This is a genomic window from Clostridium sp. DJ247 (assembly GCF_014231265.1).
In genome coordinates this window covers 1-57,671 of the sequence record NZ_JABAIW010000010.1, presented here as the reverse complement: position 1 = coordinate 57,671, position 57,671 = coordinate 1, and the positions used below count along the sequence as shown (strand labels likewise).

General features: G+C 29.8%; 52 protein-coding genes, 1 tRNA gene and 2 pseudogenes (1 of these 55 running past the window's edge). 48 read left to right on the top strand and 7 right to left on the bottom strand.

All coding sequences use genetic code 11. The features are described 5' to 3' along the window. Positions 1-207, bottom strand: the 5' portion of a protein-coding gene (locus tag HGI79_RS06100; RefSeq protein WP_185649779.1) for an MGDG synthase family glycosyltransferase. The gene continues 1,038 nt to the left of window position 1, outside the view; the window shows 207 of its 1,245 coding nt (coding positions 1-207); it begins with the start codon at positions 205-207; its stop codon lies beyond the left edge, outside the window. Between the two features lie 444 nt (positions 208-651). Between HGI79_RS06100 and ypeB the strand changes: the two genes are divergently transcribed. The 7 genes from ypeB to rho all read left to right on the top strand — a co-directional run bounded on the left by ypeB (position 652) and on the right by rho (position 8,850). After that, the gene (gene ypeB, locus HGI79_RS06095) at positions 652-2,022 is read left to right on the top strand and encodes a germination protein YpeB (protein WP_185649778.1); all 1,371 of its coding nucleotides are present in this window, start codon (positions 652-654) and stop codon (positions 2,020-2,022) included. A 532-nt stretch (positions 2,023-2,554) separates the two neighbouring features. Beyond that, positions 2,555-3,535 (top strand): tRNA 4-thiouridine(8) synthase ThiI, encoded by a 981-nt coding sequence (locus tag HGI79_RS06090; protein ID WP_185649777.1) that lies wholly within the window; start codon positions 2,555-2,557, stop codon positions 3,533-3,535. 26 nt (positions 3,536-3,561) lie between these two features. Continuing rightward, the gene (locus HGI79_RS06085; RefSeq protein WP_185649776.1) at positions 3,562-3,987 is read left to right on the top strand and encodes a DUF1934 domain-containing protein; all 426 of its coding nucleotides are present in this window, start codon (positions 3,562-3,564) and stop codon (positions 3,985-3,987) included. A gap of 214 nt (positions 3,988-4,201) precedes the next feature. Then, entirely contained in the window at positions 4,202-4,510 is a 309-nt protein-coding gene (locus HGI79_RS06080) for a ribose-5-phosphate isomerase (protein WP_185649775.1), read from the top strand. 220 nt (positions 4,511-4,730) lie between these two features. Then, complete coding sequence (locus HGI79_RS06075) at positions 4,731-6,341, top strand: CTP synthase (protein ID WP_185649774.1); 1,611 nt, start codon at positions 4,731-4,733, stop codon at positions 6,339-6,341. A gap of 165 nt (positions 6,342-6,506) precedes the next feature. Further along, positions 6,507-6,857: a hypothetical protein gene (locus HGI79_RS06070; protein ID WP_185649773.1), complete on the top strand. Its 351-nt coding sequence runs from the start codon at positions 6,507-6,509 to the stop codon at positions 6,855-6,857. 538 nt (positions 6,858-7,395) lie between these two features. Beyond that, on the top strand, positions 7,396-8,850 hold the full coding sequence (rho, locus tag HGI79_RS06065) for a transcription termination factor Rho (RefSeq protein ID WP_395939515.1): 1,455 nt from the start codon (positions 7,396-7,398) through the stop codon (positions 8,848-8,850). Between the two features lie 73 nt (positions 8,851-8,923). On the opposite strand, the gene rpmE is transcribed toward rho, so the two are convergent. Then, complete coding sequence (gene rpmE / locus HGI79_RS06060) at positions 8,924-9,133, bottom strand: 50S ribosomal protein L31 (RefSeq protein WP_185649771.1); 210 nt, start codon at positions 9,131-9,133, stop codon at positions 8,924-8,926. A gap of 158 nt (positions 9,134-9,291) precedes the next feature. On the opposite strand from rpmE, the gene HGI79_RS06055 reads away from it, so the two are divergent. The 11 genes and pseudogenes from HGI79_RS06055 to HGI79_RS06005 all read left to right on the top strand — a co-directional run. Then, complete coding sequence (locus HGI79_RS06055; RefSeq protein WP_185649770.1) at positions 9,292-9,909, top strand: thymidine kinase; 618 nt, start codon at positions 9,292-9,294, stop codon at positions 9,907-9,909. Further along, complete coding sequence (locus tag HGI79_RS06050; RefSeq protein ID WP_185649769.1) at positions 9,909-10,835, top strand: DUF1385 domain-containing protein; 927 nt, start codon at positions 9,909-9,911, stop codon at positions 10,833-10,835. The genes HGI79_RS06055 and HGI79_RS06050 overlap by 1 nt, the downstream gene beginning before the upstream one ends. Then, a complete protein-coding gene (gene prmC / locus HGI79_RS06045) occupies positions 10,835-11,710 on the top strand; it encodes a peptide chain release factor N(5)-glutamine methyltransferase (protein ID WP_185649768.1) in 876 nt (291 codons plus the stop codon). The genes HGI79_RS06050 and prmC overlap by 1 nt, the downstream gene beginning before the upstream one ends. A gap of 62 nt (positions 11,711-11,772) precedes the next feature. Beyond that, the gene (prfA, locus tag HGI79_RS06040; protein ID WP_185649767.1) at positions 11,773-12,849 is read left to right on the top strand and encodes a peptide chain release factor 1; all 1,077 of its coding nucleotides are present in this window, start codon (positions 11,773-11,775) and stop codon (positions 12,847-12,849) included. A gap of 28 nt (positions 12,850-12,877) precedes the next feature. Next, the gene (locus tag HGI79_RS06035; RefSeq protein WP_185649766.1) at positions 12,878-13,495 is read left to right on the top strand and encodes a hypothetical protein; all 618 of its coding nucleotides are present in this window, start codon (positions 12,878-12,880) and stop codon (positions 13,493-13,495) included. A 116-nt stretch (positions 13,496-13,611) separates the two neighbouring features. Continuing rightward, positions 13,612-14,322 (top strand): ZIP family metal transporter, encoded by a 711-nt coding sequence (locus HGI79_RS06030; protein ID WP_185649810.1) that lies wholly within the window; start codon positions 13,612-13,614, stop codon positions 14,320-14,322. A gap of 444 nt (positions 14,323-14,766) precedes the next feature. Further along, positions 14,767-15,819: an L-threonylcarbamoyladenylate synthase gene (locus HGI79_RS06025; RefSeq protein WP_185649765.1), complete on the top strand. Its 1,053-nt coding sequence runs from the start codon at positions 14,767-14,769 to the stop codon at positions 15,817-15,819. Between the two features lie 25 nt (positions 15,820-15,844). After that, a complete protein-coding gene (locus tag HGI79_RS06020) occupies positions 15,845-16,291 on the top strand; it encodes a low molecular weight protein arginine phosphatase (protein WP_185649764.1) in 447 nt (148 codons plus the stop codon). A gap of 249 nt (positions 16,292-16,540) precedes the next feature. Beyond that, positions 16,541-16,990, top strand: a complete 450-nt coding sequence (gene rpiB / locus HGI79_RS06015) for a ribose 5-phosphate isomerase B (protein ID WP_185649763.1) — start codon at positions 16,541-16,543, stop codon at positions 16,988-16,990. Positions 16,991-17,016: 26 nt separating this feature from the next. Next, positions 17,017-17,646, top strand: coding sequence for a uracil phosphoribosyltransferase (upp, locus tag HGI79_RS06010; RefSeq protein WP_185649762.1), 630 nt, complete (start codon positions 17,017-17,019; stop codon positions 17,644-17,646). 244 nt (positions 17,647-17,890) lie between these two features. Then, positions 17,891-18,136 (top strand): annotated as a pseudogene (locus HGI79_RS06005) (deoxycytidylate deaminase); the annotation flags it as partial. Between the two features lie 387 nt (positions 18,137-18,523). Here HGI79_RS06005 and HGI79_RS06000 read toward each other — a convergent pair. Continuing rightward, positions 18,524-18,742, bottom strand: a complete 219-nt coding sequence (locus HGI79_RS06000) for a helix-turn-helix domain-containing protein (protein WP_241428151.1) — start codon at positions 18,740-18,742, stop codon at positions 18,524-18,526. 121 nt (positions 18,743-18,863) lie between these two features. On the opposite strand from HGI79_RS06000, the gene HGI79_RS05995 reads away from it, so the two are divergent. From HGI79_RS05995 to HGI79_RS05960, 8 genes are all read left to right on the top strand, one after another. After that, a complete protein-coding gene (locus HGI79_RS05995; RefSeq protein WP_185649760.1) occupies positions 18,864-20,495 on the top strand; it encodes an ATP-binding protein in 1,632 nt (543 codons plus the stop codon). Between the two features lie 1,276 nt (positions 20,496-21,771). After that, a complete protein-coding gene (locus tag HGI79_RS05990; protein WP_185649759.1) occupies positions 21,772-23,022 on the top strand; it encodes a tyrosine-type recombinase/integrase in 1,251 nt (416 codons plus the stop codon). 15 nt (positions 23,023-23,037) lie between these two features. Further along, positions 23,038-25,119: a site-specific integrase gene (locus HGI79_RS05985; protein ID WP_185649758.1), complete on the top strand. Its 2,082-nt coding sequence runs from the start codon at positions 23,038-23,040 to the stop codon at positions 25,117-25,119. Then, the gene (locus HGI79_RS05980; RefSeq protein WP_185649757.1) at positions 25,116-27,344 is read left to right on the top strand and encodes a tyrosine-type recombinase/integrase; all 2,229 of its coding nucleotides are present in this window, start codon (positions 25,116-25,118) and stop codon (positions 27,342-27,344) included. The genes HGI79_RS05985 and HGI79_RS05980 overlap by 4 nt, the downstream gene beginning before the upstream one ends. Continuing rightward, positions 27,341-27,841, top strand: a complete 501-nt coding sequence (locus tag HGI79_RS05975; RefSeq protein ID WP_185649756.1) for a hypothetical protein — start codon at positions 27,341-27,343, stop codon at positions 27,839-27,841. Before HGI79_RS05980 ends, HGI79_RS05975 begins: the two co-directional genes overlap by 4 nt. Positions 27,842-28,491: 650 nt before the next feature. Beyond that, positions 28,492-30,318, top strand: a complete 1,827-nt coding sequence (locus HGI79_RS05970; protein WP_185649755.1) for a hypothetical protein — start codon at positions 28,492-28,494, stop codon at positions 30,316-30,318. A 96-nt stretch (positions 30,319-30,414) separates the two neighbouring features. Then, positions 30,415-31,206, top strand: a complete 792-nt coding sequence (locus tag HGI79_RS05965; protein WP_185649754.1) for a hypothetical protein — start codon at positions 30,415-30,417, stop codon at positions 31,204-31,206. Between the two features lie 508 nt (positions 31,207-31,714). Continuing rightward, positions 31,715-32,977, top strand: a complete 1,263-nt coding sequence (locus HGI79_RS05960; protein ID WP_185649753.1) for a DUF4427 domain-containing protein — start codon at positions 31,715-31,717, stop codon at positions 32,975-32,977. A 486-nt stretch (positions 32,978-33,463) separates the two neighbouring features. On the opposite strand, the gene HGI79_RS05955 is transcribed toward HGI79_RS05960, so the two are convergent. The 3 genes from HGI79_RS05955 to HGI79_RS05945 form a co-directional block, all read right to left on the bottom strand. Then, the gene (locus tag HGI79_RS05955; protein WP_185649752.1) at positions 33,464-33,973 is read right to left on the bottom strand and encodes a hypothetical protein; all 510 of its coding nucleotides are present in this window, start codon (positions 33,971-33,973) and stop codon (positions 33,464-33,466) included. 2 nt (positions 33,974-33,975) lie between these two features. Further along, positions 33,976-36,069 (bottom strand): protein kinase domain-containing protein, encoded by a 2,094-nt coding sequence (locus HGI79_RS05950; protein ID WP_185649751.1) that lies wholly within the window; start codon positions 36,067-36,069, stop codon positions 33,976-33,978. Between the two features lie 257 nt (positions 36,070-36,326). Further along, positions 36,327-37,280: a hypothetical protein gene (locus HGI79_RS05945; protein WP_185649750.1), complete on the bottom strand. Its 954-nt coding sequence runs from the start codon at positions 37,278-37,280 to the stop codon at positions 36,327-36,329. A 532-nt stretch (positions 37,281-37,812) separates the two neighbouring features. On the opposite strand from HGI79_RS05945, the gene HGI79_RS05940 reads away from it, so the two are divergent. The 20 genes and pseudogenes from HGI79_RS05940 to HGI79_RS05845 all read left to right on the top strand — a co-directional run bounded on the left by HGI79_RS05940 (position 37,813) and on the right by HGI79_RS05845 (position 55,856). After that, positions 37,813-38,301, top strand: a complete 489-nt coding sequence (locus tag HGI79_RS05940) for a dCMP deaminase family protein (RefSeq protein ID WP_185649749.1) — start codon at positions 37,813-37,815, stop codon at positions 38,299-38,301. Between the two features lie 113 nt (positions 38,302-38,414). Next, positions 38,415-38,678: pseudogene (locus tag HGI79_RS05935) on the top strand (cytidine deaminase); the annotation flags it as partial. Between the two features lie 77 nt (positions 38,679-38,755). Continuing rightward, positions 38,756-39,784 carry an MraY family glycosyltransferase gene (locus HGI79_RS05930; RefSeq protein WP_185649748.1) on the top strand — a complete coding sequence of 343 codons (1,029 nt, stop codon included), beginning with the start codon at positions 38,756-38,758 and terminating at the stop codon, positions 39,782-39,784. A 135-nt stretch (positions 39,785-39,919) separates the two neighbouring features. Continuing rightward, the gene (wecB, locus tag HGI79_RS05925) at positions 39,920-41,068 is read left to right on the top strand and encodes a non-hydrolyzing UDP-N-acetylglucosamine 2-epimerase (protein WP_185649747.1); all 1,149 of its coding nucleotides are present in this window, start codon (positions 39,920-39,922) and stop codon (positions 41,066-41,068) included. A 193-nt stretch (positions 41,069-41,261) separates the two neighbouring features. Further along, complete coding sequence (locus HGI79_RS05920) at positions 41,262-42,437, top strand: acetyl-CoA C-acetyltransferase (protein WP_185649746.1); 1,176 nt, start codon at positions 41,262-41,264, stop codon at positions 42,435-42,437. Positions 42,438-42,830: 393 nt separating this feature from the next. Beyond that, positions 42,831-43,193, top strand: coding sequence for an ATP synthase subunit I (locus HGI79_RS05915; protein WP_185649745.1), 363 nt, complete (start codon positions 42,831-42,833; stop codon positions 43,191-43,193). Positions 43,194-43,219: 26 nt separating this feature from the next. After that, entirely contained in the window at positions 43,220-43,900 is a 681-nt protein-coding gene (locus HGI79_RS05910; protein WP_185649744.1) for a F0F1 ATP synthase subunit A, read from the top strand. 31 nt (positions 43,901-43,931) lie between these two features. Continuing rightward, positions 43,932-44,177 (top strand): ATP synthase F0 subunit C, encoded by a 246-nt coding sequence (gene atpE / locus HGI79_RS05905; protein ID WP_185649743.1) that lies wholly within the window; start codon positions 43,932-43,934, stop codon positions 44,175-44,177. Positions 44,178-44,235: 58 nt separating this feature from the next. Next, positions 44,236-44,715, top strand: a complete 480-nt coding sequence (locus HGI79_RS05900; RefSeq protein ID WP_185649742.1) for a F0F1 ATP synthase subunit B — start codon at positions 44,236-44,238, stop codon at positions 44,713-44,715. Position 44,716: 1 nt separating this feature from the next. Beyond that, on the top strand, positions 44,717-45,256 hold the full coding sequence (locus tag HGI79_RS05895) for a F0F1 ATP synthase subunit delta (RefSeq protein WP_185649741.1): 540 nt from the start codon (positions 44,717-44,719) through the stop codon (positions 45,254-45,256). A gap of 10 nt (positions 45,257-45,266) precedes the next feature. Next, on the top strand, positions 45,267-46,781 hold the full coding sequence (atpA, locus tag HGI79_RS05890) for a F0F1 ATP synthase subunit alpha (protein ID WP_185649740.1): 1,515 nt from the start codon (positions 45,267-45,269) through the stop codon (positions 46,779-46,781). A 22-nt stretch (positions 46,782-46,803) separates the two neighbouring features. Next, the gene (atpG, locus tag HGI79_RS05885; RefSeq protein WP_185649739.1) at positions 46,804-47,646 is read left to right on the top strand and encodes an ATP synthase F1 subunit gamma; all 843 of its coding nucleotides are present in this window, start codon (positions 46,804-46,806) and stop codon (positions 47,644-47,646) included. A 12-nt stretch (positions 47,647-47,658) separates the two neighbouring features. Then, the gene (atpD, locus tag HGI79_RS05880) at positions 47,659-49,056 is read left to right on the top strand and encodes a F0F1 ATP synthase subunit beta (RefSeq protein WP_185649738.1); all 1,398 of its coding nucleotides are present in this window, start codon (positions 47,659-47,661) and stop codon (positions 49,054-49,056) included. Positions 49,057-49,071: 15 nt separating this feature from the next. Next, complete coding sequence (locus tag HGI79_RS05875) at positions 49,072-49,467, top strand: F0F1 ATP synthase subunit epsilon (protein WP_185649737.1); 396 nt, start codon at positions 49,072-49,074, stop codon at positions 49,465-49,467. A 329-nt stretch (positions 49,468-49,796) separates the two neighbouring features. After that, positions 49,797-50,489, top strand: a complete 693-nt coding sequence (locus HGI79_RS05870; protein WP_185649736.1) for a YwmB family TATA-box binding protein — start codon at positions 49,797-49,799, stop codon at positions 50,487-50,489. A 23-nt stretch (positions 50,490-50,512) separates the two neighbouring features. Then, positions 50,513-51,778, top strand: coding sequence for a UDP-N-acetylglucosamine 1-carboxyvinyltransferase (gene murA, locus HGI79_RS05865; protein WP_185649735.1), 1,266 nt, complete (start codon positions 50,513-50,515; stop codon positions 51,776-51,778). 122 nt (positions 51,779-51,900) lie between these two features. Beyond that, complete coding sequence (gene spoIID, locus HGI79_RS05860; RefSeq protein WP_185649734.1) at positions 51,901-52,959, top strand: stage II sporulation protein D; 1,059 nt, start codon at positions 51,901-51,903, stop codon at positions 52,957-52,959. Positions 52,960-53,643: 684 nt separating this feature from the next. After that, the gene (locus HGI79_RS05855; protein WP_185649733.1) at positions 53,644-54,363 is read left to right on the top strand and encodes a M23 family metallopeptidase; all 720 of its coding nucleotides are present in this window, start codon (positions 53,644-53,646) and stop codon (positions 54,361-54,363) included. Positions 54,364-54,469: 106 nt separating this feature from the next. After that, entirely contained in the window at positions 54,470-54,724 is a 255-nt protein-coding gene (gene spoIIID / locus HGI79_RS05850) for a sporulation transcriptional regulator SpoIIID (protein ID WP_066627492.1), read from the top strand. Positions 54,725-54,824: 100 nt separating this feature from the next. Beyond that, positions 54,825-55,856, top strand: a complete 1,032-nt coding sequence (locus tag HGI79_RS05845; RefSeq protein ID WP_185649732.1) for a rod shape-determining protein — start codon at positions 54,825-54,827, stop codon at positions 55,854-55,856. 64 nt (positions 55,857-55,920) lie between these two features. On the opposite strand, the gene yyaC is transcribed toward HGI79_RS05845, so the two are convergent. Beyond that, positions 55,921-56,451 (bottom strand): spore protease YyaC, encoded by a 531-nt coding sequence (gene yyaC, locus HGI79_RS05840; RefSeq protein ID WP_185649731.1) that lies wholly within the window; start codon positions 56,449-56,451, stop codon positions 55,921-55,923. Positions 56,452-56,560: 109 nt separating this feature from the next. Between yyaC and HGI79_RS05835 the strand changes: the two genes are divergently transcribed. Both HGI79_RS05835 and HGI79_RS05830 read left to right on the top strand, forming a co-directional pair. Next, positions 56,561-57,280 carry a hypothetical protein gene (locus HGI79_RS05835; protein WP_185649730.1) on the top strand — a complete coding sequence of 240 codons (720 nt, stop codon included), beginning with the start codon at positions 56,561-56,563 and terminating at the stop codon, positions 57,278-57,280. Between the two features lie 314 nt (positions 57,281-57,594). Beyond that, positions 57,595-57,670 (top strand) — tRNA-Thr (locus HGI79_RS05830). Position 57,671 lies beyond the last annotated feature (1 nt).

The following is a 57,671-nucleotide window of genomic DNA, read 5'->3' as shown; positions in this document are numbered from 1 at the left end:
CAACTTTCCGTAAAGGGATGGAGTAACCTTTAATGTCTTTAAATAGCCTCCAATTACTACTTTGTCTATTATAGGATTTATATATTTCAAAGTATCTACAATTTTTATATCTGATGACGAGCTATTAAAATTTATGTAATCTTTTATAGCCTCTGCAGCGTGACTATGTCCTCCGCCAGCAGAAACCGAAAGAATTAATACTTTCATTTAATCACCTTCTAGCTAAGTATGTAATAACATTATATAAAATGTAAGAGATATAATAAATATATTTAAAGAACAATTAAGAAAAAATTAATATTGGTAAGGAAAAATTAATATTGTGGAAACAGGAATTTTTAACCATTTAACTGCCGGATCAGAGGTTCTCTATTTTGCAATCCATAGTGTTAGGACTACTTATGCATTGGGTTGGTTCAACTACACACCAGACAAAATCAATGCAATGTAAGTTGTACTTTATTATTAGATAAAACTCTAAATAGTTACTTTATATAGTATACGCATATATTTATAAAGTTTGCAAATTATTGTTAAGAATTTAAACAAGTTTTTATATAGTGAATAACAATTATCCAAATACAGATAATATAGCATATATAGCTTATTCAAATACACATATTATATTACATAAATTTAGGAGGGATCTTTATGAAAATCACGAGAAAAAGAATAGTATATACTGCACTAGTTACTCTAATAGTAGTATTTTCAAGTACTTATGCTGTTCTTATGACTTTAGAAAGAACTGATTTACGAAACTATCTTCAAGCCCAGTATAGCAAAAGTATGTATGATCTCATTGACTCTGTACAAAACATAAGAGTTAACCTAGGAAAAGCAGAAATAGTTGGATCCAGAGAACAAGGAATCACTGTTTTTGAGGAAATTTTTAGACACTCATCAGTAGCAAATGATAAAATTCACTCTCTTCCCGTATCACAAACGACTATAAGTGATACAAGTAAGTTTTTGTCTCAGGTTGGAGATTTTTCTTATTCTTTGGCTAAAGCGTCTTCAGAAGGTAGAGAATTAAATGATAACGACTATGCTACAATAGATAGGTTGAAAGATGAATCTTTTAAGTTAGAACAGCAGCTTAAGCAAGTTTCCGATGACATAAACGAAGGAAACGTAAAATGGGGAGAAATTAGAAGAAAAGCTAGTGGTGTTTTAGCTAGTAACAAAGGAAACGAGTTATCTGATATGTTTACAGGGATTCAAAAGCAGGTAGCAGAATATCCAGCATTAATTTATGATGGACCTTTTTCAGATAACACCTTAGAAATAAAACCAAAGGTAAATTCTCAGAAAGACGTTTCTCAAAAACAAGCAGAAGAAACCGCAAGAAACATTATAGGAAAAGATAGAATAGATAGTATACAACAATTACCTAACGAAGGTAAAGGTAGAATAGATTCTTATAGGTTTTCTGCACTTTTAAAAGGACGAAAAGATAACAATGAGACAGTGGTATGTGAAATAAGTAAAAAAGGCGGAAAAATATTATATTTACTTAATAACAGAAGTGTTGGCTCTGCAAAAATAGACTCTAAAAAAGCAGGAGACATAGGGAGTAATTATCTTGCTAATATAGGATATAAGAATATGATTTCAACTTATTCATTAAATTATGATAACATTACTGTAATAAATTATGTATACAAACAGCAGGATACTGTGATTTATCCAGATCAGATAAAACTTAAGGTAGCTTTAGATGACGGAAGTATAGTTGGCATAGAAGCTGAAAAATATCTTACAGCTCATGAAGATAACAGAAATATAGGAACACCTAAAATAAGTGCAGAACAGGCAAGGCAAAAAGTAGGTAAAAGACTTAATATAACTAGCTCCAGAGTTGCAATTATTCCTACAGAGTCAAACAAAGAAGTTCTATGTTATGAATTTGCAGGAAACTATAAAGACGATAACTATTTAGTTTATATCAATGCGGATACAGGATATGAACAGAGAATAATGCAGATTATAAACACTCCAAATGGCGAGCTTACTATGTAAAAAATATTTTCTATTTATATAAAACTCCTACTTTTTAAGTAGGAGTTTTATATAAATAGATATATTATTGCAATTATACAGTAAAAGTTATTGATAAAGAAACAAAAATTAACTAAACTAATACTTAGAAGTTTTATACTCTTTTACGGTGTAACATTAATATAGATACCTACAAATTAAATTTAACTTATGCGTAGGAATATGTTTCCAAAACTGAAAGCACATTTAAAAACTTTTTTATCAGTCTTAGTGAAGTGTTTTAGAAAATCTTAGAACCTTAGATTGGTTAAAAGCCTAAATGGCTTTTAACGAGCGACTTATCAATGGTAATTGATAAGTTGGTCCGACAGAGCGTAGCGAGTTTATCGAAGGTTCTTAGGTTTTCTAAAACACGAACTTTAGACTGATTAAAAGTTTTTAACGTGCTGAAGTTTGGCAACATATTCCGGAGCATAAGTTAAATTTCGGGCGTGGGTATCTATACAAAAAAGTGTTTCATTGTAAATTTTTATTGTTGGAAAGGTGATTAAATATGACTAGAGCACTTGCTATGATTTCAGGAGGGCTAGATAGTACACTAGCAGCAAAACTCATAAAAGATCAAGGAATCGATGTAATAGGTATATGTTTTAAATCTTATTTTTTTGGACCGAAAAATGCCATAAAGATGACGGCTCAAATAGATATTCCGCTAGAAGTTGTAGATTTTTCTGAAGAACATTTTGAACTTGTAAAAAGTCCAAAACACGGATATGGTAAGAATATTAATCCATGCATAGATTGTCATACTATGATGTTAAATTATACTGGTAAGCTTCTAGAACGATATTCAGCAGATTTTATAATAACTGGTGAGGTACTGAATCAAAGACCTATGTCGCAAAATAAGGTTTCCCTAGATATTGTAAAAAAAGAGTCTGGTTTTAGTGATAAAATTTTAAGACCCTTATGCGCTAAAAATCTTAAACCAACTCAAATGGAACTAGATGGGTTAGTAGATAGGGAAAAGCTTTTAGATATATCAGGCAGAAGTAGAAAAATTCAAATAGAATTAGCTGAAAGGTGGGGAATCAAGGATTATCCTTCACCAGCAGGAGGATGTAAGCTAACAGAACCTAATTACGCAAAAAGATTAAAGGAACTTTTAAATTACAAGGATATCTTAGAAGTCAATGAACTAGAATTGCTAAAGTATGGTAGACACTTTAGAAATTCTGAAAAAGCCAAGATTATATCTGCAAGAACTGGTGATGAAACACAAGAGATAAAGAAGTATCTTACTGATAAAGATATGGTGTTTTTAGCAAAAGACTTTAAGGGTTCTATGGTTATAATAACGGGTGAGCCTACTGATGAAGATATAGAACTTGCAGCTAAGATAACAGCCAGATATTGTAAGGGAAAAGATGAGAATGTAATAGGAATTAAATATGGATACTTTAAACATTCTTTAAATAAATATATGGAAGTAAGCTCAGCAACAGAAGAAGAAATAAATAAAATTATAATATAAATACATAGGTTTAAAAGGAGAATTGTATGAATAAAAAAGCTATTGTTTCTATTTCTAGTAAACAAGTTGGTAATGAAGAAGAGGCCATTGAAGTAGTAACACCAGGAGATTTTTACTACAAGGATAATCTATACTATGCTGTTTATGAGGAAACCACTATATCTGGAATGGAAGGTACCACAACTACCTTAAAAATAGGAAAAAATACACTTTCTCTTATAAGAGTGGGAAATACCAGTGCAAAAATGGAATTTGAGGAAAAAAGGGAAAATATATCAATGTATAATACTCCCTATGGTACTATAGAATTAAGGATAAAAACTAACAATTTGAATATTAATATAGATAACAACGGTGGAGACATTTTTATAGATTATCACATGAGTGTTTCAGGTCAATCTTCTCAAAATACATTACTAAGTATAAATATAAAGACGCAAGATCAAAATTAAGATCTGCGTCTTTAAGTTTATTCTATGACTATCCGCGCTAATACTCCAGTTTCACTTTATATTGAAAAGTTGTATTGTTTAGAAGTTTTAAGGCAATAATTTTAGTATATAAACAATGAAACACTAGTAGTTTATATCTTGTTTAGAATAAATAAATGTGGACAATATTTAAATTAATAGTATAAAAGTTTAAGTATGGAGGTAATGATTAAATATGGCGCAATATTTTAGTGATAAAGAAGTAAAATATGAAAGAATAATAAATTTGCTTTGTAAGTATAAAGGACTGAGCAGAGAAGAACTATTTAAAATTTTAAAGGACAATGATTGTAAATATTTATTTTTTCTACTTATTAAAAAGTATGGCTGTAATGAAATAGATATGATAAAAAAAGATTTTCCATCTATGAGTAAGAATACTATGAATACTAACTTTAGAAGAGCACAAGAAAAAATGTTATTAAATAGACAAATAAGAAATATGTATTTCGAGGCAGAGGACATAATTGAAAATACTAAATAAAAGTTTCTTCGACAAAAACAAAAAAATCTATAGCATAATATATAAAAATATGATAATATAATTATTATGTTTTAAAACACAATAATACCATTTTAACTGTAGGGTAATTTTTATTATAAAACTAATAAAATATTTTGTCAATAATTACTTCAGATATCATATCAAATTCGATTATATACAATAGGGGGTGAACACTGCTTTAATTAAAGCAGGAATTCATATGAGCACAAAATATATATTTGTAACCGGAGGAGTAGTGTCTTCGCTAGGAAAAGGAATAACAGCAGCATCTTTAGGAAGACTATTAAAAAATAGAGGGCTTAAAGTTTCAATTCAAAAATTTGATCCATACATAAATATAGACCCAGGAACAATGAGTCCATATCAACATGGAGAAGTTTTTGTAACTGAAGATGGTGCTGAAACAGATCTAGACTTAGGACATTATGAAAGATTTATAGATGAAAACCTAAGCAAAAATAGTAATGTTACTACTGGTAAAGTATATTGGTCAGTAATAACAAAAGAAAGAAAAGGAGATTACCTAGGTGGTACTGTACAGGTAATTCCCCATATAACTAATGAAATTAAATCTAGAGTATATAGAGTAGCTAAAGAAAGAGACGTAGATGTAGTTATAACTGAAATTGGAGGAACTATTGGTGATATAGAATCACTACCATTCTTAGAAGCTATTAGGCAGATTAAGTATGAAGTTGGAAGAGAAAATGTATGCTTTATACATGTAACTTTAGTACCTTACTTGGGAAAATCAGGAGAATTAAAAACTAAACCTACGCAACATTCTGTTAAGGAATTAAGAAGTATAGGTATACAACCAGATGTAATAGTGTGCCGTTCTGAAAAGCCTATACCAGATGATTTGAAAGAAAAGATAGGGTTATTCTGCAACGTAGATAGAAATTCAGTTATTCAGAATCTAGATGCTGAGAATTTATATGAAGTTCCATTAATGCTTCACAAAGAAGGACTAGATACTCTTATTTGTGAAAAACTGAATTTACCATGTTGTGATATAGATAACTCTGAATGGACTAGTATGGTTAACAAGATAAAAAACTTATCTAAAAATATAACTATAGCTTTAGTTGGAAAATATGTTGAATTACATGATGCTTATATATCAGTAGTTGAAGCTTTAAGCCATGGTGGCTATGCTAATGATGCAAACGTAGATATCAAATGGATAAATGCTGTTGATGTTACAAAAGAAAATGTAGAAAGTTATTTACAAGATGTAGATGGTATTTTAGTGCCAGGTGGATTTGGTGATAGAGGTGTAGGTGGTAAGGTTGAGGCTATAAGATGGGCTAGAGAAAACAACGTTCCTTTCCTTGGAATATGTCTTGGTATGCAGTGTGCTGTAATTGAGTTTGCTAGAAATGTTTTAGGATATAAGGATGCTCATACTTCAGAAATAGACCCAGAAACAAAATACCCTGTTATAGATTTAATGCCAGACCAAAAAGATATAGATGAGAAGGGTGGAACCATGAGACTTGGTGTATACCCATGTAAGTTATCAAAGGATTCTAATTCATTTAAAGCTTACGGCGAAGAAGTTATATATGAGAGACATAGACATAGATACGAATTTAATAATGAATTCAGAAAAGTTTTAACACAATCTGGACTTATTTTATCAGGAACTAGTCCAGATGAAAGATTAGTTGAAATTGTTGAATTAAAGAATCATCCTTGGTTTGTAGCAGTTCAGTTCCATCCAGAATTAAAGTCAAGACCAAACAGACCTCATCCATTATTTAGAGACTTTATAAAAGCTTCTGTTGGTGATAAGGATGAAGAATAGAGTTTAGAATCAATGTTTATTGGCATATATTTTATATATGTCAATTTATTTTTGTCGAATAAAAATACTTAAATAAAATATAAACTGTTATATTTTATGAAGGATTTTAATAATACTTATAGAAATAATATACCTAGAGATTAAAGTTCGTTAGGGGTGAATATTATGTTAATTAATACACATCTAAGTATTGCATTAAAAAACTTTTATGGGCAATATGATTTGAAAAGATTCTCTTTGTTTGAAATAAATAAGGTTCATGAAAACTTCACCTCTCTAAGGATAAAAATTTATGATAACAAAGTGGTAGTAGTTAAGATAAAGTGTCCTCTCTGTGAAAAGCATCATTACTATAGATATAATATAAACGAATTTATGAATAAGGATTTAATTGCGGGCGGATGCGAAGTTTTAGGAATGCCTTTATTTTATATGGGTAATTATAATAAGGTAAGTAGAAGAGTTAACAAATATAATAACGTACATAAAAAAAATACATACTACAATATGATATAAGAGTAGAAGGAAAACTTCTACTCTTATATTATGAGCTTAGAAGTGAAGAGGGAGTAATGGTAAGAAGTTGTCACAAAAGTCAAAATAGATATAGGAGGCTTAGACAGCCCATTAGAGGTACTGCATGCTGGATCAGTTGAACTTTATTAGGATGTTAACTATTATATAATAAATATTAGAATAAAAATGTGGATAAAAATATTAAAAACGGGTATAATATATATTATACCCCTAACCTTTCAAAAATAGTGAAACTTTATTCAGTTGGAGTTTGTTTGGAGACTTCAGGGCCATCTTTATGCTAGCTCACACCAGCAAGCTGATGGTTAAATGTCACTTAGGTATTTAACCACTCGTCTGAATGTTAGTTGAACTGATCCAGTGTATATTAGTCCTTAACTTATCACTTGCAGAATAGAGAGTCTTAGGGCTGGTAGCGGAATGGATAAAATTCTTTTGATTATTCCCATAATATTAATATAAATTTAAAATTAAATATGTGAGGTGTTATTTTTTGGTTACTAAGGATATAGACAGCATGACTGTTACTGAACTTAAGGAATTAGCTAAAAGTTTAGGTATAAAAAACATATCTAAATATAAAAAGGCCGAGTTAATCGATGAGATAAAAAAAGTTTCGCCGGCTTATATAGAAAAAGACGGTATAATACTAAGAGAAAAGATAAGTCCTAAAAATGATTTGGTAGATACAGTAAAAGAAGTTATAACAGAGCAAAAGGAAGAATTACAAGAAACAAAATTACAGCAAGAAACAAAGCTGCAGGATGAAAAAGTAGAAGAACAAAAACCAAGTGAAGAAGAAAAAAGAGAAAAGTTAAAAGAAATGATAAATGAATCTGATACAGCTAGAGGTGTACTTGAAATAATAGAAAATAATAACTACGGATTCTTAAGAGGTAGAAATTATTTAACTGGACCCGATGATATATATGTGTCACCATCTCAAATAAGAAGATTTAATTTGAAGACCGGAGACGAAGTAAGTGGTAAAGTTAGAATCCCTAAAGAAGGGGAAAAGTTTAAAGCCTTACTTTATGTAGAAAAAGTAAATGGTGAAAACCCAGAGAGAGCAGTAGGAAGAAAGCCTTTCGAAAAACTTACGCCTATCTACCCAGAGCAAAGACTAAAACTAGAAACGGAACAATCTGATTTATCAACAAGACTCATGGATATAATATCCCCTATTGGTAAAGGTCAAAGAGGAATTATAGTTGCACCTCCTAAAGCCGGTAAAACTACTCTTCTTAAGAAAATAGCTCAGAGTTTATCTAAGAATCACCCAGATGTAAAGTTAATAGTTGTTTTAATAGATGAAAGACCAGAAGAAGTTACAGATATGCAAAGGTCTATAAAAGGAGAGGTAATTTACTCAACTTTTGATGAAGAACCAGAACATCATACAAAGGTTGCCTATATGGTGCTTGAAAGAGCAAAGAGAATGGTTGAACAAGGTCAAAATGTAGTAATTCTTCTAGATAGTATTACAAGACTTTCTAGGGCATACAATTTAACAATAACACCTACAGGAAGAACGTTATCAGGGGGATTAGATCCAGGTGCGTTAATAATGCCTAAAAAGTTTTTTGGAGCAGCAAGAAACATAGAAGAAGGTGGAAGTCTTACTATACTTGCTACAGCTCTTGTAGAGACAGGCAGCAGGATGGATGATATGATATTTGAAGAATTTAAGGGAACTGGAAACATGGAAGTTCATTTAGATAGAAGACTACAGGAGAGAAGAATATTCCCTGCCATAGACATTTATAAATCTGGTACAAGAAGAGATGATTTACTATTTGACAGCCAGGTTGAGAAGGAAACGGCGTTTAATATTAGAAAAGTATTATACGAAGAAAATAATAGTCAAAATGTAACAGAGCAGTTAATAAGTTTATTATCGAAGACTAAAAATAATCTAGATTTTATTGAGCTAATTAATAAAATGGATATAAGCAAAAATACAAATAAATAACAAAACCTGTCCTTTGACATAAAGGACAGGTTTTTTAATAAGAATAAAGAAACGAGTTTCTTTATTCTTATTATTATTCAGATTTTAGATTGAACTTCTTCATGAACTTATCAACTCTTCCACCAACGTCGATTAATTTTTGCTTACCAGTGAAGAATGGATGGCATTTAGAACATATTTCAACTTTTAATTCTTTTTGAGTAGAACCTGTTGTAAATGAGTTTCCACATGCACACTTAACTACCGCATCATGATAGTACTCTGGATGTATGCCTTCTTTCATGTTTTTCACCTCTTTCGAATATAGGGATAATCCCGAATTTTTAACTATTGTATTATAACATAGTATATTTATTAAAGTCAATAAATTAAAAGAACTCTTTAATATATAAATTAGGTCTGATAAAATATAAGATATTATACAATGAAAGGGTAGAATAAATGAGTAAGTTATATTTTAGGTATGGTGCTATGAATTGTGGTAAGTCAACAAATTTATTACAAGTAGCTCACAACTATGAAGAAAGAGGTATGAAAGTTCTTATTATTAAGCCAAAGACTGATACTAAAGGAGGGAACAAAGTAGTATCAAGACTTGGTGTAACCAGAAGTGTTGATATGTTGTTGGATAAAAATAAAGATATATACAAAGAGGTTGAAAATTGGATAAATAATAAGAGTATAATTGATTGTATCTTGGCAGATGAAGCTCAGTTTTTTAAAAAAGAACAGGTTGATCAATTATTCCGAATAGCAGTGTTAATGAATATACCTACTATTTGCTATGGTCTTCGTACAGATTTTCAAATGAAAGGATTTGAAGGCAGCGAGAGGCTGTTATTAGTAGCTCATAGTTTAGAGGAACTCAAAACTATATGTAAATGTGGAAAAAAAGCTCTACTAAATGGTAGAAAAATAAATGGTGAGTTTATATTTGAAGGAAAACAGATAGCTATAGATAAAGAAGATAACATAGAATATGAAGCACTTTGTCCTAAATGCTATTTTATGTATAAAGAGTTGTATGAAACAAATAAGACGAATAAAGAGGTGAGATAATGTCAAGAGAAACTTCCGTTGGAGGACAGGCCGTAATAGAGGGTGTAATGATGCGTGGTAAAAAAGGAGTTGCAACTGCAGTAAGAAAACCTAATGGTGAAATTGTTGTTAATAAGAAAGACGTTGTGCCTTATTCTAAAAGAAATAAAATATTAGGATTACCCATCATAAGAGGGTTTGTTACATTAATTGAATCGCTGATAATAGGAATAGAAACATTAAATTATTCTGCATCCTTTTTTGAGGAAGATAAAGATGAAGAACCGTCAAAATTAGATAAGTTATTTGTAAAAATGTTTAAGGAGAAAAGCGATGATGTGCTTATGGGCATAACTCTTTGTATATCTATAGCAATAGCTGCATTACTGTTTTTTATATTGCCTACTTTTGCTGCTAATATATTTAAGAAGGTAGGAGTTCATAGTTCTATAGGTTTAAATATAATTGAAGGTATAATAAGAGTGGCTATATTTTTGTTGTATATATATTCTATAGGAAAAATGGAAGATATAAATAGAGTTTTTCAATATCATGGAGCAGAGCATAAGACCATATTTTGTTATGAAAACGAAGTAGAGCTAACTCCTGAAAATGTACAAAAGTTTCAGAGATTTCATCCGAGATGTGGTACGAATTTTTTGTTTTTGGTTATGATAGTAAGTATAATATTATTTTCTTTAACTGGTTGGAGTTCGTTATGGCAAAGAATATTATACAGAATAATATTACTACCTGTTGTATCAGGTTGTACCTATGAGCTCATAAGATGGATTGGCAAAAGTGAAAGCATGTTATCTAAAGTTATAGCCTATCCGGGTATAACCCTTCAACAACTTACCACAAAAGAACCGGATACTCAGCAGTTAGAGGTTGCTATAACAGCCTTAAAGCATGCAGAAGGTATAGAAGAAACGGAGACTTTATAATGGAACAACAAAGCTTAAAAATAGGTGAACTTTTAAAAAATGGTTATGATATATTAAAATCCGCAAATATAGATAGTTATTTATTGGATACAGAACTTTTGTTAGGCAAGGTTTTAGAAAGAGATAGACTTTTTATGTTGCTCAACAGAGGGCATGAAGTAAGTGTTGAACAGGCAGAACAGTATCTTAAGCTTATAGAGCTGAGAAAAGATAAAATGCCTATAAAATATATTTTAGGTGAATGTGAATTTATGGGGTTGTCCTTTTTAGTTAAGGAGGGAATACTTATCCCAAGGCCAGATACTGAAATTTTAGTAGAGCAAACTATTGACGAGATAAGAGAAAACAATTTTAAAACTGTATGTGATGTTTGTACTGGTAGTGGTGCTATAGGCGTGTCCATTGCTAAATTAGTTGAGGATATAAAAGTTAGTTGCTGTGATATATCAGATATAGCCTATGATGTAGCTAGGAAGAATGTAAAAAGGTTGAGTGTTGAAGAAAAAGTTAAGATTATAAAAAGTGATCTATTAGAATATTTCATATGTAATGGCGAAAAGTATGATATAATTGTATCTAACCCACCCTATATAAGAAGGGATGTAATTGAAACCTTAATGGATGATGTAAAAAATTATGAGCCATATATTGCATTGTGTGGAGGAGAAGATGGGTTAGATTTTTATAGAAAAATAACACAGCAGAGTCTAAAGGTTTTAAATACTAACGGCATACTCATATTTGAGATTGGGTACGATCAAAAAGAAGATGTAAAACACATATTAAATCAATATGGATTTAGTGATGTTAAATGCTTTAAAGATTTAGCAGGAAAAGATCGAGTAGTACAAGGAACATTAAAAATTTGTTGCTAGAAATGCAAGAATTGTGATATAATTATACATTGTGAAAATATTTATACGGAGTGAGATAAAGTATGTTAGAAAGGCTTAACTTCATAGAGAATAAATACGAAGAATTATCCATAAAGATAAGTGATCCATCAGTTATGGCGGATCAAAAAGAGTGGCAAAGATTGTGTAAAGAGCATTCAGAACTTGAAACAGTTGTAACAGAGTTTAAAGCATACAAAAAAGCACAAGATGATCTTGAAGCTAATAAAGAAATGCTTAAAGATGAGTCAGATAAAGAAATGAGAGAAATGCTTCAAGAAGAAATAAAGGAACTTACAGCTGTTATTGAAGAAAAACAGCAAGAATTAAGAATTCTGCTTTTACCTAAAGATCCTAATGATGATAAGAATGTATTTATCGAAATAAGAGCAGGTGCAGGTGGAGAAGAAGCAGCTCTATTTGCTGCAAACCTAACTAGAATGTATACAAGATATGCAGAACGTAAGGGTTGGAGAATAGAAACTATAAGTATAAATGCTACTGATATAGGTGGTTTTAAAGAAATAGTATTTATGCTAAAGGGTTCTGGTGCATATAGTAAGCTTAAATACGAAAGTGGTGCTCATAGAGTTCAAAGAGTTCCGGATACTGAATCAAGTGGAAGAATTCATACTTCAACTGCTACAGTGGCAGTTTTGCCAGAAGTAGATGATGTAGAAGTTGATATTAATCCTAATGATTTAAGAATAGATGTATTTAGAGCATCTGGTCATGGAGGACAGTGCGTTAACACTACTGACTCAGCGGTTAGAATTACCCATTTGCCAACAGGACTTGTTGTTTCATGTCAAGATGAAAAATCACAGCTAAAAAATAAAGAAAAGGCGTTGAAGGTTCTTAAATCAAGATTATTTGAAAAAGCACAAGCAGAAAGAAGTGCAAGTATAGCTGAAGATAGAAAGAGCCAAGTTGGAACTGGGGATAGAAGTGAAAGAATAAGAACATATAATTATCCTCAAGGAAGAGTTACAGATCATAGAATAGGAGTAACTCTATATAAACTAGATGCTTTTCTTGATGGAGATATAGATGAAATAATCGATGCTTTAATAACTACAGACCAAGCAGAAAAAATGAAGAATATGGGTAATAATTATTAGTTATTAAATTTAGAAAAGAGGGAAACTGATGAATATAGATAAAGCTATTAGAAAGCAAAAAAAATCTTATAAAAGATTTCTGCTGTCTATGTGCTTTATTTTTTTTACACTTCCAACAGTCTTGTTTATAACTAGAGAATTTAATATATTTTATATAACTTATTTAATCATAATTGAAGCTTTGATACTCATAGCTCTTTGGATAAGAGTTAACAAAGAATATTTAAAATTTAGTTGTAATGGACATAAGCTTCAGATTTCTTTAGGAGTAAATAATAAAAAAATTAATTTAATCTGCAGTAAAGTTTTGCTAGTTCATGTGGAGGATATTAACTCTGCTGATGATAAAAATAAAGATTTTAAAATAATAATTATTGCCTCATCGAAATTCAGAAGCGATAGAATGATACCTATTAACTTAAATTTTCTTAAGAATCATCCTTATGTAGCATATGAATATAATAAAATAAAAATCTTACACCCTGAACATGAATATTATTATACTATAATAAGAAGAGGGGGGTTAAATAAATACCCGTTGCTAGACGTAATATATATAAACTGCGTTTATGGATATTTTACTGTGGATGCTGTGGAGAAAATAAAGTTTTATAGAGAAAATTCCAAATATTATAATAAAAAATAGTGTTTAGATAATTTAGCTTCATAATAACTTTGTGCTAAATTGGAATATATATAGTGATATAAAAATACATATGGTATATAAGTAATAAATAAAAGGGTGATTTCTTGAACTTTGATATGACTCGTATTGTGTTAATAGGAAGTATAGTATCTCTAATTGGTACTATGACTGGAGCTTCATTGGGAGTAGCTATAAAAAAACCATCTAATAAATTGTTAGGGAGTATAATTGGGTTTGCTGGAGGGCTGATGTTATCTGTAGTAGTATTTGATTTGATTCCAGAGGCTTTAACTGAATGGAATTTTATTGGAACCATAATATTTTGTATAATTGGAATCGTAGTAATAGCTATTATAGACAGAAAGATAAATATGGACAACCTAAATAAGCATGTTAAGGTTGCATTCCTGGCTTCCATAGCACTTATGCTTCATAACTTTCCAGAAGGTATAATAATGGGATGCGGTTTTGCTGCAGGGGGTACATTAGGAATCAAGATGAGTTTAATTATTGCTATACATGACATACCAGAAGGCATAGCTGTAGCTGCTCCACTGGTAGCTTCTAGAGTAAGGATACCAAAGATACTTCTCTATGCGTTTCTAACTGCCTTTCCAACTGCCATAGGGACAGGTATTGGAGCTTACATAGCTAACATATCGATAAATGTACTTGGTGCTTGCATTGCTATGGCATCTGGTATAATGTTATATGTAGTCTGTGGAGAAATGATTCCGGAGTCCTCGAGACTTTGGAATGGGGTTACTAGTACTATAGGTATTCTCTTTGGCATCATTGTAGGTCTGGTTATGGTTAGATTAATATAATACTTTCATAGACTGCATGAGTTATATTTGAATGCAGTCTTTTTGTATGAAGTGCACTTATAGATAAGCACAACTTAAATTTAACTTATACGTAGGAATATGCTGCCAAAACTGAAGGCACATTTAAAAACTTTTTTATCAGTCTTAGTGAAGTGTTTTTAGAAAATCTTAGAAGCTTTGATATGTTTGAGGCACGAGTTTATCAAAGCTTCTTTGATTTTCAAAAACACGAACTTTAGACTGATTAAAAGTTTTTAACGTACCGAAGTTTGGCAGCATATTCCGGAGTATAAGTTAAATTTCGGGCGTGTATATCTATATTATTGAACATAAATGCTTGAAAAATAGTATTTAGTAAACTATAATTATCAATTAAATTGAAGTTTGTAGAGATAACTTAATCAAGTATAGGGTTTACTATACAACAAAGGGTGGTTAAATATAATGAATACAAAAGTTATTTTACTTAATGAAGAAAATTTAGATAAAGAAGCTATAAGGAAAGCTGGAGAAGTAATAAGAAAAGGAGGTCTTGTGGCCTTTCCTACGGAAACAGTTTATGGACTGGGAGCTAATGCTTTAGATTCACAAGCGGTTAAGAAAATTTTTCAGGCTAAGGGGAGACCTCAGGATAACCCTTTAATAGTTCATATATGTGACATGGAAGAGGTTGAATCCTTAGTTAAGGAAATACCTGATATTGCACGTAAATTTATGGAAAAGTTTTGGCCGGGACCTATGACTATAATATTACCGAAGTCACCAATTGTACCAGATATTACTAGTGCATCGTTACCCTGTGTAGGAATAAGGATGCCATCTAATATTATAGCTAGAGAACTCATAAAAGCTGCAGGAGTTCCTATTGCAGCTCCTTCAGCCAATATTTCAGGAAGACCAAGTCCAACGGATGTTCAGAGGTGTATAGAAGATTTAGATGGAAGAGTAGATTATATTATTGGAGGAGAAAATTGTAAAGTAGGTTTAGAATCAACAGTAATAGACTGTACTGTGTATCCTACTTGTGTTTTACGCCCAGGTGGAATAACTCTTGAGATGTTGAAGGGCATCGACAAAGATGCGTACATAGATCCAGCTATAATGAAAAAACCTAGTGATAACCTTAAACCAAAAGCTCCAGGAATGAAATATAGACATTATGCACCAAAAGCTCCAGTAAAAATTATTCAAGGAGATTTGAAAAAAACTATTGCAAAAATTAATGAAATGGTGCAAAATTATATAGATGATGACAAGGTAGTAGGAATAATGGCTACAGATGAGACAAAATATTCATATACAAATGGTATAGTAATGTCTTTAGGAAGCAGAAAAGATATGAGTATTGTATCACAAAACTTATTTAGGATATTGAGAGACCTTGATGATAAAAAAGTAGATGTGATACTAGTTGAGTCCTTTGAAGAAAAAGGTATAGGTTTAGCAGTTATGAATAGACTTAAAAAATCAGCTGGATTTGATATAATTACAGTTTGATTTATATTTTTGTAGGAGGTTTGCTATGAAAAACATACTTTTTGTTTGTACTGGAAATACATGTAGAAGTTGTATGGCAGAAGCTATATTTAATAGTTTGTGTGATATAAAAGACTTTAAAGCTGTTTCAGCAGGTATAGCTATAGTACATAATAGTAAAACTTCTAAAAATTCTGCCATGGTTACTAAGGAAAACTTGAATATAGATATAAGCAACAGAAATGCTGTTCAAATAACTAGAAATATGTTGGAAAATGCTAGTCTTATTTTAACTATGACTGCACGTATAAGAGATGTAATAATTAATACATTTCCGGAATTTAAGCATAAGACTTATACATTAAATGAGTATATATCTGTTAATAGTGATATAGTTGATCCATTTGGTGGAGATGTAGAAATATATAGACATACTTATAATCAATTAAAGCAGAGTATTTCATCATTATTAGACAAATTGAAGAAGATGTAGGTATTATTTAATCTCAGCATCTTCTTTTTTTGCGGATTTATCCATTGGGCTACCAGCCATAATACTCCCATCTTTTTAAAAGTGTGAGTAAAGAGCGGTTACGTCTCTGATTAGCCACTTTTAAAAAGATGGAATAAAAATTTTGCTTGAAGCTTAGAATTCTGTTTATATTGTTATAACTTAAAACTTTACATAAATAATTGGTTATGTAGCATATTTTACAGTACTTAATATTTTGGAGGTGTTTTTATGAAAATAGCTTTAGGAAGCGATCATGCTGGTTTACCATTAAAAAAGGAAATAATAAAACATTTAGAAGCTAAGGGAATAGAAATTAAGGACTTTGGAACATATACGGAGGCTTCTTGTGACTATCCTGAATATGCTTTGGCTGTATCAGAACAGGTAGTAAATAAAAACTATGATTTTGGAATTTTAGTTTGCGGAACTGGAATAGGTATAAGTATAGCTGCTAATAAGATTCCAGGTGTAAGAACTGCACTATGTAGTGACACTTTTAGTGCTCACGCTTGCAGGGAGCATAATAATGCAAATATACTAGCTTTAGGGCAGAGGATTGTAGGAGCAGGACTTGCGCTAGATATAGTAGATACCTTCTTAAATGCCAAATTTGAAGGCGATAGACATCAGAAAAGAATTGATAAGATAACTGAAATTGAAAAGAAATATAGTAAATAACATAGGTTAGTTGGAGGAACATTATAATGAATAAAGTAACACAAATATCACATCCGCTGATATTACATAAATTAGCCTTAATAAGAGATAAAAACACTGGATCTAAAGATTTTAGAGAACTTGTTGAAGAAGTTGCTATGCTTATGGCTTATGAAGTAACTCGTGATTTTCAACTTGAAGAAATTGAAATAGAAACACCTATATGCAAAACTAGATGTAAAATGCTATCAGGTAAAAAAGTTGCAGTAGTTCCAATATTAAGAGCAGGACTAGGAATGGTAGGAGGAGTAGTAAAACTTATTCCAGCAGCAAAAGTTGGTCATATAGGATTATATAGAGATGAAACAACACTAAAACCTGTTGAATATTTCTGTAAGCTTCCTCAAGATATAGGTGAAAGGGAAGTTATTGTAACAGATCCCATGCTTGCAACTGGTGGATCAGCAACAGATGCTATAACTCTTCTTAAACAAAAAGGTGCTAAAAATATAAGATTGATGTGTCTTATAGCTGCACCAGAAGGAATAAAAACTGTTGTAGATACTCACCCAGATATAGATGTATATGTTGGATCTATAGATGAAAAATTAAATGAAAAAGGATATATAGTACCTGGATTAGGCGATGCGGGAGATAGATTATACGGAACTAAATAATATATGTATGTAAAATAAGCGGTGAACATAGTTTACCGCTTATTTTACATACATATAAAGGTTTCATGCTAAATTTTATAATTGTAATAGGTAATCAGTACTTTCATTTAAATAGTTTTTAGTATAGAATAAAAAAGGGAATAAATAAGTATAAACTTGTAGATAAAGTGAAACTTAAGTGGAAATTAATGGCGGTTGCTTATGGAAAAACAAAAAATTTAAGTATTATTTGTTGGAGGAAGTTATGTTAAGAATTGACAAAAATAACTATTATCTAGATATATGTGAAACAGTTTTAGAAAGAGGAACTTGCATTAGAAGAAATTTTGCTTCTATAATCGTAAAAAACGATGAAATTATAGCTACGGGATATACTGGATCGCCTCGAGGAAGAAAAAATTGTTGTGATTTAGGATATTGTCGGAGAGAGGAATTAAATATACCAAGGGGAACTAGATATGAGTTATGTAGATCCGTTCATGCAGAAAAATATATATTGTGTATATATGATGAATGTAATTACACGTTTTGGCAATAAAAGTGTTTAGGTAAGCAAAGTGGTTGAAAGGTAAAGATAAACATATATTAAGGGGGGGAATTACTTAAGGTAAAAAATCTTGTTGAAGATATATAATGAATTAAACAAGATTACGTAATTGTATATGGGTATAAGATATAAAAGGCATTTAACAGTTTCTCTAGAGATTTATATGTTATATCTAAAGAAGTAATATGAAATGATTAATTGACTACCATATCAGTAGATAAAAGATTTATATAAAGCGATAATAAGAAAAAATAATGAGTTTTTATTTAAACCTTATTGTACTATCATCAAATTTAACTATATAATGTTCTTATAGGTTAATAGCCTTTACTACTCAAACAAATCGCCTACATGTACTCCAAGTGCATTTGCAATTCCTTTAATTTCGTAATCTAATATTTCTCTAGTCCTATTCTCGATTTTAGATATCATAGGTCTATCTATATTAATTCCTTGAACGTTTAATCTTGCAGCTAGCTGCTCTTGAGTTATTCCCTTTCGCTTTCGTATTAAACTAATTTTTTTTCCAATAATATTTCTATTATGCAATTTAACCAACCTCGATTTTTAAATATTATGTATTGATTTTATAGGAAAGAAAATAATATAATGTGTGGTTATAACACATTATGTTATTTTATTGAAAAATATTTGAAAGTTGGTGGAATAGATGAAAATATATAAACCTTCAGTAAAAGATGTATCTATTTTTAAAGAAATTGCTCAAAATATTGTTAATCCATTAGAACTTTTGAGAGAAGCTATTAGTAATTCACATGATGCTGAAGCTAAAATAATTTCAATTATTGTATATAGAAATATTTGTGATAACTTTGTTATAGAAATACAAGATGATGGTAAGGGTATGGACTTGGAGGATATTCATAGATTTTTTAATTTAGGTGATTCAAATAAAAACATAGTAGGAATAGGGGAAAAAGGGTTAGGTACTAAAATATATTTTAAAAGTGAAAATATAACCGTACTTACTCAGACAAGAGATAACAAGGCATATAAAGTACTTATGAATAAACCGTGGGAATACTTATGCAACAACTGTTTACCGGAGTATGAAGTTGATAATATAAAAGCTCAACCTGGCAAAATGGGGACCACGATTTTAATAGAAGGGTACATAATTGATAATCCAGAAAGATATTTTAATTTTGAAGCAATTAAAGATTATGTACTGTGGTTTACTGCTGCTGGAAGTTTTAAAACGTACTTTGCAAATTATGCAGAATTACATAAATATATAAACAATATGCAAGTTGCACCAAGAATTTTTATAGAGGACAAAATTTTAAACCTTAAAGAAGAAGTAGCTGGGGTACATCAGTTTTATCCTCCACAAGAGAATCCAAAAGCAGATTTTAGAGAATCAATATATAAGAGGTCTGTTAATTATTGTAGACATTTTGGACCATATCATAAAGCTACTAATATTAATGGTGAGTATGTATCTTTTCAAATGTATGGAACTGTATCAGGAGTAAATTGTAGAAAGAAAATTGTTAAGTTAAAGCAAGGGGAAACTTTAAAATCAAGATTCGGTGTATATTTATCTAAAGATTTTATACCTTTTACTAAAAAAACAAATTTAATAACAGATCCAAGTTATCATCACTATCATCTATTGATTAATTCACAAGCCTTTGAGCTAACCGCTGACAGAAATAATTTATCAAATCAAGATGACTCTAAAGTTAAATGGATTTTTAGTGAAGTGAAAAAAATTATTAATGAAGATATAATGCCGTTAGCTAGTGAAGGGTATTTTAAATTAAGAAAAATTGAAGAAGTTGAATATTGTATAAAAGAAAAGCAAAGAAAAATGGTTGAAAGGTTAGAATCATTTGATAAAATTGATGATTTATCTGTAAGTGAAATTCCAATTACCAAAATACCAGACAATGAAGCACAAGTTGCTTTATTATTTGCCATAATAATGGCTCATGAAAAAACAAAAAATCTAATAAAATATATAAATAAAATAGGCCATTACTCACATCAAGCTGCAACAGATATGGTATGTTTAAATTATAATAATGAAAAAGTATTAGTTGAAATTGAATACAAACTAAGCAATTTATTTAAGCATGAACACCCTTATGAAACTTTTGATTACGTAATATGTTGGGTAGTTGATTTAGAAATCAATGAGAAGAAAAAGTTAAGTGATGGCAATGTGCTAAATTTAACACAGGAAGATGAAGAATGGATTTTAAAATATGGTACACAAAAAATTATACCGGTAGTTGAATTAAAGAGTGTAATAAAAAAATATTTAGATTTAGCTTAGCTGGAGTTGTAATAACTTGCATAGATATCCTAATAATATTTTCTAATAGGGTACCAGCAACAAGACACGGATTTACAGTGTTAAGGCAGTTTTCGTTGTAATGTACCCCTTTTAACAATGTTAAGAGTTTTGTTTATTTGACGGACATAATTTGTTTAATAATAAATCACCTTATAGGTGAAAATTATATTTATTTAAAATTAATATGTCTTAACTCAATGGTGATATACGTGCAAAGAAATCATCTTTGAAGATTTCTTTTTTCATTCCTATGTTAAATAAACTTAGACATATATATTTGTAGCTTTAAAATAAAGTTTGGTATTTTTTACATTAAGAGTGACCAGAATATAATTGGCATCTTTACCTCTCTGAAAATCAGAATCATGTGAACTATAAACATTTCAATTGCTGGTTCCAGTCAAGGTATCATGTCCACTCAGTACTTTTAAACCAAAAGGTACTCCTGTCATTAGAAAATATTTAACCTTTGGCCATACAGCAATTCACTGGGTTATCTTTTAATAGTTTTAATCCATTCAAGCAATTTATGGTGAGTACCTTATTAATTTCTAACATCTTTTTCACCTTGCGGTGCATCGTATAATATTCAATATCAACAAGCTTTTTACAAAAATAATATGTTATTTATATAGAAACTATAAAAAGTTTTGCATGGAACTTTTTATAATAACAGAAAGTTTATATTTTATTGCGTTATGCTAATATAAGTGTTATAATAAAAGTGTTTTATATAAGTGTAAAAGAGCTATTTAAATGGATTTAAATAGTGGAGGATATAAATTAATAATTGTAGGAAGTAAATCCTTAGGAGTTATAAATTTTTTATTACCCCTAGGGATTTTTTTATTTCTAAATTTAAAATGACCAGTGACTAAATAGTTATTAGTTGTAAGTGTTTTTCTCATATTTCGCTGAACTTGTTACAATTGAACACTATCTTAAATATTACTTGTACTGTAGTAATTTTATATATAATGAATATTTATTCGGAATATAAGTTCTGTAATGGCAGAATAGATCTATTTTTCTGACAGTCTTTAGGTTATCAATGGTGATTGCTTCTAAAAGGTATTTAAATGAACTTATTTTCGGTAAGGAAACTTTAAGTATTTTAATAGCGTACAATCTATTACTTTCAGCTGATAGTGGTAGTAAGTATGTTTATTCGTAAGTTTTTTCTTATATAAGATATAAAAGTACAAATAAATATCAAACTGTAATATGAGTTGTAAATAAGGAGGTATAGTACAAAATGAAACTAGAAGTATTAAAGATATTAGACGAGTTACAAAGAAAAACAAAGTTTATAGTTATTGATAAGGATAACTATGGATTACCATTTACTCCAATTAATAATTTTTTGCAAAGTAAAATAACAACTTCAACAAATAGACTAAGAGATTATACTTATGGGCTCATTAAATATTTTGAATGGCTAAGTATGTGTAACGTACATTATTTAAATATTTATGAGAATCATATAATAACTTATGTAAACTTCTTGGAAAGTGAGCCTGATAGAAGGACAAATAAGTATAAATTATTAAAAGAATTTAGTAATTTAATAGAAATAGATCCTAAGATGAAGAAAAAAGAAGCTATAAACAAACAAATAAGTGTTGTAAGACAATTTTATAGCTATTTATTAAAATCAGGGTGCATAAATTCAAATCCGTGTCCATTGGAAACAAGAAGTGGTAAGGGAAAGGGTAATGTTGATATGTTAGCGTATACCCATTGTAAGAAGAAAATTATTGATACCATAAAATCAAAAAAAAATGATTTTGATGTAGAACAGTTTTTAAATGGGGGTAATATAAATGAGAAAGATCCTTTTACACCTCAAGAAATACAGTCAATAATGAGCTTATTAAAAAATTCTCAGGAAAGACTACTAATATGCATGTTATTTCTAGGAATGAGAATATCTGAAGCTTTAGGTAGAAGAATCAGTGATATAAAGTGGTCCCAAAGAATAGTTACGATAACTAAGAGAGAAGATGATCCGGAATGGGTAAACATAAAGTATGACAGTCAAAGAAATTTGGAGATTAGAGGGGTTTTATATTTTAATAATTTAGTTGAGATAATGCATGATTCTTATAATGAATATGTACATGAAGTATTAAGACCCAATAAATTATTAAACCCAAGAAAGTTTTTATTTATAAAACTACAGGGGAATCCAGGGCCATTAAGTTATACGGATATTTATAATAGAATAATAAAAAATAATCTTCAGAAGAAAATAACCAATAGAAATATTGGATTTCATAGCTTTAGACACCATTTTAGTACGACTAATATTGGATTAGGAAGGCCTTTAGAAGAAGTGCAGAAGTTATTAGGACATTCTGATATATCAACAACAATAAAATACTATTATAATCCATCAATAAGATTTTTGAAGGAATTAGTTGTTCAGGGGATTATAACTATGGATGAAGCAGAGAAAAGAACAAAGTATATTTTAGATTATAAGAAGAAGTTTTGCAAGTTTTAAAAGGAAGGATGAAAAATGACTAAAGGTAACCTAGAGAACAGACAAAATCAATTGAAGGAACAAGATTACTGTAGTGTTAAAAGTATAATTACAAGTAATATTAGAGAAAAGTATAATTATATTTCATATAAAAATATTTATCGATGGTCTCTTCCTAATATAATTGAATATTTTAGTAGTTATAAACACAAAAAAATTGATAATACTTCCTTATACAGTAAAGTGTGGAATTACTTAGATGCTAAAAGGGGAAAAGTATTATACAGATACCCCTATATAAACACTCTAATAAAAGTAACATTATTTTATTTATATATCTTAGGTGAGATTGAATTATCATACGTGCATATTGAATATCTAGCAAGTGATAGTACTGTGCTATTCGATTTTATGAAAAGAATAATGAATTTCAATATAATAAGAGATGACTATAAAGATATAAGATTTGATATGCTAGTTATTGTAATGTTTAAAAATAAAATAGTAAAAATAGAAGATTTAAATAACGACATGATAAGAGAATATAAGAAATTTCTAAATACAGATAAATCAACAATAAGTAGCCATGTTGATATGATTTTTAATTTGGAAAACAAACTGTTTTTGAAAGGAATATTAAAAGAAAATGCCGTCTATACTGAAAAAAAGTTAGTTGGCAGGGATGATTATTTCACAGATATATGTAATTTAGAATTAAAGAATGCAATGTTTTGGTATATGGATAACACAAGGGCATCTAAAAGAAGTGTAAAAAAATTTCCTCCACATTTGATACACTTTGCAAAATATATAGATAAAAACTATAGAAAATTATCTATTTGTCATTATAATTCTTTTATTGCTGATACATATAAAGAAAAACTGCAAATGGATATAGATATTAAACTAATTTCATCAAGAAACTGGGCATATAACTGCATTGGCAGGATTAATCATTTTCTAAACTTCTTAATTGATAACAATTATAGTGTACACCCCATAAATCGTGATATATTTTTACCAAATATATTTGATGATAGACATGAAAGAAAGGCAGTTAGAAGACAAGCAATTCCAGAATATATAGTAAGCAGAATTAAAAATAAGTTATCTATTTTGGATAAGGCAGAAAAGGCTATAATTACCATTTATTTAGAAACTGGTATAAGGTTAAATGAGCTTTCGTTGATTAGTTTAGAGGATATACATAAAGATGCTAAAGAATTGCTAATGGAAGATGTAAAAGATTTAGAAGATGGTATAGGATGGATAAAAGTTATCAGTCCCAAAATAAAGGGGCGCGAAAGAATAGTCCTTATTAGCAAAGAAACATATGAAGCCTTTCAAATCATTAAGCAAGATAGAATTAACAGATTTAAAGATATTGGTGCGATATTGCATAAATCTTACCCGGAATTGGGCAGGAGAAATTACTTCATTCTTAATAAGTTTGGATTACCTTATATAAGTATGGACTCAAAAGTAGGACATATAATTGAAAAACTAAATATATGTGATGATGATGGTAGTGCATATAAAATAACGGCTCATCAATTTAGGCATACATTTTTAACTAATTTGATGAGATGCGGATGTCCTATACATGTAGCAATGGATCTAATGGGGCATGTGACTGCTTCGATGACTCAATATTATGACCAGTTCGAAAAGGATAGCCAAGATATCATATATGAAGAAAAGCTTATGGAGGATGATATAGCTATTACCGTTAACGAAGAAAATATAGACATAATAATTCCTGGAAAAGACTTAAATAAGCTACATGAAATAAATATTAGGTATAGGAAAAGAGGTGGATTTTGCTGTACTGATGAGTTTCAAGACGAGTGTGTCAATATAGATTGTATTGATTGTCTCAATAATAACTTTAAATCAAATTTTACATTTAGAGAAGAACTAAATAAATCAATGATTATGTATTTTGAAATGTGGTCAAATGAGAAATATGATTCAAATAACAAAGCTATTTATTTTTTATATTTGTCTAGGCTATATGAAAAAATGTTGACTAAAGTTGAAGCATTCCCAGATGAAGTTGAACTTATGTTAAGTAAAGCAGAAAAAGAAGAAATATCGAGAATAGTGGGGTTGAAATGAAAAGGATTTTTAGTAAATCAGATGTAAAAAAAATATACAATGACTTGTATAATAATGGACATGAACAAGAGGCCGATAGCATGTTATTAGTATTAATGTATATGAATCAAAATAATATTTTCTTTTCTAATTATTTGTTAAAAAGAGATATAGTATCTATTGATATTAATAAATGCAAAAATTTTAGTATAAACGATATACCAAACTGGTTAAGTGGGATTATAAGTAAAAATATTATTAGTAGTAGAAATACATTCTACTTTCCAAATTTTTTTATACAAGGTTTTTTATGCAGTTATTATTTAGATTTAAATGGTAATAAGGATGAGTTAAGAAAGGTAATAAGGGATTATTCAAATTATAAAGATAAGCGTTCAAATTATTGCTTTATACAATTTTGTAAAGGAGTAATAAGCTATTTTGCTATTAATTATAAAATCAATGAAATTCATGAGTATCTACATATTTTAACAAATAGAACTTATAAAAGCGAAAAAAATCCAGATAGATCGTATAACGTTGATTTATTTAGCGTATGGTTGTTATTAACTTTTAAGAAATCTTCAATTTGGGATATTGATAAGAGTAATATAAAGGAAGTTATCAGAATTTTATCGAAAAGCTATAATAGTTGGGTGAAAAATAAAGAGTGTAATTTAAATGAGATATCTATAGGGGATATTTTTAACTGTAAGTTTTCTGAAATAATCAATTGGTGGAGAGCTGCATTTCTAGGTCATGAATGTAGGAAAAGTATTATAAATCCGTTAGAGGATCCTCCAAAACGTAAGATAAATTATAAAACATTATTTGAGCCAGATAACATAGAAAATAGGCTAAAATATTCTATGTCACTGTTAAAGGATGACTTAGTAAAAAATGAAATTATAGAAGTATATAAGAACAGGCACTTGCAAGAATCACATAATCTTTTAGTATACGGAAAAATAAACAGCTTTATCAAATACTATAATTATTGTTTAGAATATTCATTAAATTATACTGAGACAGTTTCAGTAAAAAAATATGTTGATGAAAAATCTTATGGGAAAGAAAATAAAAGTAAAAATCAGTTAATAAATAATCTTAGAGGGTATTTTAAATTAGCGATAAAAATAGGATATTATGAAAATTTAAGAAGTAATCCTGTGTCATATTTATTAAATGTAACTAGTGATAAGTTTTCTAAAATACCAGATGATAAAGTTATACCGGAGAAGGATGTAAAAAAAATATTTATGATTGAAGATAAGTTATCAAAATTTGAAAGATTGTTTATTCGTCTTTTATACTATACAGGACTTAGGGTAGGTGAAGCGTTACTTCTAACAGTAGGGTGTATAGTAAAGATAACTGATAGAGCAGTAACAATTATAGTGCCACCTTTTAAACAAAGGAAAGAGCCTTATGTTATATTAGTGGAGGATTTAGATGTTATAAAAGTATTAGAAGGGTTAATTGATTTAAGGTCAAAATATGGCAGAGTACCACATTTTGAAACAGGAGAAGCAAAATTATGGATCATGGTAGAAGTTAAAAGTAATGGAAGGGGGCTACAGCATATTAGTAAAAAAAGAGGTAATCAAATTATAGAAAAAGCTTGTAAATTAGCTGGAATTAAAAAGTATACAAATCATTGCTTTAGGCATACATTTGCCCATAGAAAATTAAATGATGAAAATTATGATTATGAAGATGTAGCTATTTTACTCGGACATTCTTGTCTGGATACTCTAGTTATCTATTCTAGATTAACTAATGAAGAAAAATTAAGATTTTTTAGTGGAATCATAAGGCGAAAAAAAGCAGTTTCATTAGCACGACAAGAAAAAAAATCGAATAACGTTAATGAATTTAATGGGAAATATAAAATTCGTCTTAGTAACTACCATAATAGATGGTGTGGTAGTGGATGGTGTAATACAGATGAAACTGTAAAATGTCCTAAGCGATTTATAAGTCATTACACATGTCCTTTGTTTAAATCAGATGTTAGTCGAAAAGATGAAATAATAGATGACTACTATGCAAATATTAGGTTATTAGAACATGAATTAAGTAAGCAATATCCTATTTTAAAAGATGTTGTTCTTTTCAAGAATATATTGGATGGAATAATTGAAAATTTAAACTCTATAGATATTGATACTAAGAATCTTATTCTAGTAGGCGAAGAAATTATAAGAGAAGCTAATAATTTTATAAAAAGGATGATTGTAAGATGAAAGATGAAACTGTCAAAAAAATTCAGGTAGCTTGTAATAAGCTTGTATATCAATGGAAAAGAGAGTTTAATAAATGCATAAAAAATAATAAACCTGTACCAAAATCAATATCTATACCCCAAATAGCTAAAAGGGCTGGAGTAGCTCCTAAAACTATATATACAACTGATGAATATAAGAGAGTAGCATTAATAGCTATAGCGAAGACTCAAGTATGTCCCAATGAAGAAGACATAGAGTTTTATCCTGAAAAAGATATATTTTCACGGGATGAGGTTAAATTAATAGCAAAAAATATTAGTGAAAAATATGAAACTACAATTAAGTCACTTACAAGAGTCATTATAGAAAAAGATAAAAAATCGGAAAAGGCAATTAGTGATGCCAAGGAATTAAAAATAATGCTTGAAAAATATGCAATGGAGATAGTAAAACTTGAAAGCGAAAATGTAATGCAAAAAGGACAAATTGATCTATTAAATAAAAACAATGAATAAAGTATACTATTACAAAAACTGAAATTAATCCTGAAAAAAATATTATCATTATGATATATCATGAAATTGAAAGTAATTGTAATATAAAAGCACAAACTATAAATTTATACTAATCCTTTTAAAATTTCAGAGAAGGGCTATATCAAGATGTTTTTTGTTTTATGTTTATATCCTATATAGAGAACTCAATAAGTAATTATTATACAAAGTCCTTAACTGATATTCCGATAGTTTCCACTTATCATATTAATATTTTAAGTGAAAAAGATTTAATTGTTATCGTATATTTGTTCTTATGATTAAAATGCAAGTTATATCGTATGTGGGACCACATACTAATGTTAAAGGTTATCAGTTGCTATTGGCTTGTTAAGACATTATAAAAAATTATAAACATAACTAATAATTTAACATTTTTAATTTACGTTGTAATGTTAAAGTTATGATTCATAATACGCTAAATATTTATAAAGGTAGTGACGGTTGCTATCTTTATAAATTTTTTGTTATATTATAGTAGTAAATTTATAATACATATGAAGGAATTTAAGTTAACTTGTAGAATTTATCCTAATATAAAGTAATAAGTATATTATATCTATAATTTGAACTTGAACATTTAAAGAATATTATTATGTGTGGTGAATATTTTGTCAGATAAAAAAAAGAAATCAAGGGTCATAAGCTACAATTTACCTAGTTATGGCAATGTTAGTTGCTATCTATTTCCTATTACAGAGCAAGTATATGATTTACTAGATAACTATTCTCATATAACAAGGTTGAGGAATATAAGTCAATTAGGAACTATCAAATACATATTTCCTGGTGCACATCATACGAGATATGAGTATGTATTTATGCAATTGATGCTAATTAGTAATATAAAGATAGCAAAAAATCAAACAGAAATAAAATATGACATAAGTCTAGGAAGTAGTTTGTCTGGATTTGGAGAATTATCGGGAAAAGAGCCAACGGGAGCCGAAATATTACAAGTACTTTCAATTATAAGCAATATAGGGCATCAAGAAGACACTTTTACGTCATCTAAAGTAATTTTACACTTTTTAAACAAAGGAAAATCTAAAGATAAAGATTGTTATAATTTTTATAAGGCATTTAGACGAGGATTGCCAAAGGAATCACAAAAATTATTTGAAGATATGATAAATCAAAAGAATTATTTTAAAGTGCATTATTTCATAGCACTATTTTTGCTAGAGAGATATAAAGGATATTCAAAAAAAAATTTAGAGTTATCTATATTATGCTCAAATATTTTAATAAAATATTTAGATAAAGAAAATTGTACATCAGAAAGTTTTGGAAGATTGTGGAAGTTATTTTCTGCGATTAGAAGGCTTGCGTATTTATCATTAGATATGAATTATACTCCTGTTTCAATAAGTATGAATACTTCAAATATTATAATGAATTCTGCTAACTTTATTGATGATGTTTTAGATGATCAGTCAGCATTAAACAAAATGTTAGAGCAATTAGATAGTATTATAAATACTCAAATTTATAATTCTGCTAAGAGTTTATTGAACTCTGCTTGTATAGCAAAAGATATTGAAAAGTCAATTAATATTGTAGACCTTAGAAAGATAGATGATTTAGTTAACTGTTTTAAACCTAGTATTAAGGTTGAATGCAATGGTTATTCCTTTTGTAAAGATCCTATGACTCAAAAGATAGAAAACAACTGGATTGAATCAACGGAAATCGTAGTTACATATCCTATACTAGAAAATATTAAAGAGGATATTTACCAAATAGAAAAAAGGAAACAAGAAAAATTGGGAGTTGAAAGTTGTCATGTAGCTGTACAGTGCAGTTCTAAATTTAGAGAGATTCATATTGCTTATGCTATTAACAAAGGAAAAAAAGATAATGTGGTTGCGATAGCACAGAAAATAATTAGAGATATTGCTAATTGTACAGATGTTCATACGAATGAAAATGTGAAACGAAGTTTAGTTGAATATATTTTGAAATCAGTTTTTTCATTTGATGAAAATTATTATAATATTACACCATTAAGACAGTTAAATTTTATGAAATCTGTATTTATCGGTAAAGGGGCAAAAAACATAGCTGATAAAATAGATAAGGCTACCTGTAACTTGGATAGTATTGATAAAGATAAAAAGCATGAAATAATAACTACATCAAATGTGCTGCGTAGTATTGACTATTCTGGACTAATTATTTGCTTTGTTGGCGATGTTAAAATTGTTCCTAAAAATAACAATGGAAAACCAGTAGATGAAATAGATGGATTAATATATTTCCCTAATAAAAATTCATCTGAAGGATTATGTGTATTAGTTGAGGCAAAAAACTATTCACATGGAAGTACAGATGCAAAAAAGCAACTCGAGGATACTAAAAAATTTATATACGAAAAATTAGAAGGCGAAATTAAAGAAGTAAATAGAGGAGCATATATGGTGTTAAAACTTAAATAATAGTAGTTAATGTGAGCACATAAAAGTATATTAATATTATTAGTAAATAATAAAATGCATAAAAATTAATTACTTAAACTACGAAAGGACTATAAAATGCGAAAGAATACATTTATTGAAAAACTAAAAAATTCTAAATTTGACCTGGAAGAACTAAGTGATAACTTGATTCAATATAAAGAGAAATTCTTTGAAAGATACATTTTATTGGGTCTTTCAAATGGTTCGGATCATCCCTACTTAGATTTGGTGACAATAATAAATTGTATGTCCCCTGCATACTTGGCTCCTGCATATCATTATAATAATTATATCGATGCATTTTTGCTTGATGCATTATGGAATGATAAAAAATTCAGTATACCAGAGGAAGAGTGGGTATCAAGTTATTTAAGACGAAATACATATCAAATTGAAATTCAAGCATTGTTAGTAGCAATAAAAATAGCACTAGATAGAATGGTGTCGGTATTTTCGTATTATTACAAAGGTATTTCTTCATACACAACTTTTGGCAGAATTAATGACGAAGGTAAATCTAAAGGTTTTATGAGTTTTGTAACTACAGATGAAACTGATGATGCTTTACTTTCATTTATAAGTGAAGAATATTGTAAATGGATAAAGGTTGCAGTTGAGCCAAGGGATTTAATTATTCATTATAATGACTTGGGATTGTATTATAAATTTAATTCTGAGGCATTGATTGAAACACCGATTCATTTTAATAACAGATTAATGCAAACAAAAGAAACTAAAGAAATGACAATTCATAAATTTAATTATAATAATATATATGAAATATCAATAAACTGGTACATATTTTTTAATAAAGTTATAGATTTTTTGATTACTATGCCAATAGTTAATGATAGAACTAGAATTTAGCTATAGTTCAAGATTTAAAATAAACGTTAGGTGTTAAGGTAATATTCAAATTTTTAGTATTTATAAGAAATTAGATGATTCTATTTCGTTGATTATTGATTTAGTATAAGCTTCTATTTTAAATTTTCATTGTTCATATATTAATTAGGCTAATAATGGGTAGTTGATGTGGTCACTATGTGGAGAAATATCTTTAAGAATATTATATTGATAGTCTGTGTTGATTCTTGACGCAGGCTTTCTTTTTACTGTTATATGTGTTCCAGTAAGTGTAAAATATATATTTAATTATTATGCTTTTTGGAAATATTGTTCAACTTAGAAAAGAGAGCACGCTTATTTTATTACGGACTGTGTAGATATGACGTAATGAATACTGTTCTTTGAAAACTGAATAATACGGTATATAAAATATTTATTATTTTGGTGAAAAATTGTATCTGCATTGTGTTTTGCATATGTTATAATTACCATATTACAACATTATTATAATTTTTAGGAGAAGGAAATGAAGAATAATTATAGATATGATTTATCTGATAAACTAATACATTTTTTTAGACCATTAAACACATTAGACGATTCAGCACCTGCACTTCCAGAGCATTGGGGATTTGGAAATATTAATGAAGGTGAGAACTATCCAGCAATATTTCTTTTAAGGTGCGCAATTAGGCATTGTAGATTATGGGCAACATGGTCCTATAGAAAAGGTTGTCGCACCATCTATGGGCCATATCCAGCAACCTGCTTTACTGAAATGCCATTAGCAGCTTTTATAGAAGCATCAATAAATAGAGCTAAAAAAGGAGAAAAAATTAGTACGTATGCATTAATATTTAGGAAAGACGAAATATATAATCTTGGAGCACGAAATGTCATATATGGATTAAGTCAACCTGATGCTATTTTACCTGTATGTATGAATGGTGGAGAGCGTATAATTGATCCAAAATATTTACCTTTAAAAGAGCAATATCGTTATGTTACATATAATCCTATAGGAAAGTATCCGATTGATTGGACACATGAAAGAGAATGGAGGCTACCACATTATGATGATATAACTGATTTTATAAATTCTTTAAATGAATTTGGAGTAGTTAGTGAAGTTTCAGAAATTCCAGGATTTCAAATAAATAACTCCTCAATTTCCCAAATAGGCATAGTTATTAGTAAAAAATCCGAAATACCATTGATAGTTCATGATGTACTTAGTCTCGTAGATAGAAATATTGTAAATAAAGGGACATTTAAATATATAATATGTAACGAGTTAATAAATAATATTGTTGCTTTTCGAGACCCGGCAAATGAAAATCAACTTATAAATGAATCTATAATAAATTTGGACAAATATTTTATGGTAGATAAAACTAGAGATTTACAATTTGTAAATTCATTAGAAGAAATTGAAGAACAAATTGAAAATTCTTCTGGTAAAATTGAATTTGGAGAGTATGGTTGTTGTTGGCTTTGGATATACGATACATTTCATGATTTTACTCGTGCCTTAATAAATGAAGACAGAATAATTGTAAATAAAGATGGAAAGTACCTATATTACCCTGAATCCTTTTATAATGAAAGAAGTTTAAGACAAAAAGAAAAAATGGTAAAAGAATTAGCTAGTGTAATAAAAAATAAGTTTGGAGTAAATTGTGGATATTTTTCTGTATTAAATTCCTATGATCCTAACGAGGTACCATTCTATAATGAAGATATTGATAATCCACTTCACTATAATTGTAGTTATGATAAGTTCGAATAATAAATATCAAGAAAATACCGTATTATTCAGAAATGAATTTTACGGTATTTTTATTTTAATTAAGTCGAAATACAAACATTATGTTTAGCTATTATAAATTTATGATAGATAGACTTTCTTCATAAGCTATGACGTAAACCATCTACAAATAATGCGATTAAGAAAGTCTAGTGCAACTTCCCATTATTCATATAATTGTTATTAATATTGACCCTAAATAAAAGATAAAAAATAGAAACGATATAATTATCAATTGTATGAAATAGCATTAGGATTATTAATGATGTGTCTGAATAAATCATTTCTTAATTAAGACGAAATATTTAAACATCCTTTTTAGAACATCATAGTATGTCATAAAAAGGATGTTTTTGAGATTATCCTAAGTTTCAGCTAAAACAATATTATTTAAATAAAATCTCAAACCTATAATAAGGTTATCTTAAGCAAGTTTTAACATTATTGCACATACTAACAAAACTAATACTATGACAATAATTTATATTTTTTCAAATAATTATACGCATCATAAATTTCCTTAACGGAGAATTTATCATTCTTTATAGACTTCACCTCTTCAACGATTAAATTAACATCGTTAGAATCATAAATTTCCTTTTGTAATAAAACTGCATAATGAGTAGTTGATAATAATTCTAATTTTAGGGGGTTATCTAATGGAAGAATATCGAGAATTGCATCTATTTTTTTCTTATATTCATTTATATACTTATCATTTGCTAATTGGTTAGTCATTTCCCCAATAGTAATATCATATCTATTGCCTATCTTTAAGACCTTAATGGCTCCATGTTCTTCTATAAATCTAATTTTATGGTCTAGTGTGGCTGAATATGGTCCATAATGATACAAAGTGTAATCTAGACCTGTTGGAATTCCTTGTTCAGTTAAAAAGTAAAATATCTTTTGAAAGGCTTTTTTACCTTTTATGGTATTGCACTGTTGAACTACATATGCAACTAAATTCTCAAGCATTATCACACCACCTCTTCTATAATTCTTAATATTTCAATTTGTTTTTCTATAGTACCATATATACGCAAAATTTCAATAGGTTTATTAATGTTTATTAATAGAGGGGAAAGTTCGCCTACATCTTTTGTTGTTCTATCTTTATCTAGAATTCTTATTATTGGTTTACCCATTTCATCAACATATGTAATTGGATTCTGAATTTCATAATCAACAATTACTTCTGTGTCTTTATATCTCTTATCCCGAATTCTATTCCTGATTTCATTAATTATAATTCTATCATCTCTTTCGTAATTTATAACTTTTTCATATATTAGTTTTAAATGACCTCTATTTAAGAACATTTCATTATAGGTATTTGGGTTATTTCTAATATATTCAAGTACACGATGATCATCCCACTGAAGAAACTCATCTTCTCTAATAGGTAGTATATTTGAAGGTAACATACATTGCAAACATCTTTCTAGAATTCTATCGTAAATTCTTCTTGTTTTGTGCATATATACCTGTGTAAACATAAAGTGTCTAGCAAGCATAAATTCTTCAAGGGCGTATATACCTTTTTTTTCAATTGCTAATGTATAATCACCTTGTGAAAAATCAATATTCATTGATCTAATTAAATGTTCAATGTCATATTTACCATATTTAACACCTAACATCAATGAATCGCGAAGTAAGTAATCCATCCTATCAGCATCTATGATATTTCCAGAGAATATTCTTTTAATGAGACTATATCTTGAAGAATTTTTACCTTCGATTAAGCCAGCTATTTCCTTATGATTAAACCCGCAGTTTTTAGAGCCTATGTTATCTATAATTTCTGATAGTTTAGTGTTTTTAATTAAGTTTCCAGCCATTTTCTCATGGTTATCAACTTCATTTGCAAAAAGATTATCACTAACGTGTGAAAAAGGACCATGTCCACAATCATGCAATAAAGAAGCAATACGTAACATTTGTCGTTGTTTTTTTATCTCTTTATAATCCCATTGAATTTCAGTGCTATTTTTTATCACCATTTCATCAAATATCCTGGTAGCAAGGTGCATTACTCCTAGGGAATGTGAAAATCTTGTATGAGTAGCTCCAGGATACACTAAATAGGTAGTACCAAGCTGGTTAATATTTCTTAACCTTTGAAAAACAGGATGGTTTATAATCTTTAATTCATCATCTGTGACTGATATATAATCATGTAAGGCATCTCTTATTTGATTTTCAGCTTTGAAGTAAGGTATATTAGTTGTATTTTTGAATATTATTTTTTGATGTCTTTTTACAGATTCTAACACCACTGATAAATCTCCTAATCTGTTTTCTGGGTTAACCTGAATCATTGCACAAATCAATTCATCAAGCTCCTCGTTAACATCGTTTCGAAAATCTGAGACTCTAGGAGTTATAGCATCATAGCCTTTATCTACCTTATAGGGATAATCTCCAGTTAGCATGTAGAAAAATGTTACCCCTAAGGCATATATATCAAATTTTTCTTCATTGTCTACCTTTAAGTTTTTATAATGAAATCTTTCTGGCGCATAAAATGGAGCACATCCATACATATTTACAGTGTATGATCTAGTATTTGCCTGCTTGACTTTTGATATTCCAAAGTCTATGATTTTTATGTGGTTAGAATTTCTTGAATACATTATATTATTAAGTTTTATATCTCTATGTATTATATTATTTTTATGAGCACATATTATACCTTTTAATATTTGTTCAAATATATTTAATAATTCATTTAAATTTTTTGATTCACATTTTATAAGATCAGGATACTTATCTAAGCCTTTTCCGTTGATATATTCGAATACTAAATATACCTGCTTATCACCAGGATTAATATAATAGTCATATACTTTAGCTATATTTTCATGTGTAACTTTTGCCTGATTTATAGCCTCATCTATAAGTTGCTTATTTAATTCATCAAGTGTGAATTGAGATTTACTCAACATCTCTCTTTTAATAGTTTTTATAACTACGTCCCTTTTAAGATGATCATCAATCCCCCGCCATGTAATGCCCATACCACCCTCGTCAGAAAGTATAGTGCTATTGCTAAATTTATATCTACTCATTTTACAACCTCCGGTACTATTATAAGTATATTATTCGATACGTTTCGCCAGTTTCCTCCTTTTTATACATTTAGATCTATATTTATAAGTGGTTTACAAAAATATTCAACTATAATATTTTGACTTTAAAAAATAATTTGTATTAAATTTTTTAATAGTCTTATTTATAAAATTTATTATTTTGGACCTGATACGCTAAAGCAGGAGAACTCGTAGAACTGTTTAACTGTATTAACAGTTAACAAGAAACTAGCCTATTACGCATTTGATTGTGAAGACTCAGCATTGGGTAATACATCCTGGTCAGGGGAAGCTATAATATTGTTGTGATTTAAGTCAATACTCCAATTATATAGTCTAAAAATACTTTTGATTTTTTCTATTAATGTATGTTGTGTACACGGTTGAAAATTGCTTCCTTTGATAAATTTTACTTTAGTTCTTTTACATATTAAACATTTATAAATTCCTGTATCCGGAACCCGTTCGAAAGTCATATAACATTTCTTATTCTTATTCAATTTAGATATTATAGAGTCAAAGGCATAACCAAGGCTAAAGAGTGTAGTTATAATAACTATTATTAATGAAATTAATAATAGGCTATTTAAGTAAGGATTTTTAAATGTTTGATGTTTAGGAACAATAGTTAATAGTAGAAAAATTATTATAAAGATAATATAAAAAGTTATTGTAATAGAGATGCAGACTTTCTTAGTTACACTACCAACTTTGATATACCAAGGCATTAAATATCTTATTTTATACTGAAAAAAATTTTTATTATATTTTTCTTGAAGTTCTATAAATTCTCGATTTAGTTGCATAAGAACATTTTTCTTAAGATTTTTACACTCTTCTTTAAAGTCTTGGTTAATAACTGTTTGATTACTAATCTGTTCATTCTTTAATATTTCAAGAATGTTATTTATTAGTTCTTTAGAAAGTAAATGTCCATATTTGCTTATTAGTTCAATAGATTCATCTGTTATAAACCTATTCTGGTTATAGGACTTATTTAAATACAATGTTAAAGGTGAATAAATTTTTTCTAATTTATCTTTTAACATTTGCTCAAAATTAGATTTTTTATCAAAATCATATTTTATAAAAAAGATAGAGAATTGTATAATAACCCCAATAAAAGCAACTATACCAGTAATTAATGCTGCTATAGTTGCAGGTGTGCTAAGTATCTGTTGTAAATTCATATAGTACTCCTCCTTACCATATAAGTAGAAACTTAAATAGATGTTTATTTTAATATTAGCATTTCTAAATACTATATCAATAGGTTTACCCTAGAAATTAAGAGAAGTTATTATATGTTGTTATTTAAATAAATCTTAGCTTAAAATTATAATAAAGTCTGTATTTGAAATGTTACTAAATTTTTAACCGACTTCGACTGTTTGGGAGACATATAGAGTATGAATTTTTGCTCTGAAACTAAAAACTATTTTATTGTAGAAGGTAATTTATAAATTTTATATTAGAAACAATAGCACTATAAGTTTTAATAGAATTTTTATATATAAATTTAAATTATCACTTTATAAAATAACCACAAATGTTATAATAAATAAGGAGAAACGTGTACAATGTTAACGTAATTTGTAAGTAGCGATATGAAGTTTAATTATCTACAAGGATGAAATTAGATTATTTTATATAATTAATATTATATCTTAAAATAATTTTTGATTGCAGTAATATATGAAGGTTAAACTAAGGAGATTAAATATGGAAAGAAGAGATAAAAATAATTATTATTTAGACATAGCAGAAACTGTTCTTGAAAGAGGTACATGTTTAAGAAGAAACTATGGAGCAATTATTGTGAAAAATGATGAAATAATATCTAGTGGATATACAGGTGCTCCTAGAGGGAGGCAAAATTGTTGTGATATAAATGTTTGTTTAAGGGAAAAGTTAAATGTTCCTAGAGGGACACATTATGAATTGTGTAGATCAGTTCATTCTGAAGCAAACGCTATAATAAGTGCATCAAGAAGAGATATGCTTGGATCAACGTTATATTTAGTTGGAAGAGATTTTAAGACTAAGGAGATAGTAAAGGATGCAAGTCCCTGTGCAATGTGTAAGAGATTAATTATAAATTCAGGTATAAAAGAAGTAGTAATTCGGGATACAAAAGAATTGTACAGAGTAATAGAAGTTCAAGAATGGATTGATAAGGATGAGTCACTTGATGGGAGAAAAGGATATTAACTAAGTAGGATGGTGACATTAGGTAATCTTTGTAATAGCTTTTTGACAAATGTAACAATTACTTTTTTGTTAACGGTTGATTATAGTAGATTATATTGTGTTACATGTTGAAAAGGTATATATTTGCAGAGCAGAATGCTATCATATCAGCAAGAAGACAAGATATGATAGGTTCAACTATGTATCTTGTGGGAAAAGAGCAAAAGACAGGGGAATATGTAAAAAATGCATCTCCATGTTCTTTGTGTAAAAGGTTTATAATTAATTCAGGAATTGAAAAAGTTATCATTCGTGATACAAAACTGGAATATAGAATAATTTATGTTGAAGAATGGATTGAAAATGATGATTCACTAGAAGGAGATGCATCTTATTAAACTATTAATAAATATAAGTGTGGACTAAATATTAGGTTTATAAATTGAAATCTAATATCAATTAAGGAAGGTTACTGATGGGTAGATTATATTTTTTAGCAATAGTTTCAATAATAATTTCTATTATACTTACACCAGTAGTTAAAAAAATTGCAATTAAAATTAACGTAATAGATGTTCCAAAGGATAATAGAAGGATTCATAAAAAACCAATACCACTTTTAGGTGGCTTAGCAATATATTTCTCTTTTGTTGCAACTATAATTTTGAAGACTGGTCCATTGTCTAAACCAGAGCTGGGTATAATAATAGGAGCTACTATAATAGTTATTGGAGGTTTTATGGATGATAAATTTGATATAAAACCTTGGCAAAAGCTACTATTCCAAATAGCGGCAGCGCTGTCGCTTGTAATTTTTGGAGTGAAGATATCCTTATTAACTAATCCTATAAGTAGTTCTGAACTCTACATAGATATAGGATTGTTATCAATTCCGTTAACTATAGTTTGGGCTATTGGTATTACTAATGCACTTAATCTGATAGATGGACTTGATGGCTTAGCTGCAGGAGTTGCTTTCATAGCAGCAGTTACTATTTTAATTATAGCATTATTAAATAATAGAATAGAAGCGGCTATTTTAACAATTATATTATCTGGTGCCATATTAGGATTTCTACCTTATAATTTTAATCCAGCATCTATATTTATGGGAGATACTGGCGCCCAGTTGTTAGGATTTTTACTTGCGGCAATATCTATTGAAGGGGCAATAAAATCTGCGGCAGCCTTTGCTATAGCGGTACCGATACTTGCTTTAGGCATACCTATATATGATACTCTTTTTGCTATGATAAGAAGAAAATTAAATGGAAAACCTATTATGGAAGCCGATAAAGGACACTTACATCACAGGCTTTTAGATATGGGACTTACACAAAAGCAGGCAGTAATAATTATGTATTTAATAAGTGCAGTGCTTGGAAGTTTTGCAATAATTGCCATGCAAGTAAGTACACAAAGGTCTTATTTTTTATTAGCTACAGTTATGTTGGTATTAGTTATAGTAGCTTGGAAATTCGGATTTTTCCAGCACAACGAATAAAATAAAACTTCAATTATGCGGGGGTTGTCTTATCACACCAGGGTAGTTAACCATGGTATAAATTTAATTGCTTAGTATATGAGTAATCTATAGCAAATATAGTTTATTTGTGTAGTAAGAGTGGAGGTAATATATATGGATAGAATTAAGGTTATTACTATTTTTGGCACAAGACCTGAGGCAATAAAAATGGCACCTTTGGTAAAAGAATTAGAGAAGAATGAAAAGATAGAAAATAAGGTTTGTGTTACAGCACAACATAGAGAAATGTTAGATCAGGTATTAGAACTCTTTAATATAAAACCAGACTTTGACTTAAACATAATGAAGAATAGACAAAGTCTAACAGGTATAACAACTAGAGTAATAGAAGGCTTAGAGGAAATATTTCAACAAGAAAAACCTAATTTAGTTCTCGTTCATGGAGATACTACAACAACTTTTGCTGGTGCTTTAGCTGCTTTTTACCAAAAAATAAATGTTGGTCATGTAGAAGCTGGTCTTAGAACTTATGATAAATATTTTCCTTTTCCAGAGGAGATGAATAGAAAACTTACTGGTGCTATAGCTGACATACACTTTGCACCAACAAATGGTTCTAAAGCTAATCTTCTAAAAGAAGGAATTAATGAAAAACAAATATTTGTTACAGGAAATACAGTAATAGACGCTATGGAATTTACAGTAGACGACGGTTATACATTTAATAATAATGAACTGAATAACATTGATTATGATAGCAAGAAAGTTATAATGGTAACAGCTCACAGGAGAGAAAATTGGGGAGAAGGAATAGAAAACATATGCAGTGCATTAAAAGCTATAGTTGAAAAAAATCATGAAGTTGAGTTAGTATATCTTGTTCATTTAAATCCAGTTGTGCGAGATGTTGTGTATAAAATCCTAGGTGGCATTGAAAGAGTACATCTATTACCACCTTTAGATACAAAAGATACTCATAATTTGATGAACAAGTGCTATATGGTTATGACTGATTCCGGAGGACTTCAAGAAGAAGCACCTCATTTAGGAAAACCTGTTCTTGTATTAAGAGATGTAACAGAAAGACCCGAAGCTGTTGAATCTGGTACAGTAAAACTTGTTGGTACTGATATACATACTATAGTTATGTCTGCTGACGAATTGATAAATAATAAATGGGAATACGATAAAATGAGTAGAGCAATAAATCCTTACGGTGATGGAAAAGCTTCAAAAAGAATAACAGCATCTATATTACAATACTTTGGAATTGAAAAAAATAACTTTAAAGAATTTAGTTAGAGATTACACTTCTAACTCAGATTGTTCAAAAACCCTATGCTTAGCATAGGGTTTTTTTTCCTAAAAAATAGTTTGTATTTTTTTTAACAAAAATATTGATAATAATATGGTTAAGGAGTATAATTAATTTGAAATGGAAAATTAAGTAAAATATTCCATAAATAGTTTAAATAAGCATTGGGGAGGCTTTTTTATGAAAGAGGCAGTTATCATAAGCGCCGTTAGAACAGCTATTGGAAAGTTTGGTGGAACTTTAAAGGATGTTCCAGCAGCAGAATTAGGAGCCATAGTTATTAAGGAAGCACTTAACAGGGCTAATGTTAAACCAGAGTTAGTTGATGAAGTTATAATGGGAAATGTAGTACAAGCGGGTCTTGGACAAAATGTTACTAGACAATCTATAATAAAAGCAGGATTACCAGAAGAAATACCAGGATTTACTTTAAACAAAGTCTGTGGTTCTGGACTAAGAGCAGTTAGCTTGGCAGCACAAATGATAAAAGCTGGAGATGCTGATGTAATTGTAGCCGGAGGAATGGAGAACATGTCGTCAGCACCATATATACTTCCAACAACAAGATGGGGACAAAGAATGGGAAATGGTGCTATAGTAGATACTATGGTAAACGATGCACTTACTGATGCATTCCAAGGATATCATATGGGAATAACTGCAGAAAACATAGCGGAAAAATGGAATTTAACAAGAGAAGTACAAGATGAATTTGCGGTTGCATCACAGAATAAAGCAGAGGCAGCTATAAAAGAAGGTAAATTTAAGAATGAAATAGTTCCTGTAGTAATAAAGACCAAAAAAGGTGAAGTAGTTTTTGATACTGATGAATTCCCAAGGTTTGAAGCTACCTTAGAAGGTATGGCAAAGTTAAAGCCAGCATTCAAGAAAGATGGAACGGTAACTGCTGGAAATGCTTCAGGAATCAATGATGGAGCAGCTGCTATAGTTATTATGAGTTCTGAAAAGGCAGCTGAACTTGGACTTAAACCAATGGCTAAAATAGTTTCCTATGGTTCAAAAGGATTAGATCCAGCAATAATGGGATATGGTCCATTCCATGCAACCAAAAAGGCCTTAGAAGTAGCTAATTTATCAATAGAAGATATAGATTTAATAGAAGCAAATGAAGCATTTGCAGCTCAAAGTTTAGCTGTTGCAAAAGATTTAAATTTTGATATGAGTAAGGTTAATGTAAACGGTGGAGCTATTGCTCTTGGTCATCCAGTTGGATGTTCTGGAGCAAGAATATTAACTACATTACTTTATGAAATGGAAAAAAGAGATGCTAAGAAGGGACTAGCAACTCTATGCATAGGCGGAGGAATGGGAACAGCTATAATAATTGAAAGATAAATTTCAGATAACTATTTAAATAAAACAGACACTTTCATCTAAAGTGTCTGTTTTTATTTAGGCTGAAAAGTTTCATAATATAAATTGTTCGCTTTTTATACATATGTTATATAATTAATAACTAAATGAAAGTAACCTAAAAAGGGTTAAAATAGTAACTTTATAATTTTAAGAATTTTCATTATAGTAAAACAATTAAATGGCTTAATGAATTATTAACAGATAATGAAATAATTTTTTATAATATATAGATTTCGTGAGTAATCATGACGAAATATCATATAAATTGACTAAATTTAAGAATAATAAACATTTTAGTGAAAAATTAAACTTTTATATTGTATTTTTTAGAGATATAATCTTATTATTAAACTTCTAAGTGGAGGAATTTAAATGAATAAAGATGTTTTAGATATGATAAAAAAGGTATCTGTGATTAACTTAATCATTGGTATTATATTTTTTATCTCTACACAACTAATAATGAAAAACTATGGAATTTTTGTATTGCTTGGGACATTGATAGCAATAATAAATTTTATTATTAATGGTCTAATAGGTGAAGTAGTGTTTCAAAAATTCAAAAATTCATCAGCATCTTTATATATTTTAAATTTTATTACAAGAGTTATATTTGCTGCAGGAATAGGCTATGTTGTTTTTAAGTATAATAAGTATAGTGTCGTAGCATATTTATTTGGATATACTTCTCATTTAATTGGGGTATATATATATTCAGTTATTAAGAATAATTAAGAATAATTAAGAAAGGATGTGATGAAGTGGAGGGATTTGAACCATTGTTCACAATAAATCTAGGGGCATTCGAAATAGGCATAACCTCTAGTATTATTGTACAATGGATTATTATTGTTTTTCTGGCCATTTTGGCTAAAATTTTTACAAGCAATTTAAAAAAGGTACCTGATAAGAAGCAAAGTGCTGTTGAAATATTTTTTGAAACAGTAAGAAATCTAGTCAGGGATAATATGGGGGCACAATATATGGTATATGTTCCATATATAGGAACTCTTGCAATTTTTATTTTGATTATGAATTTTACTCCATTAGTGGCAGTAAAGGCACCAACGGAAGACCTAAGTGTTACAGTTGGGCTGGCGTTAATAACTTTCGTGTTAGTACAAGTTAATGCAATAAAAAAGGTTGGAGTTAAGCATTATTTAACCGCTTATGCTCAACCGGTAGTACCGTTATTGCCACTTAATATCGTAGAAAGATTAGTTCTTCCAGTTTCACTAAGTCTACGACTATTTGGTAATATTACAGCAGGTGCCGTAGTTCTTGAAATGGTGTATGAAGGATTGAGTCATATAGCATGGTTTAGCCAATTGCTAATACCTATCCCGCTACATGCTTTCTTCGATTTATTTGATGGATCTATACAAATGGTAGTGTTTGTTATGTTAACAATGATGAATATAAAAATTATAGCTGAACACTAACAATTATTTATTATGAAGGAGGATTTTTATTATGAACTTAGACGCACAATCATTTATATCAGGTATGGCAGCAATAGGTGCAGGTTTAGCTGCAATAGGATGTTTAGGTGGAGGTATAGGAGTTGGTACAGCTGCAGGTAAGGCAGTTGAAGGAGTTTCAAGACAGCCTGAAGCAAGTGGTAAAATATTAAGTACATTCTTCGTAAGTGCAGCTTTGTCAGAAGTAACTGCTATTTATAGTTTATTAATAGCTATTATTTTGGTGTTTAAAGTTTAATTTAAATTAGTCACCTCACCAGTTTGCACATATAGAGAGGGGAGGATTGAAGTTCGAAATGGAGATAAATATTACTACAGTTATTATAACTATAATAAACTTTGGAATATTATATTTTATTTTGAGACATTTCTTTTTCAATAAAGTTAATACTGTAATTGAGAAAAGACAAAATGAAGTACAGGAAACAATAGATAAAGCAAATGATGATAGAGCAAAGGCTGAAACGTTAAGATTAGAAAATGAGAAAAACTTAGAAAACTCAAAAATACAAGGCAAAAACATAGTAGAAAGTTATAAAGAAAAAGCTGAAAAAGTATCAGAAGAAATTAAAAAGGAAGCTTCAAATGAGGCTGAACTTATAGTTGAAAGAGCAAAAAAAGAGATTGAAAGAGAAAAAGAAAAGGCAGAAGATGAACTTAGAACTAAAGTGGTTGATCTTGCTGTAGTCTTGTCCTCAAAAGCTCTAGAAAAATCTATAAATGAACAAGAACATAGAAGACTTATTGAAGAATTTATAGCTAAGGTGGGTATCTAATATGCATGTATATTTAGATAGAAGATATGCTGTTGCATTATATTCAGTAGCCTCAGCTAAAAATAAGATAGATGATTATATAAATGACTTAAAAGAAATTGCGAATTTAATAAAAAGTAGCGAAGAATTAAGTCAAATAATAAATCATCCTAAAATAAGTACTTCTAGAAAAAAAGAAGTATTTAAGAGCATTTTTGAGGGCCAAATTGATAACGAGTTACTCTCTTTTTTGCTGATACTTATAGAAAAAAATAGAATTAATGAACTTAACGGAATTATTCTTCAAATTGATAAGGTTCGTTTGGAGAATAATAATGAGGCTATAGCAATTGTAAAAACAGTTATTCCTTTAAATGATAGCGAAAGAACTTCTCTAATTAATAAACTACAGAATAAGTATAAAAAATCAATAATTTTACAAGAAAGTATTGATGAAAGCATCTTAGGTGGTGTTTATGTTAGAGTAGGCGACGACGTTATTGATGGAACAATTAAAAACAAGATAGAAGAAATGAAAAAATTAATGCTTATAAGAGGATAGAGGTGACCTTATGAACATAAAACCTGAAGAAATAACCTCAATAATTAAAAAACAAATTGAAGGTTATGAAAATAAGGTAGAAGCTGTAGATTCAGGTACTATAATTCAAGTAGGTGATGGTATTGCCAGAGTATATGGCTTAGAGAACTGTATGTCTGGAGAACTTCTTGAATTTCCCAATAATGTATTGGGGATGGTCATGAATCTAGAGCAGGATAACGTAGGTTGTGTTTTACTTGGTAGTGAAAATGGCATAAAAGAAGGCGACGTAGTTAAAAGTACTGGTAGAGTAGTTGAAGTACCAGTTGGCGAAGAGATGATTGGTAGAGTTATAAATGCTTTAGGACAGCCAATTGATGGAAAAGGACCAATAAAAGCTGCGGAATATAGACCAGCTGAAGTTATAGCACATGGTGTTATAGAAAGAAAGTCAGTAAATGAGCCACTTCAAACTGGTATAAAAGCAATTGACTCAATGATTCCTATTGGAAGAGGTCAAAGAGAGCTTATTATAGGAGACAGACAGACTGGTAAAACTGCTATTGCTCTTGACACTATAATAAACCAAAAGGGAAAAGATGTTATCTGTATATATGTAGCTATAGGACAAAAACAATCTACAGTGGCTCACATATACAATACACTTACTCAAAAGGGAGCTATGGATTATACAATCATTGTATCATCAACTGCATCTGATACAGCTCCGCTTCAATATCTTGCTCCATATTCAGGAGTAACTGTTGGAGAATACTTTATGGATCAAGGAAAAGATGTATTAATAGTATATGATGATTTAACTAAACACGCAGTTGCTTATAGAACAATGTCATTGTTACTTAGAAGACCACCTGCAAGAGAAGCTTTCCCGGGAGATGTATTCTATTTACACTCAAGACTTCTTGAAAGAGCAGCTAAGCTTTCTGATAAATTAGGTGGGGGATCAATTACAGCTCTTCCTATAATAGAAACACTTGCAGGGGATGTTACGGCATACATACCAACAAACGTTATATCAATAACAGATGGGCAGATCTTCCTTGAATCAGAACTTTTCCATGCAGGACAAAGACCAGCAGTTAACTCAGGGATATCAGTTTCAAGAGTTGGTGGTAGTGCTCAAATTAAAGCAATGAAGCAGGTTTCAGGAACACTTAGACTTGAACTTGCACAGTATAGAGAACTAGCTGCTTTTGCACAGTTCGGTTCAGATCTTGATAAAGAGTCAAAGAGAAGACTTGAAAAAGGTAAAAGATTACTTGAAATATTTAAGCAAGATCAATATGAGCCAATGTCTGTAGAAAAGCAAATAATGATAATTTATGCTGGTGTTGAAAATCACTTAATGGATATTAGTGTAGCTAAGATAAAAGAATTTGAAAAAGGCTTCTTAGAGTATATGGATACTCATCATAAAGAGATAGGTGAAACAATACTTACAAAAAAGGTACTAGATGATGAGCTTAAAAAGAATCTTAATAAAGCAATTGATGAATATAAAAAAGTATTTTTAGCGGAGGCATAGTTTTCTATGCGGGAGGTGAAGTATGGCAGCAGGACTTATTGCGATAAAAAGAAGAATTAAGTCTGTAACTAATACTAAAAAAATAACAAACGCCATGGGACTTATTGCCACCTCTAAATTAAGAAAGTGCAGAAAAAATCTAGAGTCAAATGAAGGTTATTACAATTCCTTTGAAGATACTATAAAAAGTATCGTTCAAGGTGTAGAAGGAAAAAGTATATATGTAAATGGAAATGGTAGCAATAAAAAATTATATATAACAATAACCTCTGATTCTGGACTTTGTGGAGGCTTTAATGCAGCAATTGTATCTGCAGCTGTAGATAAGATAGCAAGTGATAAAAGTAATTCACTTATAATGTCTGTAGGACAAAAAGGAAGAGCGTATTTCAGAAGATTGCATTATGATACAGTAGCAGAATACGTTGATATTCCTGATGAACCTACATTAAAAGAAGCTAAAACAATAGCAGAGCATGCTTTAAGTCTTTATAAGAATGGTGAAGTTGGCGAAATTCATGTAGTTTATACTAAGTTTATATCAACTGTAAAACAATCTATTGTAGATGAAAAAGTGTTACCATTAACTTCTGAAAAGAGAAGTGGCGGTCTCGGAGAATTTGAACCTAGTGCTAATGAATTATTAGATGGTACAGTTAACATACACTTGAAAGCTCAAATATTTAATTTCTTATTGAATTCAAAAGCAAGTGAGCAGTCTTCTAGAATGACTGCTATGGATAGCTCTACTAAGAATGCTAATGATTTATTAGATAGTTTAAATTTAAAGTATAATAGAATAAGACAGAGTGCAATAACTCAAGAGATAACTGAAATAGTTGGAGGAGCAGAGGCTCAAAAGTAAGGAGGGAAACTTATGCCAGGACATATTGGTAAAGTTGTTCAGGTAATAGGACCTGTTATAGATATAAAATTCGATAGTGAAAGCCTTCCTAATATATATAATTCAATAGAAATAAATATGGGAGACAAAAAACTTATAGCTGAAGTTGAACAACACATAGGTGATGATATAGTTAGAGCTATATCTATGGAAGCAACTGATGGCTTAAGAAGAGGAGCTGAAGCAGTTGATACTGGAAAACCAATTTCAGTTCCTGTTGGAAAGCCTGTATTAGGACGTCTATTTAATGTATTAGGTCAGACAATTGATGAAGCAGGAGATTTTAAGGTTGAAGAAGTATATCCTATACATAGGGCAGCACCTAGTTTCGAAGAACAGTCAGTGCAACCTGAAATGTTTGAAACAGGAATAAAAGTTATAGATTTACTTGCACCTTATCAAAAAGGTGGTAAAATAGGTCTATTTGGTGGAGCAGGCGTTGGTAAAACAGTTCTTATTCAAGAACTTATTAATAATATAGCAAAAGAACACGGTGGATTATCTGTATTCACAGGTGTTGGAGAAAGAACAAGAGAAGGTAATGACCTTTATTATGAAATGAAAGAGTCAGGAGTTATAGATAAGACTGCATTGGTATTCGGTCAAATGAACGAACCACCTGGAGCTAGAATGAGAGTTGCGTTGACAGGTCTTACTATGGCAGAAAAATTTAGAGATGAAGGTCAGGATGTGCTTCTATTTATAGATAATATATTTAGATTTACACAGGCTGGTTCAGAGGTTTCAGCTTTGCTTGGAAGAATACCTAGTGCCGTTGGTTATCAGCCAACTCTAGCTACTGAAATGGGTGCGTTACAAGAAAGAATAACTTCTACAAAACAAGGTTCTATAACATCTGTTCAGGCAGTTTATGTTCCTGCAGATGACTTAACAGACCCAGCTCCGGCTACAACATTTACTCACCTTGACGCTACAACAGTTTTATCAAGATCTATATCAGAGCTTGGTATCTATCCTGCTGTTAGCCCACTTGAGTCAACTTCAAGAATACTTGATCCTAATATCGTAGGTGCAGAGCATTATGAAGTTGCAACTAAAGTAAAGCATATTCTTGAAAGATATAGTGAACTTCAAGATATAATAGCAATTTTAGGTGTAGATGAGTTAGGTGAAGAAGATAGGGCAGTAGTTAACAGAGCAAGAAGAGTGCAGAGATTTTTATCTCAACCATTTAGTGTTGCAGAACAGTTTACTGGTATGCAGGGTAAGTTTGTAACTATAAAAGATACAATAAGAGGATTTAGAGAAATACTTGAAGGTAAATGTGATGATCTACCTGAAGCAGCATTCCTATTTACTGGTACAATAGAAGAAGTAAGAGAAAAAGCTAAATCTATGATGGAAAGCTAAAAGGAGTGATTTTGTATGTCATCTAAAATGAAACTTAGCATACTAACTCCTGAAAAAACTTTTTATACTGGAGAAGTATCTGAGGTAAATACAAAAACTATAAGTGGCGGTATAGGAATACTTCCACAGCATAGTCCATTTGTAGGTTTATTAGCACCAGCAGGTACAAGATTTAAGTTAGAAGATGGAAGTGAAAAAACTGCTTTTACATCAACTGGTATAATTAAAGTTACAAAAACAGAAGTAGCAATGATAGTTGATGCTGCTGAGTGGCCAGAAGAAATTGACATAAGAAGAGCTGAAGAAGCAAAAGATAGAGCTGAAGAAAGACTAAAAAATAAAGATAAAATCGATGCAAAAAGAGCAGAGCTAGCATTAGCTAGAGCTATAGCTAGAATAAGATTAAAATAATTTAATACTATATTAAAGTAAACAAAAAACACGAAACAATGGCTTCGTGTTTTTTGTTTTTTTTAGATGACTTAATTATAGTATAAAATAGTTGCACATTTTATCATGTATTTTTATATATTGATAATATATCAGTAATTAAGACAAATCTTACCTGGAATTGAAACTTAGAATTTATTTTAAGTTTTATAAGATTGGTATTAAAAAAGTTATTAAAATTATAAAGAATAGAAATAATTGAATATTTACTATTATAGTTGTCCATAATTCAGATAGAAGAAAAAGAGGGGGTGACAAGCCCCTATAGGATAACTATAGGAGCAAACAATATGAGAAAAAATATGATTACTATAACTATCTTATTAATATTATGTTTGTTATTTTTACTAGGAGATCCTTCTAGAGCAGAAAAAAAAGGCGATTTGTTTAATGAAATATTAAGAAAAACTAATAGTAGCACAGTAGAATATGGAATTAAAGAAGTATTCACAACTGATAGTGATAAAGAAAAAATTGTTGATAATTTCATTAGAGGTTTAGGACTTTATGATGGATGGAATAGCACTGTATTAAAAAATAACAAGGTTTATTGTGTGGAATTTGGGAAAAATTATATAAATGGGTACATAGAAATAATTCAATATGAAAATCATAATGTTGTTACTATAAACATAACAAAGAAGGATAATGATAACAATTTAAATGAACTTAAAGATATGTTGAAACAATGTATACCTGAGATAAAAACCAATGATATGATTTTTCTTTATTTAAAAGCAAAACTTCTTGAAGATGATATTAATTTATATAATAACGAAGTTTTAGAAATATTAAAAAACTATAGAGCATCGAACATTAATACTATAAAGCTTGAAAATGGATATAGCACTACAGCATATACAAGACAGTATAATGCTATGCAAAATAATGGCAAACCCATGGATTTTAATTATGCAGTATGCAGATATTCTTCAGGAAGCTATATAATCATTGGGACACCTGAGATAAGTGTAACATATTAACAATTGTAGAATGGAGGATAATTATGGATAAAATAGTGGTTAGAGGAGGAGCTCAGTTAAATGGAGAGGTTAACATAAGTACTGCTAAAAATGCTATTTTACCAATCATAGCAGCAAGTATATTAAGTGGAGATAAGTGCATTATTGATTCAGCACCTATGCTAGAAGATGTATTTGTTATAAGTGATGTGCTTAGGAGTATTTCAGCAGATATAAATATAGATGAAGAGACAAATAAAATTGTGATAGGAGCTTCTAACGTAAAAGATTGTGATGCTTCTAATGAATTAGTAAAAAAGATGAGAGCATCATTTTTAATTATGGGGCCAATGATATCAAGATTTGGAAAGTTTAAATTATCACTACCTGGGGGATGTAATATTGGAACCAGGCCTATAGATTTACATTTGAAGGGATTTAGTGCTTTAGGTGCCGAAGTAAATGTTGGTCATGGATATGTAGAGGCTCAAGCAAGAAAATTAATGGGAAGCAAGATATACTTAGATTTTCCTTCAGTAGGTGCAACTGAAAATATTATGATGGCAGCTGTCATGGCAGAAGGAGAGACTATTATAGAAAATGCCGCCGAAGAGCCAGAAATTGAGGATTTAGGAAGATTCTTGAATAACATGGGAGCAAATATTGTAGGGGCTGGTACAGATACCATTAGAATAATTGGAGTAAAAACCCTAAAAGGTACTACACATAAACCCATATACGATAGAATAGAAGCTGGAACATTTATGATCGCTGCAGCTATAACTAGAAGTAAAATAAAAATTAATGGTGCTGATGAAGAACATTTAAAGCCTATAATTGCTAAATTAACAGAAGCTGGTGTGGAAATTAAGTCAGAAGGAAGCAGCATATTGGTTGATGGAGCTAAGGACCTAAGGCCAATAGATATCAAAACCATGCCTTACCCTGGGTTTCCTACAGATATGCAATCACAAATGACAGGATTGCTATGCACTATAAGGGGAACCAGCATGATTACTGAAACTATCTTCGAAAACAGATTTATGCATGCAACAGAAATGAAGAGAATGGGAGCAAATATAAGAATTGATGGAAGAAATGCTGTAATAGAAGGTGTAGATAGGTTAACTGGTGCTGAAGTTAGAGCAACAGATTTAAGAGCAGGAGCAGCTCTTATACTATGTGGTTTAGTAGCAGAAGGAGAAACTAATGTTACAGATATATATCATATAGATAGGGGCTATGTAAATATAGAGAAGAAGTTAAAGGCACTAGGTGCTGATATAGAGAGAAGAAGCATTCCATCTTAATTGTAAGAATAATTATGCTAAAAACAAAGAGGTTCTTATGTATAGCCTCTTTGTTTTTAGCATAATTGTTAGCAGGTACTAATAATATTATAATATATTTTAACAAAAGTAAGGAGATATATATGAAAAGAAGAATTATTAGTACACCTATACATTTAATAAGATTTTTATTATTAATAATAATAAGTATAACTATTTTAATTGTTATTTCTACAGTAATCCTTGGATATAATGGTGAAACTCCTAAACTTAAAGGGTCAATACCTAATCCTTTTGTAAATTCCAGTAGTGTTGAATTTAAGGATTCTAACGTAGTAATACCTAAAATAAAGGTATATATAACTAAAACTGATAAGATAGAGGAAATGCAGATTGAAGATTATGTAAAAGGTGTAGTTGCAGCAGAGATGCCCGTAGAGTTTCAAATAGAAGCATTAAAAGCACAGGCAGTAGCAGCAAGGACTTTTGCATTAGCACATATGGAGGAATTTGAAGGTAGGAAATACAAGAGTACTACTGGTGCAAATGTGTGTGATACAGTTAAATGCCAGGTATTCATACATAAGGAGGATAGACTTAGATCATGGCCAGAAAATAAAAAAGATGAGTATTGGAATAAGGTTGAAAAGGCAGTTAACGAAACTGTAGGACAAGTCTTGATGTATAATAGTAAACTTGTGATGGAGCCATACTATTTTGCAGTAAGCAGCGGTAAAACAGAAAACGTTCAAGATGTTTTTAAAGATACTATTTCATATTTAAAGAGTGTAGATAGTCCAGGAGAAGAATCAGCACCAAAGTACGAAAGTTCTATGAAATTATCATATCATGATTTCATAAATAAGATGAATTCTGAGTACCCCAATTTAGGGCTGTCACTAGGGGAAATAAGGAATCAAATAGAAATAAAGAGTAGGAATAAGGGTGGCTCAGTTAAAGAAATTAAAGTTGGTAAGATTACAATTACAGGAGTTAAATTTAGAAATATTATGGCACTGAATTCAGCTAATTTTAGTATAAAATACGATACAAACGGTTTACAAATAAACTGCATTGGATATGGACATGGTGTTGGCATGAGTCAGTGGGGAGCAAATGCAATGGCAAAGTCAGGGCAAGATTATAAACAAATACTCACCCATTACTATAGCGGAGTAAATATTATAAAATTAAAAGAATAGCATAATATAGATCTGGAACTTTTAAATTTAATTTATGTAGCATAACACATTACTAGATTGTGCCACCTATAAATAGTTTATTAGAAAGTCTTAGTCTCAAATTAGTAGGAAAGCTTAGTACTTTGATACTGTTTGAGCCTGAGCGAGTTTATCAAAGTCCTTAGCTTTTCTGCTAATTTGAGGCTTAGACTTTCTTTAACTATTTATCAGTGGCATAATCTAGTAATATGCTATGTGGAATAAATTAAATTTAAAAGTTCCGTACTTATAAAGAGATTATCCATTAAACTAGCAGTTCTAAGTCCCCGCTTTCATAAGCTGTGGTCAAGAGCCGCTATGCACTGGAGCGGTTCAACTAAGCATTAGATGGGGATTAACACGTTTTATGCTTAGTTTACTTTATATAGTTTAAAAGCATATAGTTCTTAGAATGTATGTAATTAAACTCAAAATCTCTCTATATGATTTTATAAATAAGCCATAGAGAAATACAGATTCCTTAAATAGAATATGTATTCTGGTGAATTTATTATATATGGAGATGCTGAGTAATATACGTTGTAAGATGCTATATGCTTTTTTGTCATATTATTTTATAAAAAAAAGAAATAACAATATAAAAAAATATGAAAAATATGTATTTTTTTCTAAGCTCTGGACAAACTGAAGAAAGGAGGTGTTCATATGGACAAAAATATTTTTAACAAAACATTAAACTTTTTTAAGAAGGAGGGCTTTTATGTAATATTATTTGTTTGCTTGTGTGTTGTAGCAACTATAGCAGTTTTAACTGCAAAAAATAATAAACATTCTAACACACCAGTACAACAAAATAATGTATCACAACAGAATGAAAAGAAACAAGTAGCTAAAGCTGAAAATGAGCCTTCTTTAAATTACGACAATGCTCTTCAAGTTAAGAAAAACACTAAATCAGAAACAGTTGCACCAAAGAGTGAAACTAGCTCACAAGGTGTATCTAGCTCAGTAAGTACTACATTTCAAAAACCAGTAGATGGAAGTATAGCTAGAGGTTATTCTGAAGACCCTGTTTATTGGGACTCAACAGGTAGTTATAGACCTAATCTAGGGTATGAAATAAAGGCTGATTTGGGAAAATCCGTATTTGCTGTAGCAGATGGAAAAATAGAAGAAGTTAACAGTGTTACACAGGACGGCGTCGAAATTGTTGTAAATCATCAAAATGGATTAAAAACAGTTTATTCAAATTTAGATCCAAAAGTTAAAGTAACAAAAGGGCAAACAGTAGCTAAAGGTACAGTTATAGGTACTGTTGGAAAGAGTACATTAAGAGCTGCTTATGAAAAATATGGGGATCACTTACATTTTGCAGTTTTAAAAGGTAAGGACTTTGTTGATCCAAGCAAGTATATAAAATATTAATAATTGGCCATTTTCCGGGAAGTTTATCGGAAAATGGCTCATAAAATGAATTTAAGAATATGAAATAGCATATTTATAATATAGAAGGGTTAAGGAGGTAGCATCTTTGAAAGATTACATTGAAGAAAGAGTTCTAGAAGTTGCAAAGTATATTATAGGTTCAAAAGCTACAATAAGAAAAACTGCTAAAGTTTTCGGAGTAAGTAAAAGTACTATACACAAAGATATGACAGAAAGGTTACCTAAAATAAATCCTCAAATTGCTGAAGAAGCTAAAATTATATTAGATTATAATAAAGCAGAAAGACACATAAGAGGTGGAAAAGCAACTAAAATGAAATATAAAGCTATTGAAGGTTAAAAACATTCCGATTATAATTAAATATAAAGATATAATAAAAATAGACAAATTTTTTAGAGTTTGTTATAAATTGCCGGTAAGGTTAGGAGTGAGTATAGGAATGTTTTTTAATATAGGAACAGACATGGGAATTGACTTGGGTACAGCCACAGTGCTTGTTTATATTAAAGGTAGGGGGGTAATCCTAAAAGAACCTTCAGTTGTAGCCATAGATAAGAACAAGAATAAGGTACTAGCAGTGGGTGAAGAAGCATGGCACATGATTGGAAGAACACCGGGTAATATCGTAGCTATACGTCCTTTGAGGGATGGAGTTATATCTGATTATGATGTAACTGAAAAAATGTTAAAGTATTTTATATCAAAAGCTTGTGGTAAGAAAAGACTGTCAGCTCCAAGAGTTGTTGTTTGTGTCCCTTGTGAAGCCACGGAAGTAGAAAAAAGAGCTGTAATCGATGCCGCGAAAAATGCTGGAGCAAAAAAGGTGTTTTTAATAGAAGAACCTTTAGCAGCAGCTATAGGAGCTGGGCTAGATATAACTAAGCCAAGTGGAAATATGGTAATAGATATCGGTGGAGGAACTACTGATATTGCAGTTATTTCTCTAGGAGGAATAGTTGTAAGATCCTCTATAAAGATTGCAGGGGACAAGTTTGATGAAGCCATAATAAAATATATTAGAAAAGAACATAAATTAATGATTGGGGAAAGAACAGCAGAAGATTTAAAAATTAATGTTGGTTCTGCCTTTAAAAAAGAAGAAAAAGTAGTTATGGAAATAAGAGGAAGAGACCTGATTACAGGACTTCCCAAAAATATAACAGTGTCCTCAGATGAAATGAGGGAAGCATTAAAAGAAACCGTAAATGCTATAGCGGAAACCACACACGCTGTACTTGAAAAAACACCGCCGGAATTAGCAGCGGATATAGCAGATAAAGGCATATATATGACTGGAGGAGGGGCATTATTAAATGGACTTAGTGATTTGATAGAGAAAGTTACTAAGGTTCCGGTTTATGTAGCTGAAGATGCTGTATCTTGTGTAGCTTTAGGAACAGGTAAGGTTTTAGAGTATTTAGATAAGATGGAAGTTACTTTTACTGGTGATGATATAACTCTTATAGATTAAAATTTATAATATAAATAAAAAGCAAAATCCTAGAAGCCGTCTGGGATTTTGCTTTTTATTTATATTATAAATTTTTTTCATAAAGATAATAAGAGTGAATTAACGAATGGGTAATTACTTTTGCCATACCTAATACAAGGTCTAATCTTATGTTATTGTTATTAAAGATTTCATCGTTATCGTTAGAATCAACTATACCGATTATTGAGGACTCTCCAACGTTAGGTAAAGACTTACCTACTCCTTTACCAGGATGAACAGGATAATCTCTTGCTTGAATTTCTCCTATGCTGTCCAAATCTCCAAGACAAGCGTCTACACCAATTATGTTATTATGTGGATGAAGGAGCGTAATTTCATTTAATCTTTTATCAATATTTAGAGCATGTATAGGTTCTGAAACTGTTCCGTATACAGGTAATGGAAAATGTTTACTTTTAAGCAAAGTTCCAACTAACGGACCAAGACAATCGCCAATACATCTATCAGTACCAATACATACTATAATTGAATCCTTATTAATATAGTCTTTTAAGAAATAAGCAATTTCATAATATGATAGCGAGTTTTTATAGTTAGCTCTTACTCTATTCAATAGCTACACCCCCTAATAATATATATGAAGTTTTCTTAAAAAATATTAAGAAAAGAATAAAAAACAAAAAAAAAGAGATAATAGTATAGGTGCGAGGAGGGTGTTGATATTGAGTAAAAGATTTTTATCATTTATAGTGATTATATGTACAATCTTCTGTGTACTTATAATGCTATTTTCAGATAGGATAACTTTAAAGAAAGAAGCAAATAGTGATAAAATTCAAGTAATAGATAATACTAAACCTATTAAAGGTGATAGTAAGCCTAATAAAGATATAATATCTGAAAATAATAATATGCAAAAGGAAAATGAAAGTAAAACAAATAAAATAAACTCATATGTAGATACTGATGAATATAAAAGATTTAAGATGGGTAAGCTGCAACAGGAAATTAAAAAAGATAAGGATGACTTTTTTAATAAAAGTAAAGTTGAAGATAACAGTAAATATGATAAAGGTAATAGTAATGATAACTTAGATAAAGGAAATAAAAAAGCAAACTCATCAGAATCTAAGAAGGAACTTAGTGGAAACAAAGATAATACAAGCAATTCAGTAAAGGAAGGCATGCCTGTATTTAAGATTTCTAAATATAAAGTTAAAGATAGCTTAACCTTTACTGATAAAGAGAAACTTCTAGTTATTGCAAGCAAGTTATCCGCAGTAGATTATGAAAAAATAAATGAATATCTGCAGAAAGGAAGCGATGAAGATATAAAAAATACTATAAAGCTACTTAGAGAAAGGTTATCAGACAAAGACTATGAAAAAGTAAGAGAAGTAGCAGGGAAATTTATTAATATGGATGTAGTAGAACAATGGTAACCATGCTAGCATAAGGAGTTGTATGTTAAATGCCATTTAGGCATTTAACCATCACCTGAATTTTAGCTGAAGAATCCAATGCTTAGCAGTTGTTAACTCCACTCTTCTAGAAACAGGGGTTTGGGCACTGATAGTCTAATGGATAAATAATAATTATATTAGTTAGATAATTTAAGAAAACAAGAGTAATGCAAAGGTATAACGGATTAAATGCGATAAATAGTTAAAAACGACGTTTGAAATAAAGTCAATAACAATGTATACTAATCCATGTTGAAGCCGCTAAGAGCGATCTTCAAAAGGAAACTTAATATGCTGGTATAGCTCAGCAGGTAGAGCAACTGACTTGTAATCAGTAGGTCGCGGGTTCGATTCCTGCTGCCAGCACCAA

Coding starts and splice junctions, on each gene's coding strand:
- ypeB (WP_185649778.1), top strand. CDS start 652: ATGAAAATCACGAGAAAAAGAATAGTATATACTGCACTAGTTACTCTA.
- HGI79_RS06090 (WP_185649777.1), top strand. CDS start 2,555: ATGACTAGAGCACTTGCTATGATTTCAGGAGGGCTAGATAGTACACTA.
- HGI79_RS06085 (WP_185649776.1), top strand. CDS start 3,562: ATGAATAAAAAAGCTATTGTTTCTATTTCTAGTAAACAAGTTGGTAAT.
- HGI79_RS06080 (WP_185649775.1), top strand. CDS start 4,202: ATGGCGCAATATTTTAGTGATAAAGAAGTAAAATATGAAAGAATAATA.
- HGI79_RS06075 (WP_185649774.1), top strand. CDS start 4,731: ATGAGCACAAAATATATATTTGTAACCGGAGGAGTAGTGTCTTCGCTA.
- HGI79_RS06070 (WP_185649773.1), top strand. CDS start 6,507: ATGTTAATTAATACACATCTAAGTATTGCATTAAAAAACTTTTATGGG.
- rho (WP_395939515.1), top strand. CDS start 7,396: ATGACTGTTACTGAACTTAAGGAATTAGCTAAAAGTTTAGGTATAAAA.
- rpmE (WP_185649771.1), bottom strand. CDS start 9,133: ATGAAAGAAGGCATACATCCAGAGTACTATCATGATGCGGTAGTTAAG.
- HGI79_RS06055 (WP_185649770.1), top strand. CDS start 9,292: ATGAGTAAGTTATATTTTAGGTATGGTGCTATGAATTGTGGTAAGTCA.
- HGI79_RS06050 (WP_185649769.1), top strand. CDS start 9,909: ATGTCAAGAGAAACTTCCGTTGGAGGACAGGCCGTAATAGAGGGTGTA.
- prmC (WP_185649768.1), top strand. CDS start 10,835: ATGGAACAACAAAGCTTAAAAATAGGTGAACTTTTAAAAAATGGTTAT.
- prfA (WP_185649767.1), top strand. CDS start 11,773: ATGTTAGAAAGGCTTAACTTCATAGAGAATAAATACGAAGAATTATCC.
- HGI79_RS06035 (WP_185649766.1), top strand. CDS start 12,878: ATGAATATAGATAAAGCTATTAGAAAGCAAAAAAAATCTTATAAAAGA.
- HGI79_RS06030 (WP_185649810.1), top strand. CDS start 13,612: ATGACTCGTATTGTGTTAATAGGAAGTATAGTATCTCTAATTGGTACT.
- HGI79_RS06025 (WP_185649765.1), top strand. CDS start 14,767: ATGAATACAAAAGTTATTTTACTTAATGAAGAAAATTTAGATAAAGAA.
- HGI79_RS06020 (WP_185649764.1), top strand. CDS start 15,845: ATGAAAAACATACTTTTTGTTTGTACTGGAAATACATGTAGAAGTTGT.
- rpiB (WP_185649763.1), top strand. CDS start 16,541: ATGAAAATAGCTTTAGGAAGCGATCATGCTGGTTTACCATTAAAAAAG.
- upp (WP_185649762.1), top strand. CDS start 17,017: ATGAATAAAGTAACACAAATATCACATCCGCTGATATTACATAAATTA.
- HGI79_RS05995 (WP_185649760.1), top strand. CDS start 18,864: ATGAAAATATATAAACCTTCAGTAAAAGATGTATCTATTTTTAAAGAA.
- HGI79_RS05990 (WP_185649759.1), top strand. CDS start 21,772: ATGAAACTAGAAGTATTAAAGATATTAGACGAGTTACAAAGAAAAACA.
- HGI79_RS05985 (WP_185649758.1), top strand. CDS start 23,038: ATGACTAAAGGTAACCTAGAGAACAGACAAAATCAATTGAAGGAACAA.
- HGI79_RS05980 (WP_185649757.1), top strand. CDS start 25,116: ATGAAAAGGATTTTTAGTAAATCAGATGTAAAAAAAATATACAATGAC.
- HGI79_RS05975 (WP_185649756.1), top strand. CDS start 27,341: ATGAAAGATGAAACTGTCAAAAAAATTCAGGTAGCTTGTAATAAGCTT.
- HGI79_RS05965 (WP_185649754.1), top strand. CDS start 30,415: ATGCGAAAGAATACATTTATTGAAAAACTAAAAAATTCTAAATTTGAC.
- HGI79_RS05960 (WP_185649753.1), top strand. CDS start 31,715: ATGAAGAATAATTATAGATATGATTTATCTGATAAACTAATACATTTT.
- HGI79_RS05955 (WP_185649752.1), bottom strand. CDS start 33,973: ATGCTTGAGAATTTAGTTGCATATGTAGTTCAACAGTGCAATACCATA.
- HGI79_RS05950 (WP_185649751.1), bottom strand. CDS start 36,069: ATGAGTAGATATAAATTTAGCAATAGCACTATACTTTCTGACGAGGGT.
- HGI79_RS05945 (WP_185649750.1), bottom strand. CDS start 37,280: ATGAATTTACAACAGATACTTAGCACACCTGCAACTATAGCAGCATTA.
- HGI79_RS05940 (WP_185649749.1), top strand. CDS start 37,813: ATGGAAAGAAGAGATAAAAATAATTATTATTTAGACATAGCAGAAACT.
- HGI79_RS05930 (WP_185649748.1), top strand. CDS start 38,756: ATGGGTAGATTATATTTTTTAGCAATAGTTTCAATAATAATTTCTATT.
- wecB (WP_185649747.1), top strand. CDS start 39,920: ATGGATAGAATTAAGGTTATTACTATTTTTGGCACAAGACCTGAGGCA.
- HGI79_RS05920 (WP_185649746.1), top strand. CDS start 41,262: ATGAAAGAGGCAGTTATCATAAGCGCCGTTAGAACAGCTATTGGAAAG.
- HGI79_RS05915 (WP_185649745.1), top strand. CDS start 42,831: ATGAATAAAGATGTTTTAGATATGATAAAAAAGGTATCTGTGATTAAC.
- atpE (WP_185649743.1), top strand. CDS start 43,932: ATGAACTTAGACGCACAATCATTTATATCAGGTATGGCAGCAATAGGT.
- HGI79_RS05900 (WP_185649742.1), top strand. CDS start 44,236: ATGGAGATAAATATTACTACAGTTATTATAACTATAATAAACTTTGGA.
- HGI79_RS05895 (WP_185649741.1), top strand. CDS start 44,717: ATGCATGTATATTTAGATAGAAGATATGCTGTTGCATTATATTCAGTA.
- atpA (WP_185649740.1), top strand. CDS start 45,267: ATGAACATAAAACCTGAAGAAATAACCTCAATAATTAAAAAACAAATT.
- atpG (WP_185649739.1), top strand. CDS start 46,804: ATGGCAGCAGGACTTATTGCGATAAAAAGAAGAATTAAGTCTGTAACT.
- atpD (WP_185649738.1), top strand. CDS start 47,659: ATGCCAGGACATATTGGTAAAGTTGTTCAGGTAATAGGACCTGTTATA.
- HGI79_RS05875 (WP_185649737.1), top strand. CDS start 49,072: ATGTCATCTAAAATGAAACTTAGCATACTAACTCCTGAAAAAACTTTT.
- HGI79_RS05870 (WP_185649736.1), top strand. CDS start 49,797: ATGAGAAAAAATATGATTACTATAACTATCTTATTAATATTATGTTTG.
- murA (WP_185649735.1), top strand. CDS start 50,513: ATGGATAAAATAGTGGTTAGAGGAGGAGCTCAGTTAAATGGAGAGGTT.
- spoIID (WP_185649734.1), top strand. CDS start 51,901: ATGAAAAGAAGAATTATTAGTACACCTATACATTTAATAAGATTTTTA.
- HGI79_RS05855 (WP_185649733.1), top strand. CDS start 53,644: ATGGACAAAAATATTTTTAACAAAACATTAAACTTTTTTAAGAAGGAG.
- HGI79_RS05845 (WP_185649732.1), top strand. CDS start 54,825: ATGTTTTTTAATATAGGAACAGACATGGGAATTGACTTGGGTACAGCC.